The 53408-nt window shown below is 64.7% G+C and carries 48 protein-coding genes; 22 read left to right on the top strand and 26 right to left on the bottom strand.

The window, feature by feature from the left end:
* Positions 1-105: 105 nt before the first annotated feature.
* Entirely contained in the window at positions 106-1887 is a 1782-nt protein-coding gene (locus tag SAS01S_RS09860) for an ABC transporter transmembrane domain-containing protein (RefSeq protein ID WP_066807514.1), read from the bottom strand.
* 196 nt (positions 1888-2083) lie between these two features.
* On the opposite strand from SAS01S_RS09860, the gene SAS01S_RS09855 reads away from it, so the two are divergent.
* Complete coding sequence (locus SAS01S_RS09855; RefSeq protein WP_066807513.1) at positions 2084-3301, top strand: polyhydroxyalkanoate depolymerase; 1218 nt, start codon at positions 2084-2086, stop codon at positions 3299-3301.
* Between the two features lie 190 nt (positions 3302-3491).
* Here the strand turns inward: SAS01S_RS09855 and SAS01S_RS09850 are convergent, their stop codons facing one another.
* The 4 genes from SAS01S_RS09850 to SAS01S_RS09835 all read right to left on the bottom strand — a co-directional run bounded on the left by SAS01S_RS09850 (position 3492) and on the right by SAS01S_RS09835 (position 6438).
* A complete protein-coding gene (locus SAS01S_RS09850) occupies positions 3492-3983 on the bottom strand; it encodes a pyridoxamine 5'-phosphate oxidase family protein (protein WP_066807512.1) in 492 nt (163 codons plus the stop codon).
* An 83-nt stretch (positions 3984-4066) separates the two neighbouring features.
* Positions 4067-4624 carry a DUF805 domain-containing protein gene (locus SAS01S_RS09845; RefSeq protein WP_066807511.1) on the bottom strand — a complete coding sequence of 186 codons (558 nt, stop codon included), beginning with the start codon at positions 4622-4624 and terminating at the stop codon, positions 4067-4069.
* 39 nt (positions 4625-4663) lie between these two features.
* A complete protein-coding gene (locus SAS01S_RS09840; protein ID WP_066807510.1) occupies positions 4664-5842 on the bottom strand; it encodes an acetyl-CoA C-acyltransferase in 1179 nt (392 codons plus the stop codon).
* A gap of 131 nt (positions 5843-5973) precedes the next feature.
* Positions 5974-6438 carry a MaoC family dehydratase gene (locus SAS01S_RS09835; RefSeq protein ID WP_066807509.1) on the bottom strand — a complete coding sequence of 155 codons (465 nt, stop codon included), beginning with the start codon at positions 6436-6438 and terminating at the stop codon, positions 5974-5976.
* A 141-nt stretch (positions 6439-6579) separates the two neighbouring features.
* Here SAS01S_RS09835 and SAS01S_RS09830 point away from each other — a divergent pair, with 141 nt between their 5' ends.
* Positions 6580-9504, top strand: a complete 2925-nt coding sequence (locus SAS01S_RS09830; protein WP_066807508.1) for an L-glutamate gamma-semialdehyde dehydrogenase — start codon at positions 6580-6582, stop codon at positions 9502-9504.
* A gap of 21 nt (positions 9505-9525) precedes the next feature.
* On the opposite strand, the gene SAS01S_RS09825 is transcribed toward SAS01S_RS09830, so the two are convergent.
* Positions 9526-10746: a mechanosensitive ion channel family protein gene (locus tag SAS01S_RS09825; protein ID WP_084238771.1), complete on the bottom strand. Its 1221-nt coding sequence runs from the start codon at positions 10744-10746 to the stop codon at positions 9526-9528.
* Between the two features lie 8 nt (positions 10747-10754).
* A complete protein-coding gene (locus SAS01S_RS09820) occupies positions 10755-11756 on the bottom strand; it encodes a DNA topoisomerase IB (protein ID WP_066807507.1) in 1002 nt (333 codons plus the stop codon).
* Between the two features lie 105 nt (positions 11757-11861).
* On the opposite strand from SAS01S_RS09820, the gene SAS01S_RS09815 reads away from it, so the two are divergent.
* A complete protein-coding gene (locus SAS01S_RS09815) occupies positions 11862-12413 on the top strand; it encodes a type 1 glutamine amidotransferase domain-containing protein (protein WP_066807506.1) in 552 nt (183 codons plus the stop codon).
* Between the two features lie 44 nt (positions 12414-12457).
* Here SAS01S_RS09815 and SAS01S_RS09810 read toward each other — a convergent pair whose 3' ends face one another.
* Genes SAS01S_RS09810 through SAS01S_RS23260 form a run of 3 tightly spaced genes read right to left on the bottom strand, consistent with a single transcriptional unit; the run spans position 12458 to position 15098 of the window.
* Positions 12458-13603, bottom strand: coding sequence for an acyltransferase family protein (locus tag SAS01S_RS09810; RefSeq protein ID WP_084238769.1), 1146 nt, complete (start codon positions 13601-13603; stop codon positions 12458-12460).
* Positions 13600-14973: a putative O-glycosylation ligase, exosortase A system-associated gene (locus tag SAS01S_RS09805; RefSeq protein ID WP_066807516.1), complete on the bottom strand. Its 1374-nt coding sequence runs from the start codon at positions 14971-14973 to the stop codon at positions 13600-13602. Before SAS01S_RS09805 ends, SAS01S_RS09810 begins: the two co-directional genes overlap by 4 nt.
* Complete coding sequence (locus tag SAS01S_RS23260) at positions 14973-15098, bottom strand: hypothetical protein (RefSeq protein WP_281178807.1); 126 nt, start codon at positions 15096-15098, stop codon at positions 14973-14975. The genes SAS01S_RS09805 and SAS01S_RS23260 overlap by 1 nt, the downstream gene beginning before the upstream one ends.
* Before the next feature lie 126 nt (positions 15099-15224).
* Here SAS01S_RS23260 and SAS01S_RS09800 point away from each other — a divergent pair, with 126 nt between their 5' ends.
* Positions 15225-16469, top strand: a complete 1245-nt coding sequence (locus tag SAS01S_RS09800) for a TIGR04063 family PEP-CTERM/XrtA system glycosyltransferase (RefSeq protein ID WP_066807515.1) — start codon at positions 15225-15227, stop codon at positions 16467-16469.
* Positions 16439-17443: a hypothetical protein gene (locus tag SAS01S_RS09795; RefSeq protein ID WP_066807505.1), complete on the top strand. Its 1005-nt coding sequence runs from the start codon at positions 16439-16441 to the stop codon at positions 17441-17443. The genes SAS01S_RS09800 and SAS01S_RS09795 overlap by 31 nt, the downstream gene beginning before the upstream one ends.
* Positions 17444-17517: 74 nt before the next feature.
* On the opposite strand, the gene SAS01S_RS09790 is transcribed toward SAS01S_RS09795, so the two are convergent.
* A complete protein-coding gene (locus SAS01S_RS09790; RefSeq protein WP_066807504.1) occupies positions 17518-17811 on the bottom strand; it encodes a hypothetical protein in 294 nt (97 codons plus the stop codon).
* Positions 17808-17990 (bottom strand): hypothetical protein, encoded by a 183-nt coding sequence (locus SAS01S_RS09785; protein ID WP_066807503.1) that lies wholly within the window; start codon positions 17988-17990, stop codon positions 17808-17810. The genes SAS01S_RS09790 and SAS01S_RS09785 overlap by 4 nt, the downstream gene beginning before the upstream one ends.
* 99 nt (positions 17991-18089) lie before the next feature.
* Here SAS01S_RS09785 and SAS01S_RS09780 point away from each other — a divergent pair, with 99 nt between their 5' ends.
* Positions 18090-18716, top strand: coding sequence for a S24 family peptidase (locus SAS01S_RS09780; RefSeq protein WP_066807502.1), 627 nt, complete (start codon positions 18090-18092; stop codon positions 18714-18716).
* 12 nt (positions 18717-18728) lie between these two features.
* On the opposite strand, the gene SAS01S_RS09775 is transcribed toward SAS01S_RS09780, so the two are convergent.
* A complete protein-coding gene (locus SAS01S_RS09775; protein WP_066807501.1) occupies positions 18729-18911 on the bottom strand; it encodes a hypothetical protein in 183 nt (60 codons plus the stop codon).
* A gap of 176 nt (positions 18912-19087) precedes the next feature.
* On the opposite strand from SAS01S_RS09775, the gene SAS01S_RS09770 reads away from it, so the two are divergent.
* Together SAS01S_RS09770 and SAS01S_RS09765 are read left to right on the top strand one after the other, a co-directional pair.
* Positions 19088-19294, top strand: a complete 207-nt coding sequence (locus tag SAS01S_RS09770; RefSeq protein WP_066807500.1) for a hypothetical protein — start codon at positions 19088-19090, stop codon at positions 19292-19294.
* A gap of 79 nt (positions 19295-19373) precedes the next feature.
* On the top strand, positions 19374-21149 hold the full coding sequence (locus SAS01S_RS09765; RefSeq protein ID WP_066807499.1) for an SLC13 family permease: 1776 nt from the start codon (positions 19374-19376) through the stop codon (positions 21147-21149).
* Positions 21150-21195: 46 nt separating this feature from the next.
* Here the strand turns inward: SAS01S_RS09765 and SAS01S_RS09760 are convergent, their stop codons facing one another.
* Positions 21196-22620 (bottom strand): aldehyde dehydrogenase family protein, encoded by a 1425-nt coding sequence (locus SAS01S_RS09760; protein WP_066807498.1) that lies wholly within the window; start codon positions 22618-22620, stop codon positions 21196-21198.
* A gap of 120 nt (positions 22621-22740) precedes the next feature.
* Here SAS01S_RS09760 and SAS01S_RS09755 point away from each other — a divergent pair, with 120 nt between their 5' ends.
* Complete coding sequence (locus tag SAS01S_RS09755; RefSeq protein ID WP_066807497.1) at positions 22741-23715, top strand: quinone oxidoreductase family protein; 975 nt, start codon at positions 22741-22743, stop codon at positions 23713-23715.
* 6 nt (positions 23716-23721) lie between these two features.
* Here the strand turns inward: SAS01S_RS09755 and SAS01S_RS09750 are convergent, their stop codons facing one another.
* Positions 23722-24501 (bottom strand): hypothetical protein, encoded by a 780-nt coding sequence (locus tag SAS01S_RS09750; RefSeq protein ID WP_066807496.1) that lies wholly within the window; start codon positions 24499-24501, stop codon positions 23722-23724.
* 217 nt (positions 24502-24718) lie between these two features.
* Here SAS01S_RS09750 and SAS01S_RS09745 point away from each other — a divergent pair, with 217 nt between their 5' ends.
* The 3 genes from SAS01S_RS09745 to SAS01S_RS09735 all read left to right on the top strand — a co-directional run bounded on the left by SAS01S_RS09745 (position 24719) and on the right by SAS01S_RS09735 (position 28965).
* On the top strand, positions 24719-25102 hold the full coding sequence (locus SAS01S_RS09745) for a BlaI/MecI/CopY family transcriptional regulator (RefSeq protein ID WP_066807495.1): 384 nt from the start codon (positions 24719-24721) through the stop codon (positions 25100-25102).
* A gap of 2 nt (positions 25103-25104) precedes the next feature.
* Positions 25105-26712 carry a M56 family metallopeptidase gene (locus SAS01S_RS09740; protein ID WP_169804936.1) on the top strand — a complete coding sequence of 536 codons (1608 nt, stop codon included), beginning with the start codon at positions 25105-25107 and terminating at the stop codon, positions 26710-26712.
* Positions 26713-26874: 162 nt separating this feature from the next.
* Entirely contained in the window at positions 26875-28965 is a 2091-nt protein-coding gene (locus tag SAS01S_RS09735; RefSeq protein ID WP_066807493.1) for a TonB-dependent receptor plug domain-containing protein, read from the top strand.
* A 400-nt stretch (positions 28966-29365) separates the two neighbouring features.
* On the opposite strand, the gene glnA is transcribed toward SAS01S_RS09735, so the two are convergent.
* From glnA to SAS01S_RS09720, 3 genes are all read right to left on the bottom strand, one after another.
* A complete protein-coding gene (gene glnA, locus SAS01S_RS09730; RefSeq protein WP_066807492.1) occupies positions 29366-30778 on the bottom strand; it encodes a type I glutamate--ammonia ligase in 1413 nt (470 codons plus the stop codon).
* A gap of 151 nt (positions 30779-30929) precedes the next feature.
* The gene (locus SAS01S_RS09725; RefSeq protein WP_066807491.1) at positions 30930-31268 is read right to left on the bottom strand and encodes a P-II family nitrogen regulator; all 339 of its coding nucleotides are present in this window, start codon (positions 31266-31268) and stop codon (positions 30930-30932) included.
* 129 nt (positions 31269-31397) lie between these two features.
* Positions 31398-31904, bottom strand: a complete 507-nt coding sequence (locus SAS01S_RS09720) for a MarR family winged helix-turn-helix transcriptional regulator (RefSeq protein WP_066807490.1) — start codon at positions 31902-31904, stop codon at positions 31398-31400.
* 83 nt (positions 31905-31987) lie between these two features.
* Between SAS01S_RS09720 and SAS01S_RS09715 the strand changes: the two genes are divergently transcribed.
* Complete coding sequence (locus tag SAS01S_RS09715; protein WP_066807489.1) at positions 31988-33064, top strand: S41 family peptidase; 1077 nt, start codon at positions 31988-31990, stop codon at positions 33062-33064.
* Here SAS01S_RS09715 and SAS01S_RS09710 read toward each other — a convergent pair.
* Entirely contained in the window at positions 33061-33906 is an 846-nt protein-coding gene (locus SAS01S_RS09710; protein WP_066807488.1) for an alpha/beta fold hydrolase, read from the bottom strand. The genes SAS01S_RS09715 and SAS01S_RS09710 overlap by 4 nt on opposite strands.
* Before the next feature lie 119 nt (positions 33907-34025).
* Between SAS01S_RS09710 and SAS01S_RS09705 the strand changes: the two genes are divergently transcribed.
* Complete coding sequence (locus SAS01S_RS09705) at positions 34026-34820, top strand: helix-turn-helix domain-containing protein (RefSeq protein ID WP_066807487.1); 795 nt, start codon at positions 34026-34028, stop codon at positions 34818-34820.
* A gap of 87 nt (positions 34821-34907) precedes the next feature.
* On the opposite strand, the gene SAS01S_RS09700 is transcribed toward SAS01S_RS09705, so the two are convergent.
* Positions 34908-37076: a PQQ-dependent dehydrogenase, methanol/ethanol family gene (locus tag SAS01S_RS09700; RefSeq protein WP_157082754.1), complete on the bottom strand. Its 2169-nt coding sequence runs from the start codon at positions 37074-37076 to the stop codon at positions 34908-34910.
* Between the two features lie 109 nt (positions 37077-37185).
* Between SAS01S_RS09700 and SAS01S_RS09695 the strand changes: the two genes are divergently transcribed.
* A complete protein-coding gene (locus SAS01S_RS09695; protein WP_066807485.1) occupies positions 37186-38358 on the top strand; it encodes a sterol desaturase family protein in 1173 nt (390 codons plus the stop codon).
* A gap of 258 nt (positions 38359-38616) precedes the next feature.
* Here the strand turns inward: SAS01S_RS09695 and map are convergent, their stop codons facing one another.
* On the bottom strand, positions 38617-39444 hold the full coding sequence (gene map / locus SAS01S_RS09690; RefSeq protein WP_066807484.1) for a type I methionyl aminopeptidase: 828 nt from the start codon (positions 39442-39444) through the stop codon (positions 38617-38619).
* Between the two features lie 52 nt (positions 39445-39496).
* Here map and SAS01S_RS09685 point away from each other — a divergent pair, with 52 nt between their 5' ends.
* From SAS01S_RS09685 to SAS01S_RS09675, 3 genes are all read left to right on the top strand, one after another.
* On the top strand, positions 39497-40264 hold the full coding sequence (locus SAS01S_RS09685) for a competence/damage-inducible protein A (RefSeq protein ID WP_066807483.1): 768 nt from the start codon (positions 39497-39499) through the stop codon (positions 40262-40264).
* Between the two features lie 131 nt (positions 40265-40395).
* A complete protein-coding gene (locus SAS01S_RS09680; RefSeq protein ID WP_066807482.1) occupies positions 40396-40800 on the top strand; it encodes a CYTH domain-containing protein in 405 nt (134 codons plus the stop codon).
* Positions 40797-41174, top strand: a complete 378-nt coding sequence (locus SAS01S_RS09675) for a hypothetical protein (protein ID WP_066807481.1) — start codon at positions 40797-40799, stop codon at positions 41172-41174. The genes SAS01S_RS09680 and SAS01S_RS09675 overlap by 4 nt, the downstream gene beginning before the upstream one ends.
* 27 nt (positions 41175-41201) lie before the next feature.
* Here SAS01S_RS09675 and SAS01S_RS22780 read toward each other — a convergent pair whose 3' ends face one another.
* Positions 41202-41900, bottom strand: coding sequence for a class I SAM-dependent methyltransferase (locus SAS01S_RS22780; protein WP_066807480.1), 699 nt, complete (start codon positions 41898-41900; stop codon positions 41202-41204).
* Positions 41901-42403: 503 nt separating this feature from the next.
* Entirely contained in the window at positions 42404-44335 is a 1932-nt protein-coding gene (locus SAS01S_RS09665; protein ID WP_084238763.1) for a glycoside hydrolase family 127 protein, read from the bottom strand.
* A 636-nt stretch (positions 44336-44971) separates the two neighbouring features.
* Between SAS01S_RS09665 and SAS01S_RS09660 the strand changes: the two genes are divergently transcribed.
* The 3 genes from SAS01S_RS09660 to SAS01S_RS09650 all read left to right on the top strand — a co-directional run bounded on the left by SAS01S_RS09660 (position 44972) and on the right by SAS01S_RS09650 (position 49510).
* Positions 44972-45952 (top strand): ABC transporter substrate-binding protein, encoded by a 981-nt coding sequence (locus SAS01S_RS09660; RefSeq protein WP_245656829.1) that lies wholly within the window; start codon positions 44972-44974, stop codon positions 45950-45952.
* A gap of 275 nt (positions 45953-46227) precedes the next feature.
* Positions 46228-49095, top strand: a complete 2868-nt coding sequence (locus SAS01S_RS09655) for a TonB-dependent receptor plug domain-containing protein (protein ID WP_066807477.1) — start codon at positions 46228-46230, stop codon at positions 49093-49095.
* Positions 49096-49168: 73 nt separating this feature from the next.
* Positions 49169-49510, top strand: a complete 342-nt coding sequence (locus SAS01S_RS09650) for a hypothetical protein (RefSeq protein ID WP_066807476.1) — start codon at positions 49169-49171, stop codon at positions 49508-49510.
* Positions 49511-49519: 9 nt separating this feature from the next.
* Here SAS01S_RS09650 and SAS01S_RS09645 read toward each other — a convergent pair whose 3' ends face one another.
* Genes SAS01S_RS09645 through SAS01S_RS09635 form a run of 3 tightly spaced genes read right to left on the bottom strand, consistent with a single transcriptional unit; the run spans position 49520 to position 52132 of the window.
* On the bottom strand, positions 49520-49966 hold the full coding sequence (locus SAS01S_RS09645) for a hypothetical protein (protein ID WP_066807475.1): 447 nt from the start codon (positions 49964-49966) through the stop codon (positions 49520-49522).
* Positions 49963-50781: an amidohydrolase family protein gene (locus SAS01S_RS09640; RefSeq protein WP_084238761.1), complete on the bottom strand. Its 819-nt coding sequence runs from the start codon at positions 50779-50781 to the stop codon at positions 49963-49965. Before SAS01S_RS09640 ends, SAS01S_RS09645 begins: the two co-directional genes overlap by 4 nt.
* Positions 50768-52132, bottom strand: a complete 1365-nt coding sequence (locus SAS01S_RS09635; protein WP_066807473.1) for an MFS transporter — start codon at positions 52130-52132, stop codon at positions 50768-50770. Before SAS01S_RS09635 ends, SAS01S_RS09640 begins: the two co-directional genes overlap by 14 nt.
* Before the next feature lie 193 nt (positions 52133-52325).
* On the opposite strand from SAS01S_RS09635, the gene SAS01S_RS09630 reads away from it, so the two are divergent.
* Positions 52326-53321 carry a peptidyl-alpha-hydroxyglycine alpha-amidating lyase family protein gene (locus SAS01S_RS09630; RefSeq protein ID WP_218016280.1) on the top strand — a complete coding sequence of 332 codons (996 nt, stop codon included), beginning with the start codon at positions 52326-52328 and terminating at the stop codon, positions 53319-53321.
* The last annotated feature ends 87 nt before the right edge of the window (positions 53322-53408 follow it).

The following is a 53408-nucleotide window of genomic DNA, read 5'->3' as shown; positions in this document are numbered from 1 at the left end:
GGGAGGGGCCGGGGGAGGGCCTGTCGCAGCGGGGACATTTACGTTCCGCAGCGAAACATGCCCTCCCCGAACCCCTCCCGCAAGCGGGAGGGGCTTAATCGTAACTCACGCCGCCTCGCTGAACTGCAGCGCGGCCAGCCTGGCATAAAGCCCGCCCTTGGCATTGAGCGTGGCGTGCGTGCCTTGCTCGACGATGCGGCCATCATCCATCACGATGATCCGGCCGGCCGCGCGCACGGTGGCAAGCCGGTGCGCGATCACCAGGGTAGTGCGCCCATCCATCAGCCGTTCGAGCGCCTGCTGGACCAGTTGCTCGCTTTCCGCATCGAGCGCGCTGGTCGCTTCGTCGAGCAGCAGGATCGGCGCGTCGCGCAGCAAGGCGCGGGCGATCGCGACGCGCTGGCGCTGGCCGCCCGACAGCCGTGCGCCGCCTTCGCCCAGAAAGGTATCGAGCCCGTCGGGCAGCTTGCGCAGGAAATCCGCGGCATTGGCCGCCTCAGCCGCGGCCCAGATCGCGTCATCGCTCGCATCCCACTCGCCGTAGCGCATATTGTCGCGCGCCGAGGCACCGAAGAGCACCGTTTCCTGCGGTACCATCGCGATACGGCGGCGAATGTCGGCCGGATCGGCCAGGGGCAGGGAAACGCCGTCGATCCGCACCTCGCCCGATTGCGGATCGTAGAAACGCTGGATGAGCTGGAACAATGTCGTCTTGCCGGCGCCCGACGGTCCGACCACTGCGACCGTTTCGCCGGGCTGTACGTCGAGCGAGAAATCGGCCAGCGCCGAAACATCGGGCCGAGTCGGATAGCGAAAGGTGACGTGATCGAACGTTATCGCGCCGCGCGCCGGCTCGGGCAACGCGACCGGGTGTGCCGGCGCAGCAATTTCGGGCTGTTCGGCAAGCAATTCGCTGAGGCGTTCGGCCGCGCCGGCGGCACGCAACAGATCGCCATAGACGTCGCTCAGCGCGCCGAACGCTCCCGTCGTCAATATGGCAGTGGCGATGAAGGCACTGAAGGCGCCAGGAGACATCCGCCCGCCCGCGACGTCGGTTGCGCCCGCCCATAAGAGCAATACCACCGCTCCGAAAATCAGCGTGATGAACATCGCGGTCAACAAGGCGCGCAGGAAGATTCGGCGTTTGGCGATGGCGAAGCCACGCGCGACGGTGTCGGAGAAGCGCCGGCTCTCGCGCAGCTCCTGGCCGAATGCCTGAACGATCTTCATCGCCGAGAACACCTCGACCGCCATCGCGCCGATATCGGCGATGCGGTCCTGACTGGTGCGGGAAGTTGCCCGCAGACGACGTCCCAGGAGGATGATCGGTATCAGCACGATCGGAATGCCGATCAGGATCATGCCCGCGAATTTCGGCGACAGGATGAACATCGAGACGGTGCCGCCGATCCCGGTGATCACGTTGCGCAGGGCCACCGATACCGTGGTGCCGACCGCCATCTCGATCTGCGTCGTGTCGGACGTCAGGCGCGAGGCGATTTCCGACGGCCGGTTCTCCTCGAACCAGCGCGGTGTGAGCCGCAGGAGATTCTGCTGAACGGCGACCCTGACGTCGGCGACGGTTCGTTCACCCAGCCAGGAAACGAAATAAAATCGGATCGCGGTCGCGAGGCCGAGGATGCCGACGATGGCGAACAGAAGGTAGAAGACGCTGTTGACGTGCGACATGTTCGCGCCGTGCGCGAATCCGCGATCGACCAGCGGTTTGAGTACCCAGGGAATGAAAATGGTGGCGGCGGACGTGATGAGCAGGGCAAACAGCGCGATTGCGAGTTGGACGGGGTAACGACGCGCGTAGAACCATACCATTGTCAGACTGCCCAGCTTTCGGCCGGGTTTGGGCGTATCGCTGGGCGCATCCGTCATCGTGCCGCCGCCCTAGGACTTGTGTTCGTCAGCGGCAATGCCCCCGAAACGATATCGCGGTGCAGCAACGCCTGCGCGACCAATGGCGAGGGACATACTGGACCCGCAACGATCTATCGCATTGCGCGTTGTGTGCGGTGCAACACGGGCCTAAGGGTCCGTACCGGGGAAACGGTGTCACATGTATCGGGGGCAAATGCTCTACAACGCTTACGAGATGCAACGGTCCATGCTGGCGGGTGCCAGTGCCTGGGCCAATTTCAGCGCCGAACTGCTGAGCAACCCTGCTAATCCCTTTGCCTATTTCGGTGGCGGGCCAGTGCTCGGCTCTGCGCTGGAAGTATTCGCGCACGCCTCGGCGCCGCGCGGCAAGCCCGAATTCGGGCTCGATCGGACGACTATCGACGGCAAGGAAGTCGACGTCGTCGAGGAGATCGTCCTCCGCAAACCGTTCGGTCAGCTCAAGCGTTTCGTGCGCAAAGGCGTGACCGGCGGGCCCAAGCTGCTGATCGTGGCGCCGATGTCGGGCCATTACGCCACGCTGTTGCGCGGCACGGTCGAGCGGATGCTGCCGTTCGCCGAGGTCTATATCACCGACTGGCGCGACGCGCGGCAAGTGCCGCTGGTCGAGGGTTCGTTCGATCTCGACGACTATGTCGATTACATCATCGAATTCCTCGAGACGATCGGCGAGGGCGCGCACATGCTCGCGGTCTGCCAGCCGTCGGTGCCGTGCTATGCCGCCGCCTGCCTGATGAGCGCGGACAAGAATCGCTGCCGGCCGAAATCGCTGACGATGATGGGCGGACCGATCGACACCCGCGAGGCGCCGACCGCGGTCAACACGCTGGCGACCGAGCGCCCGTTCGCTTGGTTCGAGCAGAATGTCATCGCGACCATTCCGCTCAATTATCCGGGCGCCGGCCGCCGCGTCTATCCGGGCTTTCTCCAGCTCGCCGGGTTCATGACGATGAACCTCGGCAACCACATGATTTCGCATTGGGAGATGTTCAAGCATCTCGTCCAGGGCGACGACGAAGGCGCCGACGCGACCAAGGATTTCTACGAGGAATATCGCTCGGTCTGCGACATGACCGCCGAATTCTACCTGCAGACGATCGAGGTCGTGTTCCAGCAGCACGCTCTACCCAAGGGCGAGATGATGCATCGCGGCCGCAAGGTCGATCCGGGCGCGATCACCGACATCGCGATCCTGGCGATCGAGGGCAAGCGCGACGACATTTCAGGGCTCGGCCAGACCAAGGCGGCGCTGACCATCGCGACCAATCTGCCGGCGTCGGAGAAGAAGCACCTAGTCGCCGATGCCGGCCATTACGGCATCTTCAACGGCAGCAAATGGCGCAACCAGATTGCGCCAGTGCTGGAAGATTGGATCACCACGCACGGCGGGTGAGGCGGAGCGAAGCCTCTATAAAATCCTCCGTCAAGCCGGCCCTGTGCCGGCACCCACCGTGGTCTCAGCCCGGATGGTGAGGTTTCAGCGGGAACCGCGAACAGTTGGCCCCGCTGCTCCGTGGACCCCGGCACAAGGCCGGGGTGACGAAGGGATGGAGGCTGCCGAAGAGAGCCTCCGGCCACGCGGCTCAGGCACCAGTCGACTCCGCCGTCGTCCCCATCTTCGCATGGCTGCCTTCATCGCCGGCCTTGATCTTGCCACCGAACAGCATCTTGACCTTGCCGGCGATCGACATGTCGGTTTCCCACATCTCGGCATCGTCGACGTCGAAGCGCAGCAGCGCGAGGTTGGGATCGTCCTTGCCGCCCGGAAACCAGGCCTCGACCTGGTTGTTCCACAATTTGTCGATCATGCCGAAATCGTTGTCGATCCGTACCTTGCCGGCCAGGCAGGCGAAGAAATCGTGCCCTTTGGATACGAATTGCGCCATCGCCATACCGCCCTTGGCCAAGCGATTGTCTTTGCCGATGAAGAAGTAGATGGTGTCGACCTGATCCTTGTCGAGTTGCGCGGTCAGCGGCTCGCTATGCTGACCGTCGCCGTCCAGCCCGATCATCACGAACGGGCTGTCGGACAGTTTCTTCCAGAAATGCTGCTTGATTTCGGCGGCGTCGGCCATCGTGTCTCTCCTGCTGGGTCTCGACACACAACGAGCCGCGCGCGGAGAGTTTCCGCACCGACCCACTCAGGCCACTTTCGGAGTCAGGCCTCGGCCGGGATCGCGTCCGTCCTGTCGGTTGTGTTGGCCCGCCTTGGATCAGGACCGAACCGGTTGGCGCCCCGTGTCGGCTGCCAGAGAAACAGCAGCACATTAACGACCATCAGCGCGACGAGGACCACCATAAGCGAGATGGTCCATGGCGTCGCGCCGACACCTTTGTGGAACTCCAAAGGGCCGAAATGAAACGCCATCGACGCGGCATGGCCAGCCGGTGCAGTGAACCACTGCAATGCTGAGAATGGCACGATCGACAGTGGGACTAACGCCCACCATCCGCTACGTCCCTGATCGTGCAGCCGCCGGACAAGCAAAGGAATCCAGGGCAAGGCCCAGGCAAGGCTCCACAAGATCGCCGCCGCGTAAAAGATCGGCGGGGTCGGGTCGCTGATCGTCAGCGTTCCGGCATTGGCGACAAGTCCAAGCAGCCAGAACGACATGACCTCGTTGCGCGTCGACCGCCCGCGGAATTGAAATGCGTCGACGAACGGTCGGAATGCCAGCCGGAAGGAAAGACGATTAGGATCGTAATCGGCGCGCATGGCGCGAGGATGCCGTCGCGGCATCCTCGCGGTCAAGCGTCAGAGAACCTCGAACAATCCAGCCGCGCCCATGCCGCCGCCGACGCACATCGTCACGACGACATACTTCGCGCCGCGGCGCTTGCCTTCGATCAGGGCGTGGCCGGTGCAGCGTGCGCCGGTCATGCCATAAGGATGGCCGATCGAGATCGAGCCGCCGTTGACGTTGAGTAGCTCATTCGGAATGCCGAGCTTGTCGCGGCAGTAGAGCACCTGCACCGCGAAGGCCTCATTGAGCTCCCACAGGCCGATGTCATCCATCTTGAGGCCGTTGCGCTCGAGCAGCTTGGGGATTGCGAAGACCGGGCCGATGCCCATCTCGTCGGGCTCGGTGCCGGCGACCGCCATGCCGACATAGCGACCCAGCGGGGTCAGCCCGCGCTTCTCGGCCAGCTTCTCTTCCATCAGCACGCTGGCCGACGATCCGTCCGACAGCTGCGACGCGTTGCCCGCGGTGATCGTGAAATCGGGGCCGAGCACCGGCTGGAGGCCGCGCAGGCCCTCGATCGAGGTTTCGGGACGATTGCCTTCGTCCTTGGTGACGGTCACCTCGTGATGGGTGACTTCCTTGGTTTCCTTGTTGGTCATCGCCATCGTCGCGGTGACCGGCACGATTTCGGCGTCGAAATAGCCGGCCTGCTGCGCGGCCGCGGTGCGCTGCTGCGACTGAAGCGAATAGTCGTCCATCGCGTCGCGGCTGATATTGTAGCGCTTGGCCACGACCTCGGCGGTCTGCAGCATCGGCATGTAGACGTCCTTGTGCACCGCCAGCAGCTCGTCGTCGCGGCCGACGCGCATCTGCGGGGTCTGCACCATCGAGATCGATTCGACGCCGCCGCCGATCGCCACGTCCATATTGTCGACGATGATCTCCTTGGCGGCCGTCGCGATCGCCATCAGGCCCGAGGCGCATTGGCGGTCGAGCGACATGCCGGCGACGGTCACCGGCAGGCCGGCGCGGAGTAGCGCGAGGCGCGCGATATTACCAGCCTGGACGCCCTGCTGCAGCGCCGCGCCGAACACCACGTCCTGCACTTCGGCGGGATCGATCTTGGCGCGTTCGACCGCGGCCTTGATCGAATGGCTGGCGAGCGTCGGCGAGGGCAGGTTGTTGAACCCGCCGCGATAGGCGCGGCCGATCGGGGTGCGGGCGGTGGAGACGATGACGGCGGAACGCATGTGGTTTTCCTTCTGCTGACTCCCCTCCCGCTTGCGGGAGGGGCAGGGGGAGGGCAGGTCCCTCCTCATTCACGGCTGGGCTGGTCGACAGACCCTCCCCTAACCCCTCCCGCGAGCGGGAGGGGATTTACTCACACGAAAATCTGGCTGATCCACTCGGCGATCAAGGCGGGCTTGTCCTCGCCTTCGATCTCGACGGTGAATTCGTTGGTTTGCTGCCATTGGCCGGGGCGTTTCTCGATCAGCTCCATCAGCTTGAAGCGGCCGCGTACGCGTTTGCCCGAGCGGACCGGGGTGATGAAGCGGACTTTGTTGCCGCCGTAATTGACGCCCATCTTCACGCCCTCGATCTTGGGCTGGTCGGCGACCTTGGACGAGAGCAGCGGCATCAGCGACAGCGTCAGGAAGCCGTGCGCGATAGTGCCGCCGAACGGCGTCATCGCCGCCATTTGCGGATTGACGTGGATGAACTGGTGGTCGCCGGTGGCGTCGGCGAACTTGTCGATCATCTCCTGGCTGACTTCGACCCAGTCGGAAATGCGCTCCGTGCCGATCTGCGTCGCCAGCTCGTTGATAGAAATTGTATCATTGCTCATCGCCAGAACATTCCCTTTGAGCGTGTTTTGGCGCTAAGGCCGTCCCGCATCCTCTAGGCTCGCCTCGGCCCGTGAGGCAAGTCCGACCCGACCGGAAACTGGAAAATGACCGCTGACGCTACGTCCTCCGCCCGCACTTCCATGGCAAAGCTTTATCGCGCGCCCGAACCCGAAGTTCTAAAACCGCTTTTGACGCGCGCCGCACTGACTCCCGAATCGCGCAGGCGGGTGCTGGGCCATGCCAGCGGACTGCTGGCGGATTTGCGCGCTGCACAGACAAAAGGCTGGGTGAACCAGTTCCTGCAGGAATATCGGCTGAACTCGTCGGAAGGCGTCGCCCTGCTCTCGCTGGCCGAAGCCTTCCTGCGCGTGCCCGATCCGGAGACCGCCGATCTGCTGATCGCGGACAAGCTCGGCGATGCCGACTGGCGCGCGCATACGGGCGAGTCCAACTCGTCTTTGGTCAACATCGCGACCTGGGGCCTGGTCGTGGGGCGCGTGCTGGTCGGTGAGGGCGAAGGCGGTCCGCTGCGCCGGTTGATCAGCCGCGCGGGCGAGCCGTTCGTCCGCCAGGCGGTGGGTGCCGCGATGCGGATGATGGGCGAGATCTTCGTGATGGGCCGCACCATCAAGGAAGCGGCCGATCGGATGAAGAAGCCCGAGAACAAAGGCTTCACGGCGAGCTTCGACATGCTCGGCGAAGCGGCGCGGACAGTCGAGGACGCCGCGCGCTATTTCAACGCCTATACCGATGCGATCGACGCGGTCGGACGCGATCCCGCCGCCGGCCACTCGATCTCGGTCAAGCTGTCGGCGCTCCACCCTCGTTACGAAGTCGCGCAATATGATCGCTGCGTGCCCGAACTGACTCAGATGCTCGAAGCGCTCGCGGTGCAGGCTGCAGGCAAGGACATCGCTCTGACCGTCGATGCCGAGGAAAGCGAGCGGCTCGAGATGAGCCTCGACATCATCGGCGCGGTCGCGGCGTTGCCCAGCCTGAAGGGCTGGGACGGGTTCGGGATGGCGGTGCAATCCTATGGCAAGCGCGCCCGCCTGGTAGTCGACTGGGCCAACAACCTCGATCGCCTGATGAATGTGCGGCTGGTCAAGGGCGCCTATTGGGATAGCGAGATCAAGCGCACCCAGGTCGAAGGGCTGTCGGACTATCCATTGTTCACGCGCAAGGCAGCGACCGACGTCTCGTATCTCGCGGTGGCGCGCGATATGCTCGACGCCAAGAATATCCGCCCGGCCTTCGCCAGCCACAATGCGCTGACGGTGGCGACCTTGCTCGAATGGGCGGGCGACAATCGCGACTTCGAGTTCCAGCGGCTCCACGGCATGGGCGAGGGGCTGTACGAGCGGTTGGTTCGCGAGCAAGGCTATCATTGCCGCATCTACGCGCCGGTCGGTGGGCACCGCGATTTGCTCGCCTATCTCGTCCGCCGTCTGCTGGAGAACGGGGCCAATTCGAGTTTCGTCCACCAGCTCGCCGACGAGCGGCTGACCGAGGCCGAGATCCTCGCCGATCCGGTCGAGAAGATTGCCGCTGTTGGTGGGGCGCGGCATCCGAGCATTCCGCTGCCGATCGACCTGTTCGGTGATCGGAAGAATTCGAGCGGGATCGATCTTAGCGATCGCGACGTGCTGGCGAAAACCGCGGCGAGCGTTGCCGCGATGCCGCCGCTGGCGGCCGAGAAGATCGATGTCGCCGCGGCAATCACCCGCGCCCATGCTGCCTTCCCGGGCTGGTCGGCGACGCCGGTCGATGAACGCGCGGCGATTCTCGAACGCCTCGCCGATCTGCTTGAAACCAATCGCGACGAGCTGATGGCGATCTGCGTCAAGGAAGCGTTCAAGACGATCCCCGACGCGATCGGTGAGGTGCGCGAGGCCGCCGATTTCTGCCGCTATTATGCCCAGCAGGCGCGGTCGGGCCTCAAGTCGATCGAGCTTCCCGGGCCGACCGGCGAGCGGAACACGCTCCACCTCGACGGGCGCGGCGTGTGGGCGACGATCGCGCCGTGGAACTTCCCGCTGGCGATCTTCCTCGGCCAGACCGCCGCGGCTTTGGTCGCCGGTAACGCCGTGGTCGCCAAGCCCGCGCCGCAGACGCCGAAGATCGCGGCGGCCGCGGTCAGGCTCGCGCACCAGGCCGGCGTGCCGGAGGACGCACTGATTCTGGCGCCCGGTGGCCCCGAAGTCGGCGCGGCGCTGACCGCCGATCCGCGCATCATGGGCGTGGCCTTCACCGGCTCGACCGCGACCGCCAAGAAGATCGCGCGCAGCCTGCTTGAGGACGATGCCCGTCCGATTGTTCCGCTGATCGCCGAGACCGGCGGGATCAACGCGATGATCGTCGATTCGACCGCGCTGCCCGAACAAGTGGTGATGGACGTGGTCACCTCGTCGTTCCGCTCGGCGGGGCAACGCTGCTCGGCGCTGCGGCTGCTGCTGGTGCAGGAGGACGTGGCCGACACCATCATCAAGATGCTCGACGGCGCGATGGACTTGCTTGTGCTTGGCGATCCGGCCGATCCCAGGACGGATGTCGGCCCGGTGATCGATCAGGCTGCGTACGACAAATTGATGGCCTATCGCGAAAGCGCGAAGGCGCGGGTCGTCAAGACGATCGATGCACCGGCCCAAGGCCTGTTCGTGCCGCCTACGCTCATCCGGCTGGACGCAATCGAGGATCTGCAGGCCGAATGGTTCGGCCCGATCTTGCATGTCGCGACCTGGCAGGCGGGCAAGCTCGCCGAGACGATCCACCGGGTCAACGCCAAGGGCTATGGCCTCACCATGGGCCTGCACAGCCGCATCGCGCGCGCCGGCGACGTGATGGAAGCCGAGGCTCGCGTCGGCAATCTCTACGTCAATCGCAGCATGATCGGCGCGATCGTTGGCTCGCAGCCGTTCGGGGGCGAAGGCCTTTCCGGCACCGGGCCCAAGGCCGGCGGGCCGCATTACCTCTATCGCTTCGTCGCCGAACGCGCCGTCTCCACCGACACGACCTCGGCCGGCGGCAATGCTACATTGCTGTCATTAGATGAGGGCGGGATCTAGCGCGCGACATCACGTCGACGCTCAGCCGGGCGCGCCCTGGTCGCCCACCGAGCGGTCGCCCGACGACGGCGGCGGCGCGATTTTATCGTCGGCGGCCCGGCGCGGTTTCTTGCGCGTCGGCCAGGTTACGCCGGAATCGGCCGCCGATATTCCGGTCTGCGCCGGATAGACGAGTGCGATGCCCTCCTCCTGGAAGCGCTTGATGATCGATATGCCGATCGAATGCCGTGCATCGTACATGTCCTGGAAAACGGCTGTTGGGGAGTCGAACTCGAGGTCGAATTCGTACGCCGTAGGAGTGAACGCCGCGAAGCCTGCGCGGACGAACTTCTGCCCATGATCCTCGACGATCTGCTTGAGCAGATGGGGAAGCGCCTCAAGCTGGTCGACCGGCGTGGTCTGGACGATCGCGAGCGTGAAAATGACGCGGCGATATTCGCGGCGCGAATTGTTGACGATCTCGAAATCGAGCAGCTTCTTGTTGCCGATCACGCGTTCTTCGCCGTTGGCGCCGCGGATGCGGGTCGATCGCATGCCGATATATTCGACCGTGCCGGCCGACTTGTCGTAGGTGATCGCATCGCCACGCCGGAACGGGCGGTCGAAGATGATCGCGATCGCCGCGAACAGATCGGCGAAGATGCTTTGCGCCGCCAGGCCGATCGCGATGCCGCCGACGCCGAGACCGGCGATCAGCCCGGACACGTTCACACCCAGATTGCCCAGGATCATCACCAGAGCGATCGCGAACAGTGCGAAGGTCACGAACAGGCGGATCAGGCCCATCGCGTTGGCCAGCGTCTCGCCATGATCCTCGCTCGCCGCAGTGCGATGCTCGATCCCGCCGAGGATTATCTCGCGTGCCCAGATGGCGCCCTGGAACACCGCGGCTACAGTGAACAGAAACCGGACGATCGCCGCCACCTGATACGGCGCGTCGCCGATCGCCGCGACCAGTTCGGCCGAGGTCATGATGATGAAGAAATTGCCGGTCTTGGCGACCGCGCGGCCGAACACCGTATACCAGCCGGTGCCGCTTTTATCGCGATTACACAGGCGACGTCCGAGCGACTTCACGAAATGCAGCGCAAGGAAGATCAGCACCCCGACGCCGATCGCGATCAGCACCTGCAGCCAGTGCGCCGATATCCAGGCGGCGCTAGTCTTCCATAGCGAGAGCGTTTGCGCCCGGAGGTCGCTCGCCGTGAGGTCGGCGGCCTTTGGCAGTGCGGTGTTGTTCATGAAATTCCTTAGGCTGCCTTGCGCCGCGACCTCGTCTCGCCGGTAAGGAAGGCGATCAGACCACGCTCGTAACGATCGAGATAGCGGGTCGCGCGCGGCAGATCGAGATGCTCGCGAAATCTGGTCTGGCCGCCCTTGGCAAGCTCGATCAGGGCGGGATGGATATAGGATTTGCGCGCGATCGCCGGGGTGTTGCCGAGCGCTTCGGTCACCGGCTCGAGCATCGTCTTCAGCCCGATATCGTGATCGGCGCTCGCCAGCGTCTCGAACGCGATCACGCTCGCTCCCCAGGTACGGAAATGCTTGGCGGTGAAATCGTCGCCGGTCGCCTCGCGGATATAGTCGTTGACGTCGGTCGAGCTGACGCCGTGCGGCTGGCCATCGCCGTTGATATACTGAAATAGCTGCTGGCCGGGCAGATCCTGGCATTTCTTGACGAAGCGGGCGAGGGTGCGGTCGGTAATGACCAATGTCCGCATCTTGCCCGATTTGGCGCGGTAGCACAGCTTCAGCGTCTGGCCGCGGATCTCGGCATGGCGGTCGCGCAGGGTGGTCGCACCGAAGCTCTTATTGGCTTTCGCATATCCTTCGTTGCCGACGCGCAGATAACCGATGTCGAGCAGCTTCACGATCGCCGCGACGGTGCGCTCCTTGCTGTGCCGGCGCGTCTTGAGATCGGCTTCGACCCGCGCGCGCAATCTCGGCAGCACCAGGCCGAACGCGGCGCAGCGGTCATATTTGGCGCTTTCCCGCGCGGCGCGGAAATCGAGATGATAGCGATATTGCTTGCGACCGCGCTCGTCCCATCCGACCGCCTGAATATGGCCGTTGGGGTTGGGCGAGAACCAGGCATCGCGATAGGCCGGCGGCAGGCCGATACGGTTCAACCGGTCGATCTCCTCGCGGTCGGTGATGCGGTTGCCTTGCGGATCCCAATAGCCCCAGCCGTGCCGTACCTTGCGCCGGGTGATCCCCGGCATGCTGTCATCGCAATAGACGATACGGGCCATTGGCTCTCCCTTCCGGACGTCTTTCGAAATGCGCGGATCATCGCTTCGTTCCGGAACGTCCGCCGTCCGCGGTCGGTTGGAGCGGGGATGACAAGGAGATTAGCGATGGCCGACCTGAACAATGCGCGCGTGCTGATGATCGCCACCGACGGGTTCGAGAACGATGAGCTGTTCAAGCCGCGGCAGGCACTGATCGATGCCGGTGCCAAGGTGACGCTGGCCTCGATCTCGACCGACCCGATCCAGGGAGAGAAAGGCGGTGAGAAGGCCGACACGATCGCCCCCGACATCACCCTGGGTGATGTCGATACCGAGGAATTCGACGCTCTGGTCATCCCCGGCGGGGTCGCCAATCCCGACAAGTTGCGAACGCAGGGACGCGCCGTCCAGATCGTCGAGGAGTTCATGGACGACGGCAAGATCGTCGCGGCGATCTGTCACGGGCCGTGGTTGCTGGTCGAGGCGGACGTGGTCGACGGCCGCAAGGTGACGAGCTGGCCGTCGATCCGCACCGATCTGGAAAATGCCGGGGCGGACGTGGTCGATGAGGAAGTGGTGGTCGACGGTAAATTGATCACCAGCCGCAAGCCGGACGATATTCCCGCGTTCAACCGGGCGATTATCGAAGCGTTGGTGGAGGAGCTGGCGGAGGCCTGATCAGAAAAAATCCTCCCGGGCATGGGGAGGGGGACCGCGCGGCGTCAGCCGCGCGGTGGAGGGGGCCTCCACGATGCCACATCCGTTTGGAGGGCCCCCTCCACCAAGCCGCTTCGCGTCTTGGTCTCCCTTCCCGTTCCGGCGAGGAATTTTAGGGCATTCACCCATTTCTGCGCCGGCCGCTCGACCAGGTGATACAGCGCCACCGAACCCGCCAGTACCATCGCGAGGTACAGCCCGATCAGCACCGGGTGCACCGCGTGCGCATCGCTGACGAACACCAGCTTGAACACCACGAACAGCATGAAGTGCGACAGATAGGTCGCATAGCTGATCTCGCCGAGATAATGGAGCGGCGCCCAGTCGAGCGGATTACCGCGCATCCCCGAGGTGAGCGCGAGGGCGAGCAGCAAGGCGGCGAAGGCAAAAGGCACCGCGAGCTGCTCGGGCAGGCCGATGGCCCAGCCGATGAGCATCAGTCCGGCAACAGCGAATGCCAGGATGGCAGGCAGAGCGGGAACCTCCCGCCAGCGCAGCCACAGCGCACAAAGCACGCTGCCCGCGGCGAATTCGGTCAGGCAGCGAACGGCGCCGAAATGCACGATATTATGCCCCAGCGTCGGCAGATGCGCCGTCGCTGCCGCCAGGATGAGCAGGAACGCCGCTGCCGCCAGCACAATCAGCCAGCTCGGAAGCGTGCGCCAGTCGACCGCGCGCACCAGCAGCGGAAACAGCAGATAGGCGGCAAGCTCGCAGCTGATCGACCAGGCCGGATCGTTCCAGGTCAGTGCGTCGGTGAATCCCCAATTCTGTAGCAGGAAGATGTGCAGCGGCAGCTCGCGGAACGGATATTCGACCGGATCGTGGCGCCCGGCGGCGGCCAGCGCCAGCGCGAGCAGCACCGCTCCTGCCAGCACGACGAGATGCAGCGGCCAGATCCGCGCGACGCGCTTGTGCAGGAACGCCGGAACGCCGCGCCAGCCTTCGGCGCGGAGCCGGTCGCCCCAGCTCAGCCAGATCACGAAGCCCGACAGCAGGAAGAAGAAGTCGACCGCCAGATAGCCCTTGGCGAAGATGTGCAGCCACGTCGGCGACAGCCCGTCGATTGTCAGTCGGATATGATAGAGCACGACCATCCACGCGGCGACGCCGCGCACGCTGGTCAGCGCGCGAAGCTCCGGCCGGGTCATGCCAGCGCGGGGTTGGGCGGAGGGTCGGCCGCCGGCTTGGCGCGCTTCATCGGGCGGAAGCTTTCCTCCGCGCGCCGGCGCTTGAGATAGGTGTCGAGCCCGATCTGCGCGCCGATCAGCATGAAGACGAACGGCTGGAACGCGATCGCGACGAAGCACGCGCCGAGCATGTAAAGCAATTGCCCCGATTGCAGCGCGCCGGCGAGTGGCGCGACCCAGGCATAGTCCTCGCCTGCTTTTTTGTAGCGCTGGCGGATCACTTCCATCCGAATCAGCCCGCTCAGACTGATGAACAGCCACATGATCAGCCCCGGCCAGCCTTGCTCGCCGAGCATCTCGAAATAGGCCGAGTGATAGGCGCGCGCGCGGTCGACGGTCAGCGTGGTATCGAGCTTGGAATTGCCGGCGGTACCGTCCAATTTCACGATGTCGTAGCGAATCTGGTTCTGGCGATACATCTCGAAGCCGCCGCCTAGCGGGTGCTGCTTGACGTAGTCCCAGGTCCATTTCCACACCGCGACGCGGGTCGCGGCGGACTCGTCCTGCTGGTACGACTTAATCGTGCTCATGCGGTCGGTGAATGACTTGGGCAGGAACGGCACCGCGACCAGTCCGAGCGTCGCGACGACGCCAAGATAGAGGAACTTGCGCTTCGAATCGCGCAGCATCAGCACGCCGAGCAGGCCGATGCAGAGCAGCCCGGTTCGCGTCGAGGTGCCGATCGGCATCAGCAGGCAGGCGAACACCAAGGCGTAGCAGAACAGCTTCCGCTTCCAGTCGTTGGGGAAGATCGTGCCATATTTCTCGAGCCATAGGATGGCCGGGATGATCGCGATCGCCACGGTCGAGATGGTCGATCCCTCGTACAGCCCCGAATTGTTCTCCACCATCAGGTTGAGCGAACCATAGCCGCCGCCGCCGGCCAGCGTCTTGATCCCGCCGACGATGATGATCGATGCCGCCGACAGGATCATGAAGGTCAGCAGCGCCTCCAGCCTGAGACGCGTGCGAAGGGTGAGCGGCAGGAAAGCGGCGAACGCCAAACACTTCCAGACCCAATCCCATTTATCCAGCGCCTCGACCGGGAAATCGGCCCGCATCGTGGTTGTCGCGCACCAGGCGAGGAGGAGGACGATGACGAACTGGCGCGGCGCGACCCGGCTGTCCTTCTTGTCGTCGATCAGCGCCCAGGAGCCGACCGCCAGCGCCACCGCGATCAGCGAGATCGGCACCGAATTGAGCAGCAGATAGGTCAGCCGCTGCGGTGAGACGATGTCGATATAGACATAGCTGAGGATGAACAGAAACGGCCGACGAAACGCCAGCGCGAAGAACATTCCCAGGAATCCGACAAAGGCGAGGTCGTGGATCATCGCCGCTTGATCTTGCTTGGCGGCTCGGGCCGCTCGTCGTCGAGGTCGCGGCGGCGCAGCAGGAGGAAGATGGCGAGCATCATCAGGCCATGCGTGATCGCGATCGCGAAATTGTCGATCATGCTACTGTCTTCCAACCGATCCGAAGCGCGCGCCCTCCGACAGGCTCGGGGCGAACGGGTGTGGGTTGGTCCTACCGCCACCGGGTTGACGTGCCGTTAAACAGTCGCGTGGCATGGAAAATGACGATGAAAATCCTTCACGTCCTCGACCACGGTCTGCCGCTGCAGAGCGGCTACACCTTTCGTACCCGCGCGATCCTGAAGGCGCAGATCGCGCGCGGCTGGCAGGTCGCGGCGGTGACCGGGCCGCGCCATGGCGAGGCCAAGGTCAATGCGGAGATGGTCGACGGGCTCGATTTCTACCGGACTGACGTTCCCGCACCGGCGCGCAGTCCGATCCGCGAATGGCGCGAAATCGCCGCGCTTGCCGATCGCGTGACCGAAGTCGCGCGGACCTTCCGCCCCGATGTGATCCACGCCCATTCGCCGGTGCTCGATGCCGTAGCGGCATTGCGTGCCGGCAAAAGGCTGGGCGTGCCGGTAATGTACGAGATTCGCGCTTTCTGGGAGGATGCGGCGGTCGGCAACGGCACGGGCAGCGAGGGGTCGCTCCGCTATCGCGCGACGCGCTGGCTCGAGACCCGGGCAGTACGCCAGGCTGATGCGGTCGCGGTGATTTGCGACGGGCTGAAGGACGATTTGATCGATCGCGGCATCGACCCGGCCAAGATCATGGTCTCGCCCAACGGCGTCGACCTGACCCTGTTCGGCGAACCGCTGCCGCGCGACGCAGCTCTGGCGGCAGAACTCGGCCTTGTGGCCGATGACGATGTGGTCGGCTTTATCGGCAGTTTCTACGATTATGAAGGTCTCGACGATCTGATCGCGGCGATGCCCGCGCTGGTGGCAAATCGCCCGGCGGCGAAGTTGCTGCTGGTCGGCGGCGGCCCGATGGAGCAGGCGTTGCGCGCGCAAGCCGCGGCGTCGTCGGTCGCCGGCGCGATCCGTTTCGTCGGGCGCGTTCCCCATACCGATGTCGAACGCTATTATAGCCTGGTGGATGTGCTCGCTTATCCCCGCAAGAAGATGCGGCTGACCGACCTGGTCACGCCGCTCAAGCCGCTCGAGGCGATGGCGCAGCGGCGACTGGTCGCCGCCTCGGACGTCGGAGGGCATCGCGAGCTGATTCGCGACGGCGATACCGGCACGTTGTTCGCGCCCGACAGCCCTGCGGCGATCGCCGATGCGCTGGCCGGGATGTTCGCGGATCGTAGCGGATGGGAAGCGCGGCGGACCCGGGCACGGGCCTTCGTCGAACGCGATCGTAACTGGTCGTCAAACATTTCGCGTTACGCCCCCGTTTACCAAAGAATTATCGAAGCTCGGAAAACGGACCTCAAATGGACGCCACCCGCGGTCGCCAGCGCCTGAATTTTCCCTCGCCCTTCGCCGCGATTCTGGGCGAGGGCGGGGCGATGCGGTTCGCCGTGCCGCTGGCGCCGGCGATCGCAATGTTACTAGCCGCGCTCGGCGGATTGATGTTCCTGCTGATGCCGACCGCAGTGCTCGAGGATCTGGTGGTCGATAGCGGGATCGCCTCGCTGGTCACCGCCGCCCAGCCGCCGCTCGGCATCACCGCGCATTTCGCCATCGCTTTCCTGGTCGCGCTCGTCGTCGGGAGCGTCAGTTGGTTCGGGCTGTTCCTGTTGATCGGCACGCGAGTGGTCGCGCTGGGCCGCAATGCGCGCGAAGACGGCGTTCCCATCTTGCGCCGGGCCGACGCGCATCCCGACGCGCCGCCGCGCCGCCCGGTCTTCGCCAATCGCGACCTCGGCACGCCGTTTCTCGAAGTCACTGCCGAATCGTCGCTGCCGATGTCGGTCGCCGATGCAGTGGCGTACGTGCCGCTGGTAGTCGAGGAACGTGATATCCCGGCAGATCTCGACACGCCGCTCGCCACCTATCGCAGTCCTCTGGATCCGCCGCTGCCCGCTCCCGATCCGCTGCCGCTCAGCCGGATCGACGAACCTGTCGCCGCGTCTTCGCCGATTCGCGCGGAAGCGCCCGCTCCGGAGCCGATCATCGCGGTCGATCCGCGTCCCGCCCGAATCGATCCGATATCACCAGCCATTGTCCCGCCCGCCGAAGATCCCGCGCCGCGTTTCGCGTCGCACGAGCGGATCGAGACGTTCGAGCTAACGCCGATGGTGCGCTCGGCCGAAACGTCGGCCCCGTTGCCGTCGGCGACGATCCACGATTTGCTCGACCGGCTGGAGCGCGGCGTCGCCAAGCGCAAGGAAGTCCCGGCGCCCGAACCAGAAGTGCCGGAAGCGGAGGTTCCCGCGGCAGGATCGCTCGAGGAAACGCTCGGCGTGCTGCGCCAGCTCGCTTCGCGGGTCGGCTGACGTTCGCTCAGTTGGATAGGTGAAGTACTTGTGCTCCTGCTTTCGCAGGAGAACGGGAGAGGAAGAGGGGAGCCCTAATTCTCTTCGACAAGCAGGAACTCGACGACGGCGACGCCGCTGCTGCGCTCGACCAGATCGGCGCTCGCGACAAAGTAGCCGCGGACACCGAGCTCCGCCTCGGCCAAGTCCGCCAGCCAGGTCTCGAACGCTTCGTCCTCATCCGCTTTGATCTCGACGGTCAGCCGCACGCCGCTGAATAGCGACGACGACCAATCGCGGCTGCGCACCAAAGATGCCGCCGCGTCCGGCACGGTTGCGGTAGCCGATTCGGTCACCGTCTTGATCAGATCGCGCTCGAGTCGGCTCATCGCGCGGCATCCTGCGCGGCGATGAAATCGACGATGCGTTGGGCGACGCGACGTCTGGGCTCGCGGCCGTTGCGCAGGTCGCCAACCAAACGGGGATCGTTACAGGCCAGCCGGCCGAACCGGGTCGGCGGCATGTTCGACCGTCGCAAAAACTTCTCCACCTCGCGTCCGATATGCATTTGTCTGGCCTCTATTTTTGCTGCCGATTCGCTATAAGTTCATGATCTGTTCCAAATTCCAACTTGTCTAGGAAATTTCCTACGGCTAAGGTGGCAAACATGGTTGACGTGCGATCGACGCTGGCGGGATTGGCTGACGAGGCGGGGACGAGCCTTGCCTGGCTGTCGCGCGCGCTGGGACGCAACGACGCTTATCTGCAGCAGTTCGTGAAGCGCGGAACGCCGCGGCGCCTCGATGAGAAGGATCGGCGCTGGCTCGCCGCCTATTTCAATGTGGACGAACGCGCATTGGGCGGAACTACCGGCGGCGACGCGACGATGGTCGCGGTGCGGCGGATCGACGCGGAGGCGCATGCCGGCGCCGGCGGGCTGGTCGAGGATGACCGCAATGGCGGGGAAGAACGAATCGACCCGCGCGTGGTGGCGCGGCTGGGCGTGTCGCCCGCGGCGCTGACGATGATCACCGCGCATGGCGATTCGATGGAGCCGCTGATCCATGATGGCGACGCTTTGTTCGTCGATATGGCCGACCGCCGCTTGTCGTCGCGTCCCGGCATCTTCGTGATCCGGTTGGACGATGCGTTGCTGGTGAAACGCGTCGCGCGGATCGGGCTGGAGATTCAGGTGACCAGCGACAATCCCGCTACTCCGCTCATCGCCCCGGTCCGCGCCGACCGCGTGGCGATCATCGGCCGCGTCGTGCGGCTGGCGCGGTCTCTACGGTAGGCGGAAAGTCAATTACTTGCGACGGTCGATCAGAAAGACGATCGTCGCGGCGATCGCGCCGCCGGCAATGCCCAGCATGATCCCCAGGCTGGTCTGGTGCAGGATGATTCCGACAACGGCGCCCCCGAACACGCCGAGCGCGAGCAGGCATCCGCCGGCGGCGGGAGCGGTCGATTGCGGCGGATTCGGTCTCATGCCCGCTGCCTGCCATGTTCCAGGATCGGACGCTAGTGTCCCCGCGTGGGACGCGTGGGGCAGGCGATCGCGCCATGGTGCACGGCGATTTACCACTGCCTCCCGCCGGTTTCCGTCGATCGCCTCGGGGTGGCACGGCCCTTGTACCGATCGGGTGCTGCCAGTCGGAGTATCGCATGCGCCTTTACCTCTCTGATCGCTCATCGGTGGACGCCGCGCAGGAACTGATGACAACCTTTGGGGACGATGCCGGGTTCGAGGCGGCAGCGCGCGCCGACAAGAGCCGTGACCTTGGCAACCACGTCAATTTCTGCCGCTGGCGCCAAATCGAGCGGCTGATCGTGCTGATGTCGCAGGCGCGCGCGGTGGGTACCGTCCACTAACTCATATCAGCTACATTCTGCGGGAGATTGTTTCGGGTTCGTTGGTTTCTGCTGTCAGAAACGCAGCAAACGAGGCCGGATGACCACGCCCCAATATCTATCGATCGCCCTCCTCGTTGCGATGATGGCGATGTTCGTCTGGGGCCGCTTCCGTTACGATATCACCGCGATGCTGGCCCTGCTCGCAGGCATCGCCCTCGGCATCGTCAAACCCAAAGAAGCGTTCACCGGTTTCTCCGACGACATCGTGATCATCGTCGGATCGGCGCTGGTAATTTCGGCGGCGGTGCAACGATCGGGCATGGTCGAGCGCGCGCTGAGCCTGATTGCCGGGCGCGTCACCCGGATCCGCACGCAATTGTTCGTGCTGACTGCCTCGGTCGGCGTCACGTCCGCGCTGGTCAAGAATGTCGGTGCGCTGGCGATGCTGATGCCAGCGGCGTTCCAGATGGCGAAGAAGAACAAGGCGTCGCCGTCGGTCTTCCTGATGCCGATGTCGTTCGCATCTCTGCTCGGCGGACTGATGACGTTGGTCGGTACCTCACCCAACATCATCGTCAGCCGGGTTCGGCAGGACATGGTCGGCCAGCCGTTCCGCATGTTCGACTATTTCCCGACCGGCTTTGGCCTGTTGGTGATCGGCCTGATCTTCCTGCGCTTCGGTTATCGGCTGTTGCCGCGCGACCGGCGCGGAGTGCCGACGATGGGAGAGGCGCTCGACATCAAGGATTATGTCACCGAGGTCACTATTGGCGAGGCCTCGCCGGCGATCGACGAGACGGTCGACCAGTTCACCGATCGTCACGATGGCGACGTCACCGTCACCAGCGTGATGCGCGCCGGGATGCGCAGCCAGCCGCGCCCCTGGATGACCTTGCGCGAAGGCGACACGCTGATTCTCGGCGGCGAGCCCGATGTGCTCGAACGCGTCATCGCCACCAACAAATTCGCGCTGGCCGGCTCCGAGCGTGATGTGCCCGCGGATCGCAAGGATGAGGAGATCGGCGTAATCGAGGCGGTGATCGCGACCAACTCGCCATTGATCGGCCGTACCGCCAGTCGGATGCAGTTGCAGCGGCGGCTCGGTATCAACTTGATTGCGGTGTCGCGCGAGGGCGAGCGGCTGACGCATCGGCTGGGCGGTACCGTGTTGCGCGCCGGCGACGTAGTCGTGCTGCAGGGGCCGCTCAGTCTGCTGCCGGAACGTTTGGCGGAACTCGGCGCGCTGCCGCTGGCCGAGCGTGCGCTCCGGCTGGGCAATTCGGGCAGAGGAGTGTTGCCGGTGGCGATCCTGGCGGTGGCGATGATCGCGACCGCGACCGGCTACGTTCCGGTTGCGGTCGCGTTCTTCGCCGCTGCGGCGTTGATCCTGGCGATCGGCGCGCTACCGCTGGCCGAGGCCTATGACAGCGTCGAATGGCCGATCCTGATCATGCTCGGCGCGCTGATCCCGGTCAGCGATACGCTCCGCACGACGGGGGCGTCGCAGATCCTGGCGACCTGGCTCGCGCATGTCGCCGCCAGCCTGCCGCCCTGGGGCGCGGTCGCGCTGATCCTGGTCGCGGCGATGGCGGTGACCCCGTTCCTCAACAATGCCGCGACGGTGCTGGTGATGGCGCCGATTGCCGCGGTGTTCGCCCACGATCTCGGCTATCGGCCGGAAGCGTTCCTGATCGCGACCGCGATGGGCGCGGGATGCGATTTCCTCACCCCGATCGGGCACCAGTGCAATACGTTGGTGTTCGGGCCGGGCGGGTACAAGTTCGGCGATTACGCCCGGCTGGGCGCGCCGTTGTCGCTGCTGGTGGTGTTGTTCGGTACGCCGCTCATCCTGATGGTCTGGCCGCTACACTGACTGCAGGAAAAAGCCCCTCTCCGATGGTGGAGAGGGGCTATGATGTTCAGGCTGGCTCGCCGACGATCGTCTTCAATTCCATGAAATCGGCGATGCCGTATTTGCCGCCCTCACGGCCGTTGCCCGATTGCTTGTAGCCGCCGAACGGCGTGCCGCCGCCGCCCGACCAGGCATTGATCGTCACAAGGCCGGCACGCAGCTTCGGCGCGACCTTGGCGGCTTCGGCAGGGTCGCCGGAGATCGTCGCCGACAGGCCGTACACAGTGTCGTTCGCCATTTCGATTGCGTCGTCGGCGTCCGTGTATTTCGTGATCGTCGCGACGGGACCGAACGTCTCTTCGCGATAGATGCGCATGTCGGGCGTGACGTCGGCCAGCAGGGTCGGCTTGACGAAGAAGCCGGCATTGCGGCCGTCCGGGCGTCCGGTGCCGCCCGTGACTAAAGTCGCGCCCTCGTCGATCGCCGATTGGATCAGGCCCTGGATCTTCTCATATTGCGCCTTGTTGACCACCGGGCCGATATGCGCGCCCATCGTCGACGCTTCGGCGACCTGGGTCGCTTCCATGATCCCCTTCACCACATCGGTGGCGTCGGCGACCTGGCTTTCATGGACCAGCAGGCGGGTCGGCGCGATGCAGCTTTGGCCGCTATTCGCCAGCACGCCGGCGATCGTCGGCGGCAGCACTTCGGGCAGATTGGCGCCCTTGAGCACCAGGTTCGGCGCCTTGCCGCCCAATTCCTGATGGACGCGCTTCACCGTCGGAGCGGCAGCCTGCGCCACCGCGATTCCGGCGCGAGTCGATCCGGTGAAGCTCACCATGTCGACATCCTTGTGGCTGGAGATCGCCGCGCCGACACCGGGGCCGTCGCCATTGACCAAGTTGAACACACCTGCCGGAACACCGGCCTTGTCGAGGATCTCGGCCAGGATCACGGCGTTACCCGGCGCTTCTTCGGATGGCTTGAGCACCATCGTGTCGCCGGCGGCTAGCGCGGGCGCGACCTTGGCGCAGATCTGGTTGAGCGGCCAATTCCACGGCGTGATCATACCAACCACGCCGACCGGTTCGTGAACGACGCGGTTCTTGCCGACGCGCTGTTCGAACTTGAACTCCTTCAGCGCGGCCAGCGTGCCCATGAAATAGCCCAGGCCGGCCGGCGCCTGCGCCATCTGCGCGAAGCCGATCGGCGCGCCCATTTCCTCGCTGGTCGCCGCCGCCAGATCGGGGATGCGCGCCTTATATTCCTCGATGATGCGTTCAAGCAGCGCGATGCGCTCGTCGACCGAAGTCTGCGAATAGCTCCTGAAGGCCTTCTTGGCCGCCGCGACCGCCTTGTCGACATCGGCAGCGGTGCCGAGCGTGATCTCGCTGACCGGCTGCTCGGTCGACGGATCGATCACTTCGTGGCGAGCGCCGCCCTCGCTATCGACCCACTGTCCGTCGATATAATGCTTCAGGTAGCTCTTCATCCTCGCCTCCACTTTTCAAATATCGGGTATGGTTGGCGCCTAGATGGCGCGCCGCGAGGTAGGTTGCAACCCGAAACGAGACTCCCCAGTTGAGGGCTCGTCGCAACGGGAGAACGGGACATGGCACGCGTCGCACGGATCGAAGAACATGGTGGGCCGGAAGTGATCCAATGGGTCGATGTCGACTTGCCCGATCCCGGTCCCGGCGAGGTGCGGATCCACTCGACCGCGGTCGGTCTCAACTTCGTCGAAGTCTACCAGCGTACCGGCCTTTATCCGCTCAAGCTGCCGAGCGGCCTCGGCACCGAGAGTGTCGGGGTGGTCGAGGCGCTGGGCGAGGGCGTCACCGATATCGCGGTTGGCGACCGCGTCGGCACGTTCGGTCCAACCATCGGCAGCTATGCCACGCACCGCAACCTGCCCGCCGAAAATCTGATCAAATTGCCCGATAGTATCGATGACCGCACCGCCGCGGCGATTCTGCTCAAGGGCGGCACCACCGAATTCCTGATCGAGCGCTGTGCTAAGGTGCAGGCCGGCTGGACCGTGCTGGTCCATGCGGCGGCGGGCGGGGTCGGCCATCTCGCGGTTGGCTGGCTCAAGGCGATCGGCGCGACCGTGATCGGCACCGTCGGCTCGCCCGACAAGGCCGAGCGCGCGCGCCGCGCCGGCGCCGACCATGTCATCCAGTATCGCGAGCATGACATCTCCGAGAGCGTGCGCGAGATCACGGAAGGCCGCGGCGTGGAGGTCTCGCTAGACGGCGTTGGCGCCGCGACTTGGGAAGCGTCGCTCAAATCGGTCATGCGGCGTGGGCTGATCGTCAGCTACGGCAATGCCAGCGGGCCGGTGACCGGTGTCGCGCTCAGCCAGCTCAACACCAACGGCTCGCTGTTCGTCACGCGGCCAACGATGTTCCATTATTATGCGACCAAGCCGGAGCGCGACGCGGGGTTCGCGCGCGTGTTCGAGATGCTGGCCAAGGGCGCGATCAACCCGGAGATCGGCCAGACCTTCGCGCTCGAGGATGCGGCCGAGGCGCACCGCCAGCTCGAAGCCGGCAAGACCGAGGGCGCGTCGGTGCTGCTGCCCTGATCGTCACTACTCGGGTGGCTGCGGCCCGCTTTCGCTCTTCTCGGTTTTGGCCGGCCTGAGCGTGAAGTCGATCCGGATCTTGACCCAGGCGCCGACCAGCACCTTGCCGCCGCGGCGCGGGGGACGGACGAGGAATTGCCACGCCGCCTCGCGCATCGCGCGGCCAAGGCCCGATCCGACCGGCGATTCGCCGAGCGACCGGCAATTGTCGACATGGAATTGGGGCATCGTCTGGCACGCGATCAATGCCCAGCTATTGGGCGGTGCGCCCTTGGGCAGATAGCCGTTGAGCTGCGCGTCGCTCGGCTCGCGATACCATTCGGCATTGTACAGCGGCTGACCGCCCGGACCTTCGCCTGGCCCATAAGCGAGCTTGCTGTCGGTGCCGGTCTCGGCGCCGTCGTTGCTGCTAGCGCTCGATTTCAACTTGCTGATGTCGCTGGCGCCGAGCGTGATCGGCAACACGCCGGGTAACGCTGCAGGCGGCGTCGGGACCTTGGGCGGCGTGACGACAGGCGGCATCGGCGGGATCGGTGTCGTCGCTCCCGAAGCGGGCTTGGCTGCCGCATGCGCCTTGGTGCGGTGTTCGGGAGCGGTTGCCGCTTCCTTCTCGGATGGCGCGAGGCTGAAGCTCGTCGCGCGTCGTGGCTCGGGTTTGGACCCCGGAATGAAATGCGGGCCGAACAGCACCAGCACCAGGATCAGCAGCGCTTCGACGATAAGCGCCAGCACGAACGAGACGGTGCGGCGGCGGTCGGGCAAAGCGAAGGGCAGGGACAGCCGCATTGGCGAGCCGCCTAGGAGCGCAAGTCTCTCGCGGCAACGGCTGATCGCTCGGTTCGTCGCATTCTGCGGTGCAGATCGAGTAATGAGGCAGCCGCAAGCGCCAGGCTGACGGGCGAAATGCCGATGCGCGGCGCCAGCGAGCGGATTCCCCGCGATTTTTCCGCTTGCAGCGGCGCTACAAATGTAGCACGCTACAAATGTAGCCAAGAGGTGAGTCATGCTTCCGCAATTGCCGCCACGCGAACGTCAGATCGTCGACCTGCTTTATCAGGGCGGATCGCGCACGGTGTCCGAGATTTGCAACGCGCTGCCCGATCCGCTGACCGGATCGGCCGTCCGTGCCATGCTCAAGCGGCTTGAAGACAAAGGGTTTGTGCGCCGCGAAGACAGCGAGCGAGGCTTCGTCTATTCGCCGACCGTTCCCGACAATCAGGCGCGGCGAACCGCGCTCAGCCAGATCGTGCGAACCTTTTTCAAGGGATCCCCGGTCAGCGCGGCCAGCGCCCTAGTCGGCATGGCCGAAGAACTCGACACGCAGGAACTCGACGAGCTCGAAGCGGCGATCGCGCGCGCTCGCCGGGCACGGGAGGGCGGGAAATGACGATGACCTTGCTCCTCCTCGCGCTGAAGTCGTTGTTGGTGGCGGCGGTCACGCTCGGCTTGCTGCGCCTGACCCGGACGCGGTCGGCCGCCGAGCGCTCGACCATCGCGCATCTCGGCCTGTTCGCGCTCGTCGCCTTGCCGCTCGCCAGCCTGGCGCTGCCGACGCTCAACCTGCCGCTGCCGGCGCCGATGGCGCGCATCGCCGCGATCGATCCGGTCGGGCGCGCGGAGCGTTCGCTCGCCGTGCGCGATCGGGAGGCGCCGACACCGGCCGCTTCCGCGTCCTCGGCGGCGCCCACATCTACGTCGGTTGGCACCGTGTCCGGCGCGGCTCGATACGCCTTCCTCCTTCCCACACTCGTCCTGCTCGCGATCACGCTCGCCGCTTTGCTGCGCTTGATCGGGTTGCGGGCCCGCGCCGAGGTGCTGGTCGATCCCGACTGGCTGAGCGCGCTTGCCCGCGCGCAACGGCGCATGGGGTTCAAGAACGGCACCGCCTTGCTCTGGAGCGACGAACTCGGTTCGCCGGTAAGCTGGGGCATGATGCGTCCGGTCATCCTGCTCAACAATGCCGCGGTGGCCGCGCCCGAACAGGCCGAGGCGATCATCGCGCACGAACTCGCGCATGTCGTCCATTTCGATTGGGCGAAGCTGATCCTGGCGAGGGTCGCCACCGCGACCTTCTGGTTCAATCCCCTGGCCTGGGTGCTGGCGCGTGAGGCTCACCAATTGCGCGAGGAGTCGGCCGATGACGCCGTACTCGCGGCCAATATCGCCGGTGTCGATTATGCCGAATTGCTGATCGGCGTCGCGCGCCATCAATGCCGCGGCGCCTTGCTCGGCGCGCATGGCGTCGCGCCGTCGAAAAGCTCGCTCGGCCGCCGTGTCCGACGCGTGCTCGACCAGAGCCCGGCCCGCGGGCCGTCCGGACGATCCTGGGTCGCGGGTTTCGCGACCGGCATGCTGAGCATGGCGGTGCCGCTCGCGGCGGTCACCTTTGTGCCGGGCCATAGCGCGCTCGCTACGATCCAGACGGTGCCGGCCGGGCCTCGTCCTGCCGCAGCGCTCTCTTCGGGCGCGGTACGTCGGGACTCCCCCGCTTCCGTTGTAAACGCCGGTTCGCGCCCCGCTGACCTCCCGGCGGGCTTGCCGCCAACCGCGGCGCCCGTGGCAGCCGTAACGGGCCAGGATCAGGCGTCGGGTAAGTCGGACGATGGTGACGAAGCCGACAATATGCGCGTGCTGGGCATCGGCGCCGACTATCAGCGTGCGATGGCGCAGGCGGGATTTCCCAATCTTTCGAGCGACGACCTGGCCGAAGCGCGGGCGGGCGGCGTCTCCCCGGAATATGCGCGCGACATGCGAGCGACCGGCATGCGCCTCAGCCTGGAAGAGGTGATCGAGGCGCGCAACATGGGTCTCAGCGCCGCCTATATCTCGGCGATGCGCCGGTTCGGGATCAAGGGCGATCTCGACGATTACCAGGGCATGCGGGTGGTCGGCGTCACTGCCGAGTTCGTCCCCAAGCTCAGATCGCGAGGCAACAACACCACCGATCCCGATGAGCTGACCTCGCTCAGAGCCGCAGGCGGCAACGGCGATCCCTGAGCCCTAGCGGCCAGCCCTTACCGCTAACCGACAATTCGTAACGCCCCCAAGGGCGACCGGCTCCTCGCGTCCAATTGCCCAGGCCTTCGCCCGCACCCCGCGGCGCGGACCGATGGCGCGCGTCCAGGCCGCATCGCCCGATCGAGATACAAGGAGTAGATCATGCCCGTTCACTTGCAGCGCGCCGTTGGGCTTCTGGCGCTGGCGACCGGCCTGTGTGCCCCGACCGCCGCCTTGGCCGGCCAGGACACGCCCTCCGCATCGACCGGCGCCGATATAGCCGCCAAGGATGCCAATGTCTTCACGCCGGATTTCTTCGCGCGCTTCGCCCCCCAGACCGCCTATGACATGCTGTCGCAGGTACCGGGCTTCACCATCCGCGCCGCCGACGATACCCGCGGGCTGGGCCAGGCGTCGGAGAACGTCCTGATCAATGGCCAGCGGGTGACCGACAAATCGGGCGGCGCGGCGGCGCAATTGCAACGGATATCGGCCGGCGAGGTGGTGCGTATCGAGGTCAGGGAAGCCGCGTCATTCGGAATCGCCGGCCTGACGGGCCAGGTCGCGAACGTGATCCTCAACACCAACCGTAAGGGCAGCGGTAATTTCAGCTGGAGCCCGCAAGTACGCGCGCATTATGCCGAGCCGCGCTGGTTCGCAGGGTCGATCAGCTATAACGGCTCGGCCGGCGATCTGGATTATACCTTGTCGTTGGAGAACAAGCCGTCACGCGGCGCGCTGGGCGGCAACGACTATCGCATTCTGTCGCCGACCGGCACGTTGCTCGAGCGCCGCGACCAGGTGAATTGGTCGAGCACCGACGACGCCAAACTGTCCGCGATCCTCAAATATAGTGGCAAGAGCGGGGTCCTCGCCAATCTGACCCTGAGCTACGATCCCTATTGGCAGCGCGGCGCCAACGATCAGCGCCGCATCCGCGCCGACGGCAACGACGCCATGTGGATCAGCCTCAATCACACTTGGGGCTTCCGCTACGACGTGAATGGCGACATCTCGGTGCCGCTGGGCGGTGGCCGGCTCAAGATCATCGGCCTGCGCCATTTCAAACATGCTCCCGCGCTGACCGATCAACGCACCGACTACGACAGCGGCGCACCGAGCGACGGCCTGCTCTATGGTCAGGACGCCAAGACCAGCGAGACGATCGGTCGGGTCGAATATCACTGGAAGGGCGGCCCGAACGACTGGACGATCTCGGTCGAGCGCGCCGACAATCGCTACAAACAGCTCAGCACGCTGGCCAATCTCCAGCCCGATGGCAGCTATCTCTCCATTCCCTATCCGCAAGGCAGCGGCATCGTCGCGGAGACACGCTACGAAGCGCTGGCCACATTGAGCCGGTCGCTATCGCCTAATCTCGATCTTCAGGTGGCCGGCGGTGCCGAATATTCGGAGCTCGGCGAACGCGGCAGCGGCGAAAAGCAGCGGGGTTTCTTTCGCCCAAAGGGGAGCCTATTGCTGGCTTGGCGCCCGGCGCGCGGCTGGGACGCCAGCCTCAAGTTCGAACGCAGGGTCGGCCAGATCAGCTTTTCGGACTTCCTTGCCAACCAGGACGTCACCAACGATCGCGGCAACGACGCCAACCCCAATCTCGTCCCGCCGCAAAGCTGGGAAGCGACCGCGGAAGTCGCGCGCACGTTCGGTCGCTGGGGCAAGACGCGGTTGAAGCTCTATCATTACCGGATCGAGGATATCGTCGATCATATCCCGGTCGGGATCGACGGCGATGCGGTGGGGAACCTACCTCGCGCGACGCGCACCGGCATCGAGAGCATCAGCACGATCCAATTCGATTCCGTAGGCTGGAAGGGCGCGAAGCTCGATGCCGATATCGGCATCGAACGTGCCCGCGTCCGCGACCCACTGACGGGAGCGCCGCGGGTGATCAGCAATACGCATGATCGCTGGGCCCAGCTGACCTTGCGGCACGACGTGCCCGGCACCCAATTCGCCTGGGGCGGCGGCCTGTCCTTCGATCATTACAGCCCGGTTTATTATCTCGACGAGGTCAACCAGCAATGGGAAGGCCCTTATGTCAGCGCCTTTGTCGAGTTCAAGAATGTGCGCGGGACGAAGATCAATTTCGAGGTGTTCAACCTCAATGACGGCCATGTCCGCTATTGGCGCGACGTCTATTCCGGCCGCCGCAACGTCGCGCCGCTGGCGTTTCTGGAGCGCCAGCACCAGAGGGTCGGGCCGATCTTTACGCTGACGATCAGTGGGACGTTCTGAGGGGCCCGGCCACCGCGATAGCGCGAGAGGTCATCATTGCCGTTGATCGGCATTCAACAGCGCCAATTCGTCATGCCGGGCTTGTCCCGGCATCCACCGGGCAACTGAACCTAAGCCTTGAGCCTCTTGTCTCGCGCTCGCGGCCCGGTGGACCCCGGCACAAGGCCGGGGTGACGATCGGGGGATATTCAAAACCCCCGGGGTGAAGAAGCGACCGACCCTCGAATGGCGACCGCTGAACATCGGTCCGTCCAATAAAAAAAGGGCGCCCGGATTGCTCCGGACGCCCCTTTTTTCGTGGTCTCGCCGCGGCGAAGCCGCGTCGTCGGTCCTCGCGAGCGAGGCCGGCCGACAGCGCCTATGCGAGCTTCGCTCGCACCAGCGCGGTCGTGGCCGCGCTTTACGCGCTGTAGTACATATCGAATTCGACCGGGCTCGGGGTCATTTCGAACCGCGCGACGTCGGCGCGCTTGATGTCGATATAGGCCTCGATCTGATCCTTCGAGAACACGTCGCCCTTGAGCAGGAAGTCCATATCGGCTTCCAGGCTGTCGAGCGCCTCGCGCAGCGACCCGCACACGGTCGGCACTTCGGCCAGCTCGGCCGGGGGCAGGTCGTACAGGTTCTTGTCCATCGCTTCGCCCGGGTGGAGCTTGTTCTGGATGCCGTCGAGGCCGGCCATGAACAATGCCGCATAAGCGAGGTACGGATTGGCCATCGCGTCGGGGAAACGGACCTCGACGCGCTTGGCCTTGGCGCCCGTGCCGTACGGGATGCGGCACGACGCCGAGCGGTTGCGCGACGAATAGGCGAGCAGCACCGGCGCTTCGTAACCCGGCACCAGCCGCTTGTAGCTGTTGGTGGTCGGGTTGGTGAACGCGTTCAGCGCCTTGGCGTGCTTGATGATGCCGCCGATGAAGTACAGGCACATGTCGGACAGGCCGGCGTAGCCGTTACCGGCGAACAGCGGCTCCTTGCCGTTCCAGATCGACAAATGGGTGTGCATGCCCGAGCCGTTATCTTCCTTGATCGGCTTGGGCATGAAGGTCGCCGACTTGCCATAGGCATGGGCGACCTGGTGAACGACATATTTGTAGATCTGCATGCGATCGGCAGTGGTGGTCAGCGTGCCGAAGGTGAGCCCGAGCTCGTGCTGCGACGCGGCCACTTCGTGGTGGTGCTTATCGCAGGGCAGGCCCATTTCGAGCATGGTCGAGACCATTTCGCCACGGATATCGACCGCGGAGTCGACCGGCGCGACGGGGAAGTAACCGCCCTTGGCGCGCGGACGGTGGCCGAGGTTGCCGCCTTCATATTCGCGGCCGGTATTGGTCGGCAGCTCGATATCGTCGATCTTGTAATAGGACGTCGCGTAGCTCGTTTCGAACTGCACGTTGTCGAACATGAAGAACTCGGCCTCGGGGCCGACATAGACGGTGTCGCCGATGCCCGTGGTCTTGAGATAGGCTTCGGCGCGCTTGGCGGTCGAGCGCGGATCGCGGGCATAGAGCTCGCCGGTCGACGGTTCGACGATGTCGCAGACCAGGATCAACATCGGCGTCGCCGAGAACGGATCGACATAGATGGCGTCGAGATCGGGCTTCAGGATCATGTCCGACTCGTTGATCGCCTTCCAGCCTTCGATCGACGATCCGTCGAACATGAAGCCGTCGGTCAGCTCGTCCTCACCGACCACCGTAGAGACCATGGTCAAATGCTGCCACTTGCCCTTGGGGTCGGTGAAGCGGAGGTCGACCCACTCGATCTCCTCGTCCTTGATCTTCTTCAGAACGTCACTGGCTGTCGTCGCCATAACCCCAGACCCTTTCTCTTTCAGTCGTGAATCCGGCGAACCGGAGAATCATGTTGCTTGTGCGTAAGCCCTGCTGTCACATTATGCTGCAGCGCGTCAAATGTAGTAGTTGCTCAAGTTGGGCGTCGGCCATCTTTCTTCAGGTCGCCGCCTAGATTGCAGCCTCATCGCGCTCGCCGGTGCGGATGCGGAGCACCGTCTCGACCGGCATGACGAAGATCTTGCCGTCGCCGATACGGCCGGTCTGCGCGGCCTGCGCGATCGCCTCGACCACGCGCTCGGCCATCGCATCCTCGACCACCACTTCGAGCTTCACCTTGGGCAGGAAGTCGACGACATATTCGGCGCCGCGATAGAGTTCGGTATGCCCCTTCTGGCGGCCAAAGCCCTTGGCCTCGGTCACGGTGATGCCGCTGACACCGACTTCGTGCAACGCCTCCTTCACCTCGTCCAGCTTGAACGGCTTGATGATCGCTTCGATCTTCTTCACGCGGAATTGTCCCCCGTCTCTCGCCCTATGGGTTGATTGCACTCCAGCCTTACATGAAGCGTGCCAGAACTCGCGCGCGAGGGCATGGCCGAGCGAGAGCCGGTATCGGTTCTAGCAAATGCCTCGAAATTAGGCAGCCCTGTTTCGACTGCCCGTTGGCGCGGCACGGCCGCTGCGCGCCGACGCCAGTCGATCGGCGAACGGCCTGGCCTCCAGCGCGGCATTGGCGCGGTTGATCACTTCCACCAGCACGCCGCCGGTTTCGGTATCGAGTGCCGCGGTGGCGGCGCGCGCGGCATGCCAATGATCCTCCAGCCGGGGGAGCAGCGCAGTGCCCGCGCGGGTGAGGGCGACGATCCGCTGGCGCGCATCCTCCTCGCCACGCGTCACCGCGACCAGCCCGGCGGCGGCCATTTGCGACACCGTCTGGCTGACCGCCGAATGCGACACGCCGAGCCGGTCGGCGAGCGCGCGAATGCCTTGGGGTCCGTCGGCGACCAGCGCGCGGACTACCGGCGTGTAGCGCGGGCGGAAATTGATCCCGTCCTCGCGATATGCCTGTTCCAGCGCGCCGTCGAGATGATCGATCAGCCGCCGAAGCGCGGTGCCGAAACTGGCGGCGGTATGCGTGGTCATACCCATTCCCTAGTCACTTTACACTCGCCTGGCAAAATGTATAAGCGCTTACGCTTACAAGTGTAGTCGAAAGGATTGAGGGAATGGATCGGCGCATATTCCTGGGACTATCGGCAGCCGCAGTCGTCACGATCGGCGGCGGCAGCGCCATCGCTTTGGACGGGCCGGCCGCGGCCGCCAGCGATCCCGCGCTCGCGCTCGCGCAGCTGCTCGAGACCGGATATGTCCTCCCCGATATCGGCAAGCGCTACGCCGCGATGTTGCGGCAAAAGGCCGCGGCCGGTGCCTATAAGGACATCGCCGACCCAGCCGAGCTCGGCCAGCGACTGACCGCCGATTTGTTGGCGGTGTCGCCCGACCGCCATCTGCGCGTTCTGCCCGCGGCGATGCTCGGTCCCAATGATCGGCCGCAGCCGCGACCGGCGGACCGGGCCAACCCCAAGCCTCCCGGCGCGCCACCTCGCGTGCCGGCGGGACCGCGGCCGCCCCGCCGCGCGCCGATCGAGGATGCCGGTTGGATAGCGAAAGACGTCGCCTATATCCGCTTCACCGAATTTCCCGACGATCCCGACACCGCGACGCTGTGCGACCGCTTCATGCGCGAGCACGCCTCGGCCAAGGCGGTGATCGTGGATTGCCGCTACAATGGCGGTGGCGGGGTCGTGCAGATGAACGCGATCCTGCCCTATCTCTTCGCCAAGCCGGCGGTGCTGGTGCAGATGGAAATGGTCGAGTCGATCGCCAAGGCGCGCGGCAATCCCTTCGCCGAGGATGCTTTCATGCGCCCGGCGAAAGGTGCGGCGCCCGGGATTGTCCGCACCGAACATTATGTCGTGCCCAAGACCGACGAGACGCGGTTGTTCGGCGCCAAGGTCTTCTACCTGACCTCGGCTCGGACCGCTTCCGCCGCCGAGCACCTCGCCTTGGCTTTCAAGCATACCAGTCGCGCGACGCTGATCGGCGAGACGACCGCGGGCGCCAATCATTTCGGCGGATTCGAACCGATCGGCGGCGGGCTGACGGTATTCCTGCCGGTCGGCCGGACGATCGATCCGGCGACCGGCAAGGATTGGGAAGGGACCGGGATCGTCCCCGACGTAGCAGTGCCGTCGATGCTCGCATTGCAGGAAGCGCTCAAGCGCGCGGGGGCGATCTCTTAGCCGCGGACGAACGCGGCGATATCCGCCGACAGCCGGTCGCTTCGCGTCAGCGGCAAAGCATGCGAGGCGCCATCATACACCAGCAGCTGGCTGCCCGGGATCATCGCGTGCGCCAGCTCGGCGCTCTTCTCCAGCGGGCAGCTCTGGTCGGCGCTGCCATGGACGATCAACGTGGGGCAAGTGAACGCCGCCATGTCGGTGCGGACGTCGGCGTTGATGTTGGTGCGCGTGTGCTCGATCGCCGCGTGCAAGGTCGCGCGGAGCACCAGCCCGGTGCCCCAGGCGACCAGATGCGGCGACACCTGTTCGGGCGCGAAGAACGGTTCGGCCATCGCTGCGACATAGGCGGGGCGGTCGGCCATCATCATGGTGACCTGCGCGGCGAGCGGCTCGGTGCGGCTGGCCGGATCGGGAAACAGACCCGGCGCGGTGCCTGCGACCAGGATCGCCCCGGCCACCCGTGCGGCGCCATGGCGCGAGAGATAGCGTGCGACCTGGCAAGCGGCCATCGAATGCGCGACCAACGTGACCCGTTCGAGCCCGAGACGCTCGATCACCGTGGCGAGATCGTCGGCCAGGCCGTCCAGGTCATGGCCGGCGCTCGCCGGCGATGACCGGCCGCACCCGCGCTGGTCATAGGCGATGCAGCGATGTCCCTGACGGGCCAGGTCGGCGGTCTGGCGCTCCCAGAATTCGGTGTTCATCGCCCAGCCGTGGACAAACAACAGGGTCGGGCCGTCGCCAATATCCTCATAGTAAAGCTGCTCGCCATCGGGGGTGGGGATAAGGCCGCGGCTCGGGCGGAGGGCCTGGCGGGGAGCAAGGTCGGTGATCGCGTACATGGCTGTTCTCCTTGGGGTTAGTGCCGCCATGATGCGGATTGCCGCAGCCGAACCAATTACCTGACAGGTAATGGCGCGTCGTCGCACGGCGGCTAGTATGGTCGCTGAAAGGATAGCTTATGGTGCAGATGTCGGGTGAGGTGGGGGCAATGCTGCGCGACTGGCGCGCGCGCCGGCGGGTGAGCCAGCTCGACCTCGCGCTCGATGCCGATGTCTCGCCGCGCCACCTGAGCTTCGTCGAGACTGGCCGCGCGCGTCCCAGCCGCGAACTGTTGTTGCGCTTGTCCGAGCAACTCGACGTGCCGCGCCGGGACCAGAATACGCTGCTACTGGCGGCGGGGTTCGCACCGGCTTTCCCCGAACGCGACCTCACCGATCCGGCGCTCGACGCGGTACGCGCGGCGCTCGAAACGGTGCTGACCGCGCACGAGCCTTTCCCCGCGCTGATCGTCGATCGTCACATGACGATGATCTCGGCCAATCGCGCGCTGGCACCGTTGATCGAGGGCGTCGATCCGGCCTTGCTTGAACCGCCAGTCAACGTGCTGCGGCTGACGCTCCACCCCGATGGCGTGTCGAAGAATATCGTCAATCTCGCCGAATGGCGGGGCTTCCTGTTGCGGGCGCTCGATCGCGAGATCGCGCAGAGCGGCGACACGACGCTAATCGCGTTGCGCGAAGAGATGGAGCTTTATCCAAAAGGTCCCGCGTCGGATGTCCCCCCGCGCAATTTTGCCGGGGTCGCGGTGCCGTTCCGCTTCCAGCGCGGCGATCGCATCCTGTCCTTCTACAGCGCGCGGACCGTGTTCGGATCGCCGATCGACCTGACGCTCGACGACCTTGCGTTGGAAACGTTCCTGCCGGCTGACGCCCAAACGGCTGAGGCGATGCGCGAGCTTTGTCCGCCAAAATAGTGCTCCTGCGCACGCAGGAGCCCAGGGTCGCAGGCGACGTCGCTTTTGGCCCTGGGTTCCCGCTTTCGCGGGAACACTGAAGGGGCTCTAAGGCTTCCCCGCCGCTCCCTGCGGCAAATTCTTCTTCGCCCAGTTCGCCTCGTCGATCACATAGAGCCGGATCAATTGCGCCTGTTCCGGGCTCATCACCTTGGCGAAGCTGACCATGCCGTTCTTCGCCAGCGCGCCGTCGATCAGGATCGACTTCCACGCATCGGCATTGGCCAGCGCGCCCGAGCGTTGCAGATCGGGCAGCACGCCGCCGCCACCTGCGCTGGCCCCATGGCAGACCTGGCAATAGCGGCCGAACAATTGCAACCCGGCGGCGATCTGGTCGGGTCGCGCGGTCGATGGTGGCGGGCTGAACGGACCGGCGGGGAGCGCGACCCGCGTCGGCAATTGCGCCGTCCCGCCCAGCTTGAATACCAGCAAGCGCGGGAGACTGGGCACGTTCTTCGCCGCACCGATCGCATAGCCGATAGACAAGGGCAGGGCGCCGCCACGCCCGGTCAGCACCGCGACATATTGCTGCCCCTTGACGGTGAAGGTCGCCGCGCCCGCCATGATCCCCGATTGCGTCGGATAGGCCCAGAGCTGCTTGCCGCTATCCGCCGCATAAGCGCGGAACTCGCCGAGCGCAGTGCCCTGGAACACCAGATTGCCCGCGGTGGTCATCGTGCCGCCGTTCCACGGGGTCGGATAATCGACTCGCCAGCGCTCCTTGTTGGCGACGGGATCCCACGCCACCAGCGCGCCGGTCGCGCCGGCAGTGATCGCGCCGATGGTCTTGGCATCGCGCGGGTACATCCCCGCCGACATATTGGTGCCGACGTTGAAGCCGATCGGCTCGCGCGTGCCGCCGGCGGCATCGGGCGGAATGTAAGCAAGCCCGACCTGCTCCTGCGCGGGCACATAGACGAGGCCCGTCTTGGGGTTGAAGCTCATCGGCTGCCAATTGTGCGCGGCGAGCGCCGACGGCACCGCGAGGAACGGCTTGCCGGTCTTGTAGAAACGCGCGTCGGGATTCTCGTTGGGCCGCCCGGTCTTGAGGTCGTAGCTGTCGGCCCAATTGACCGACTTGATGAACTTCCCCGCGTTGATCAGCTTGCCGTTGGTCCGGTCGACGACGAAGAAGAACCCGTTCTTCGGCGCCTGCATCAGTACCTTGCGCTTCTGGCCGTTCATATTGAGGTCGGCAAGGATGATCGGCTGGGTCGCGGTGAAGTCCCAGCTCTCCGCCGGCGTCTCCTGATAATGCCACAGATATTCGCCGGTATCGGGCTTGAGGGCGACGATCGACGACAGGAACAGATTGTCGCCCTGACCTTCCGATCGCAGTCCGTGATTCCAGGGGGATCCGTTGCCGACGCCGAGATAGAGCTGGTCGAGCTCGGGATCGTAGATGATCGAATCCCACACCGTGCCGCCGCCGCCCGATTGCTTCCACTGGCCGTTCGCCGACCAGGTCGCGTTTGCCGCTTTGGACAGGACCGCGTCGGACGCCTCGCTATCGGCGGCGAGCGTGGGGTTGGGCACTGTGTAGAAGCGCCAGCGCTTGGCGCCGGTATCGGCGTCATAGGCGGTGACATAGCCGCGCACGCCGAATTCGGCGCCGCCATTGCCGATGATCACCATGCCCTTCACCACGCGCGGCACGCCGGTGATCGTATAGGGTTTGGAATTGTCGGTGGTCTGGACGCTCCACAGCGGCTTACCGGTCGGCGCGTCGATCGCGATCAGCCGGCCGTCGAGCGTGCCGAGATAGAGCTTGCCTTTCCACGCCGCGACGCCGCGATTGACGACGTCGCAGCACGCCTGGACGCCCTTGGTCTTGTCGACGCCGGGATCGTAGTCCCACAATTTCTTGCCGGAGAGGGCGTCGTACGCGAACAGCTTCGACCATGGCCCGGTGACGTAGATCGTGCCGTCGATCACCACTGGCGTGGATTCCTGACCGCGCGCGTCGGGCAAATCGGCATACCAGGACAGGCCGAGCGATCCGACATTGCCGGCGTTGATCTGGGTCAGCGGGCTATAGCGCTGCTCGTTGTAATTGAACCCGGTCATCGCCCAGTCGGCGCCGGAGCCGCCGCTGGTCAGATAGGCGGAGTCGATCTTCGCGGCGCCCACCGCGCCCGACGGCGCCGGCGAATTGTCGCTCGACGATCCGCATCCGGCCAGCACGGCCGCTCCCAGCAACACGATCCAGCTCCGCATGTCGTTCCCCTCCACCATACTCTTTCTTCGAAGAGTCGCTGGCAGTCGATAGCGCGGCGGGGGGCTGCGTGGTAGAGGGTGCTTAACCGTATCGGGATAGGGGACACCGATGGCCAATCCACTCGACCATTTGCGCGACGAGCTAGAAGCGCCCGTTGCGATCCGCAAGTTCGGCAGCGGCTGGTATTCGGGCTTCTTTGCGCTTGTCCTGGCGATCGCCGGCTTCGGCCTCGTTGTTGCGTTGCGCTGGCCGGGCTGGTTCGCGACGCCCGAGCTCCAGACGGTCGAGAAAACTTTGTGGTTCCGCCCGGTCGTCCATTCCGTCCTGATTTCGAGCTACGCGCTGGCGTTACTCAGCCTGATGCTGCGTACGAAGAAGGCGATCGGCTTTACCGCGCTGGCGATCGGCATTGCCGCAGCGCTGCTCGGCGGCGCCAACGTATCCCCGCGCGAGACGCACGATTGGGGCATATTCTTCGGGGTCGACTTCTTCGTGGTGAACCTGATCGCCGCGGGGCTGATGTTCGCGCCGATCGAGCGATTCTGGCCGCACAATAGGGACCAGCGCCTGTTCCGCACCGAATGGCGCGAGGATCTATTCTATTATCTGCTGAGCTCGATGCTCGTGCAGGTCTTCACCTATCTCGCATTGGCGCCGTCGAGCATCATCAACGCCAACACCGTGTCGCTTGCCGGCATTCGTGCGGCGATCGGCGGCCAACCCTGGGTTTTGCAGTTCGTCGAGGCGATGCTGCTGACCGACTTCGTCCAATATTGGTTCCATCGCGCGTTCCACCGCGTGCCGTTCCTGTGGGGATTCCACGCGGTCCACCATTCGGCCAAAGCGATGGACTGGCTGGCCGGCGCGCGCATGCATTTCGTCGAGATCATCCTGCTGCGCAGCGTGACCTCGTTGCCGCTGCTGACCTTCGGCTTCCTGCCTTCGGTGATGCAGGCCTATGTCGCCTTGGTGTACATTTATTCGGGACTGGTCCACGCCAATCTGAAGGGCGATTTCGACCGCTTCGGCCATTTCATGGTGACGCCGCGCTTCCACCATTGGCACCACGGCCTCGAGGCCGAAGCGGTCGACGTCAATTTCGCGATCCACTTTCCGCTCTGGGACAAATTGTTCGGCACGTTCCACTTGCCGGCGGGTCGCTGGCCGCAAGGCTACGGCATCCCCGAGAAGATGCCGCGGGGTTATTGGAGGCAGCTCGCCTATCCGTTCGTGCGCAGCCAGAAAGCGATCGACGCGGGGAAGGCGGAGGCGGGGCACTGACGCTTAAGGATCGGTTCGAGTTAACCTGCCGTTGAAATCCTACTTCTCGTCACCCCGGCCTTGTGCCCGTTCGAGCTTTGGCTTGCCCCCGGCAAGCCAAGATCGTGTCTGGGGGACACGATCTCGCTCGAACGCCACCGGGCGGCAAATCCGGGAAGAGAAGCTCCCGCTACTGCGCTAACCTGCGCAGTGGATGCCGGGACAAGCCCGGCATGACGGTTGGGGTGGGAGCCTGCCGATTTCCAGCCTTGCGCGCAGTCAATACGGAGGCTGGTCGAAGCCCTTGGGGCTGGCAGTGAAGATCTCGCAGCCATCTTCGGTGATGCCGATCGAATGTTCGAACTGCGCCGACAGCGAGCGGTCGCGGGTCACCGCGGTCCAGCCATCGTCGAGCAGCTTCACATCGGGTTTGCCGATGTTGATCATCGGCTCGATCGTGAAGATCATCCCCGGCTTGAGCTCGGGGCCGGTGCCGGGGCGGCCGACATGGACGACCTCGGGCGCGTCGTGGAACAGCTTGCCGACGCCATGCCCGCAGAAATCGCGCACCACGCCGAAGCGGTGGCGTTCGGCATGAGTCTGGATGGCGTGCGCGACGTCGCCCATCGTATTGCCTGGTCTGGCCTGCTCGATCCCAAGCATCAGGCATTCATAGGTCACGTCGACCAGCCGCTTCGCCCTGATCGGCACATTGTCGCCGACCAGATACATCCGGCTGGTGTCGCCGTGCCAGCCGTCGAGCAACGGAGTTACGTCGATATTGACGATGTCGCCGTCCTTGAGCTGGCGATCCGACGGGATGCCATGGCAGACGACATGGTTGATCGAGATGCAGCTCGAATGCGTATAGCCGCGATAGCCCAGGGTCGCCGGGGCGGCGCCGCCGGCGACCATGAAATTGCGGATCAAATCGTCGAGCTCGGCAGTGGTCACGCCCGGCACGACGTGCGGGACCAGCATATCGAGCGTCTCTGCGGCAAGGCGCCCGGCGCGATGCATGCCGTCGAACGCGTCGCGGCCATACAGCTTGATCGCGCCGTTGCGCGCGAGATTCATGTCGCTGGTGACAGTCACATATTCGGTCATGGCGAACGATATAACGATGACGCGCCGATTTTGCGAGGCTATCGCTGACCCCATGACTGGCCAAGCGAATGAGAGGATCTGGACCGCGGCGCTCGTCGTGATTGGCGACGAGATCCTGTCGGGGCGCACCCAGGACAAGAATGTCGCCCAGATCGCCGCCTGGCTCAATGTTCAGGGCATCCGGCTGGCCGAAGTCCGCGTCGTCGGCGACGTGACCGCAGCGATCGTCGAGGCGGTCAACCAGCTGCGCGCGCGCAACGATTATCTGTTCACCACTGGCGGGATCGGGCCGACGCATGACGACATCACCGTCGATGCGATCGCCGAGGCACTGGGTGTGGGCGTCACGTATCACCCCAAGGCCGTCGCCACGCTCGAGCGCTATTACCAAAGCCGCGGTGGCCTGACCGAGGCGCGCAAGCGGATGGCGCGCGTGCCCGAGGGCGCCGACCTGATCGAGAACCGGATGTCGGGCGCGCCGGGCATCCGCATCGGCAATCTGTTCGTTATGGCAGGCGTGCCGCACATCACCGCGGGCATGCTCGACGGGCTGACCGGCAAGCTCGAAGGCGGGCGTCCGGTGGTCAGCCGCTCGATCGGGTGCTGGGTGCCCGAGAGCGAGGTCGCCGACATTTTGCGCGAGGCCGAAAAGGCGCATGAAGGCGTCGCGATCGGCAGTTATCCGTTCTTTCGCGACGGCCGCGTCGGCGCAAACTTCGTGGTGCGGAGCCCCGATCAGGCATTGGTCGACACTACCATCGCCGACCTGACGGCGCGGCTGGAGGCGGCGGGCCGAGAGGTCGTCGCGGGCGGCATCTGACCGCGCACCACATCCCGAAATATAGCGTCGTCGAACGCGAACGGCGCTTCCTCGTCGACCCGGCGCTGGCGCCCGCGCTCGATGCGTCGGCGGGGCGGCTGACCGAGGATCGCTATCTGCCTGGCGCCGGCTTGCGGTTGCGCCGCGTGACCGCGCCCGATGGGTCGGTGGTATACAAGCTCGGCAAGAAATATCCCGGCGCGGGCCTGTCGTCGCGGCCGATGACCAACATCTATCTCGACGCGACTGAATATGGCGCGCTGGCGGCGCTGCCGGCGGCCGTTTTGGTCAAACGGCGGCATGATGTCGGCGGCGGGTTCGCGATTGACGTTTTCGAGGGCACGCTGGCCGGACTGATGTTGGCAGAGATATCCGCTGACGACGACGCCGCGCTAGTAGCAATCATCGTGCCGTCCTGGTGCGCCGTCGAGGTTACCGAGGACGTCGCTTATGCCGGCGGCACGCTTGCGATAGACGGGTGGCACGCGACGGCCGCCCAACGCGTTGTCACGATAGCAGAAGGAGACGAGCGATGAAGGTCGGTGCGATGATGCTGGTGCCCGCAATCTTGCTTGCCGGCTGTGGCAGTGGAAGTGCCGGCGGCAATGCCACGGCGCCGGCCGCCCCGGCAACGCCCGATCCGGTCGAGGTCAAGTTCCGCGCGCTCAATCCCGTACAGCAGCGTGTCACGCTGTTCCGCGCGATCTACGACGCCGATTACACATGCAAGAAGATCGTCTCGATCGCCGAAAAGCCACGTAACGAAGGTCAGCCGGTATGGCTGGTAACCTGCGACGACCAAGGCGAATATGTGATCACGTTGGTGCCGGGCGGCACCTTCACCGTCAGCGGCGTTCCGCAACCCAAGGGTGGCTTTCGACGCGCGAGCCCGAGTCCGTCGCCGCAATAGAGGTGGCGACATAGCCGTGGTTCGCCTTCAAATGCTCAGCGCAGCAAATAAGTGCCCAGTCGGCAATTGGCCCGTGCGGAGGGTCCTTTCAGAAGCGATCCGGGCGAGGAAATAGCGCCAGCTTTCGGGACTCCAGAAGTTGATATGGCCCGCATAGGAGTCGAACTCCGAGTGATATTCCTTGGCGGGAAGGTGGTCCTCCCGCCCATCGGGAACGGTCAATATGAGCGTGCCGCTGGCCGACACGATCTCGAGCAAGCGCCTGACCACCGCTTCAGGATCCACCGTATGTTCAAGCACTTCCATCAGGAAAACCACGTCGTAGCGGGATGACGTCGGAAGGTCCGAAAGCGCGCTGAAGAACAATTCGGCATCGGGGCAGGCCCGGTTGGCCATCGCCAGCTTCACATCGCTGACGTCGCATCCGAAGAGGGCGGACTCCGGATATCTCGCCCGCATGAGATGCAGCAAGGCCCCCGCATGGCACCCGATGTCCAATACGCGCTTACCGGCAATGTCGACGTCTTCGGCGTCGCATCGATCGAGCAGAAGGCGGGCCATCGCTAGACGGCTTGCGTCGAAATAATGCTCGAGGAATGCCGGCGTCGGCCATTCCCCGGTCAGCGCATTGGGCTGCACCACCGGAAGGATTTCCTGGAGCAAGTTCGCAGCGTTGCGCGCATCGGCTGGTGTCGGCCGATATCGCGCGCCAGGATCGGTCCTCACGACCCTGTACCCGTAACGCGCAAATGCGGACTGAACCAGGTTTTTACCGAGGGATATTGGAGAGTGGATCATCTGTCCTCCGTCGCGTAAGCGCGCCAGTTGTGGAGTCCGAAGTCGAGCTTGCTTCATGTGCTGCCACAGGCGGCTCCTCTCGGGACTCCGATTGTCGCGCATCTCCGTCTCAACACGATCGGGTCCACCTCGGTCGGTTGCGCCTCCGATGATCGATGCGCTGCACATCGCGGCAACGCGCCGCACCTCCCGAGCGCCCTCTGTGAACCTGCAGAGGGCGGGGAAGCGGACAAAATCGACGGTCGCCTGAGGCATGGCAGCCATTGGATAGCCTTCGAGGGCAAACGGAAAGCGGTTATCCGTTCATTCGACGCCATCAACGGCTCGGCCGGCCCGTTATCGGCAGTGAGGTCGGTCAGAAATGTGGGCGTATGCCTGTCGGATGCAACTCGGCGCTCCGCCTTCCCGACTCCGCCCAGTCACCGGCGCGGCTAAACGACTTCTGAATACGCAGCGAACCGCTCGTTACTGTCGGTCAGCGGGCGCAGTTCGACCGTTCGGGCGCCGAGATCGGCGACAAAGTGTAGCGGCTTGCCGGCGACCGGCCGCACTCTGGCGGGCAGGTCGGCGGGCAGGCGCTGGGCGGCTACGGGCGGCGGCGCCTTGTCCATGGCCGGGCCTTGATCGTGCATGCGCGCGGCCGGAATGTCGCCAAGCGGCAATTGCTGTGCCAGCACCACTGGCCCATGGACCAAAGCGGCGACGTTCGGCCGATCCTCAAACGCCTCCCAGCGGGTGGTCATCGGCAGGTCGAGCGTGACCTTGTCGCCGGCGCGCCACGTGCGGGCGATCGAGAGATAATTACCGGGTGCCGTCATCGCGCCGACCGGGCGGCCGTTCACCGTCACGCGCGCCGCTTCGCTCGTCCAGCCCGGGATGCGCAGGCGCAATATCCATGGCCGCCCGCTCGTGGCCTCGACATGCATCGTGCTGGAGGCTGTGTGGGGGAAGCTGGTCTCCTGGCGCAGCCGCACGCCGTCAGGTCCGGTCGCGCGCGAAGGGATGAACAGATTGACCCAGATGCCCTGCGCGTCACGGGCATAGATCATCCGATTGAGGGTCGCGAAGTCCTCGAGCCCCGAACCATTGCAGCACCAGAAGGTCGTCTCCTCCGTGCCCCAGGTTTTCCACGCGCCGGGAGTGAGCGAGAGAAAGTAGGCGGTGAGCCCCGTGTCGGGCTGGATCGTGCTCAGCCGCTGGTTGATCAGGATCCGCTCGTAATAATCGGCGATCGCAGCGCTCGGCTGGCGCAGGAAGCGCTGGGTGCCGAGCTTGAGCATGTTGTACGAGCAGCAGCTTTCCTGATGATTTTGGCCATTCTCCCACTCGGCCGCGAGGTGGTGGGGCTCGGTGCACCAATGTTCGTTGTTGCTGCTGCCGCCGGTGGCATAGGTGCGCACGCCAGTGACGGTATCCCAGAAAAAGTCGGATACGTCGCCAAAGCGACGGTCGCCGGTCAGCGCGAAGCGGCGATCCGCCCCGATCACCTGAGGCACGTGCGTGTTCATGTGCAGCCCGCGCAAGGCATCCTTGCTGCCCGCCAGCGCCTCGAACACCCGCTTCTTGGTAAAGCGGTCGCCCACCGCGATCCACTGCGCGTCGCCGGTGATGGCGGCAAGCCGGTACAGCGCGTCGTTCATGCCGCCGAACTCGACCTCGAGTATCTTTTGCATGTCCTGCTCGGCGCGCGCCGCGGTCCAGGCATCGGTCCAGCGGGCCATTTCGGTGACCATCGCGAGCGCCTGGCTGTTGCCGGCAAGCTCATGCATGTCGAGCAAGCCCGCCATGATCTTGTGAAAAGTGTAGAATGGGACCCACACGTCGGCGCCGACCGCGAGCCGGTCGAAATAGGACGTCGGAAAGGCGCTGAGATAGCCTTTCTTGTCGATCTTGCACTGACACTCCGCGAGGCCGGCAACGATACGATCGCTACGTTGCTTGAGCTCGGCGTCGCCCGTCGCCGCATACGCAAGCGCGCAACCGGACAGGTAATGACCGACGAAATGACCGCGCAATTCGCAGGTCGGATCCTCCCAGCCGCCGAGCGGGCGCGCGCTGCTGGGTAACCCCGCATTGAGGCGGAACACGTGGAGCAACCGTTCCGGGTCGAGCCGCTTCAGATAGGCGATGTTCGCCGCCTGCGCCTGCGCATACGGACTGTCGAGCAAAACCACTTCGCTCGGCGCGAGCAGCTCAGCGATCGTCGGGACCGGCTTGATCGGGGCAGGCGCGATTTTTGCGAACACCGGCGGAGTTGCGACGTTGTTCCACTCTGCCGCCGCCCGTCCGGCCCATCCCAGTGCAACCGGCGACGCCGCCAGCCATCGGGCAAATCGGCGACGAGTAACGGGGGTATCGAGCACCTGCGCCTCTCCTTCTTTTTGTCTGATTAATTCCAGAGGAGGTGGCGCGCAATGCTTCCGGTGCGATCCCCAACTTTCAGGCGATCGGCCGAATCGGCAGCTTTAGTGCAGCGCTAATCAGGATTTCTGCGGTTCCGGGCTGGAGCGGGTGAAGGGAATCGAGCCCTCGTCGTAAGCTTGGGAATTGGAACTGGTAAGTAACTAGCGTACTGAAATCATTGGATTTTGTTAAATCCTCGCGAAGTTTGCCCAAGTGGTGGGAAAAATGTGGGGTAACACCTGATCTGTCGATATATTTATACATGAAATCAACCTACTAGAAGACAATCTGAGCTTCCTCCGTCTCCGCCAGGGCTGGATGCCCGACACAATGATTTAGCGGCCGGCTCGGCCGCGGTTAAGTCATCGATGCAAAGCGGTGGGGCTCGTAACCGTCGAGACGAGCCGCCGCGATGGTATCGCTCGCCGCTCGGCACGAGCTGGCGGGGCACTTTTACATCCGCGCATGCCACTCGTCTCTTCCACGAAGATCTCGAACAGGCGCCGGCAATATGCTGTGACAACGGGCTCGCGCAAAGCTTCGGCTCTTTCAATAATCACCCTGGCTTATAATAGTCGGCGGGCAAGGAGAGGTTGATGATTGATTGGCAGCGACCAATTCACGTGACGACGATGCTGGTCGCACTGGCGGGATGCGCACCGCATGCCGGCGTGAAGTCCGCCGCGGCGATCGCGCCGATTGCAGTGTCGGGCAGCACCGCCACGATCGAGATCGCGCCGGTATTGCTGGCGGCACGCAATCTGTATCCGGCGGGCGCGACGGTCAGCAATGGCGGCATCCCCAATCTGTTCGACGCGAGCCGGCCTGCCGATATCGCCACGCATGCGGAGACCCAGGCATTGCGCTATTCGATCGCGCATCCCGACATTCGCATCATTCTTACCGTTACCGAAGGGCGCTACCGCATCATCGCGCGTCGCTCGGCCGGGATCGGGCGGATCGCCGATCTCAAGGGCAAAAAGATCGCGACGCTGGCGACCACCTCGGCCGGCTATTTCCTCGCGCGAATGCTCGCCCAGGAGGGGCTGAGCTTCGCCGATATCACTCCCGTGCGCATATCGCCGCTCGAGGGCATCGGTCCGGCGCTCGAACGGCGCGAGGTCGATGCGGTGGCGATCTGGGAGCCGCATGGTGGCAATGCCGCGCGCGAGCTCGGCGACGATATCGTCATCTTCCCTGGCGATGGCATCTATCGCGAATTGTTCAACCTCAATACCACCGCGGCTAATCTCGCCGATCCCGCCAAGCGCCGGCGAATCACTGAATTCGTCCGAGCGGTGATCGCCGCGAGCGCGCGGATTCGTCGCGATCCGGCCCCGGCTCAGGCACTGGTCGCGGCGACCGCAGGCTTTGGTGCGGAGGAAGTAGCGGGTGCGTGGCCGACGCTCTCCTTTCCGGCGGCGCTGCCTGCCGATCTGCTCGATGAGCTGGTGGCGCAAGAGCAATGGCTGGCCACGCAGGACAAGCGCGCCCCGCGATCGCGCGACGCGCTGTCGCAGCTTATCGACACCAGTGTCTACAATGACGCGCTGGCGATGGGGCCGATAGCGCGATGATTCGCAAGGAGATGATCCAAACATAAGCCAGGCTGCGATTTTAGGTTGTCAGCCTGCCTTATGTGCCATAAACAACTGTCGTTCGTTAATCCGGAATGGATTGCGGACCCATCGAACGCTTCGGGTGTGACCCCGGTGCGGATTGGGAACAACAAGCAAGCATCTTGCGATGCAGCGGGAGCAACGGTGCCAAAGCCGGCCTCGCAATTGCCCGGAGAGGGGAGGCTGATATGGCGCTTTTTATGAATCGTGGTCCCGCATCATGGCTGCACTGCATGATGGCCACCACCGCACTCACCACCGCCACATTCGCCGGCGGTGCCGCGTTCGCGCAGACCAGCGCAACGCCGGCCAGCACCGCCCAGGCCGAACCGGCGCCGGCGGCCGTCGATGGCCAGGCCGAGCCGCAGGAAGGCGAGATCGTCGTCACGGCGTCGCGCACCGCCACCAATGGCCTCCAGGCGCCGACGCCAACCCAGGTGCTGGGTGCCGACGTGATCGAAAAACAGGGCGCCACCACCGTCATGGAGGTGCTCAACCAGAACCCGGCGTTCAAGGCGACACGCTCGCCCGGCGCCAACGCCACCAACACCTCGAGCCCCGCCGCGGCCACTGCCGATCTGCGCGCGCTGGGCGGCCAGCGCACGCTGGTGCTGGTCAACCAGTCGCGCGTGGTGCCATTCGCGCCGGCGAGCAACCTCGGCGTGCCGACCACTACCGATCTCAACCTGTTCCCGACGCTGATGATCGAGCGCGTCGATGTCGTCACCGGCGGTGCCTCGGCGCTGTACGGTTCGGACGCCGTCTCCGGCGTCGTCAACATCGTCATGAAGAAGAAATATCAGGGCCTCGAAGTCACCGCACAGGCGGGTGTTTCGCAATATGGCGACTATGGCACCCGGCGCATCGGTTTTATCGGCGGCACCAGCTTCAACGGCGATCGGGGCCATATCGTCCTCAGCGGCGATTATTCGACGAATGACGGCGTCGGCGACATCTACAATCGCGACTGGGGCCGCGACGAGTACATGATCGTCAGCAATGGCCAGCGGACCACCCCCGGCACCGCTGGCTTCGGCCAACCGGCCTTCATCCTTGCCAAGCACGTCCACAATAATCTCGGCGCTGGCAGCGTCATCATCAGTTCCATTCCGGGGCTGACCAACATGACGTTCAATCCGGACGGCACGATCCGTCCATTCCAGAAGGGCTCGATCTTCGGCGGCTCGACAATGATCGGCGGCGAAGGCACCTCGATCATCACCGGCACGGCGCTGGTTCCCAAGGTCGAGCGCGAGACCGCCTATGGCAGCCTCTATTATGATTTTTCGGACTCGCTGACCGGCTATATCGAAGGGGGCTATTCGCGTTCCGTCGGCATCCTCGATGGTGTTCCGATCCGCCTGTCCAGCCAGGCGATCCGTCGAGACAACGCCTTCATTCCGGCGCAGGTGATGGCATTGCTGCCGGCGACGACGCAAAGCTTCAACATCAGTCGGATCGGCATCGATATCGGCATCAACCGCTACGAAATCACCAATGAGACCCCACACGGCACAATCGGCTTCCAAGGGCGGCTCGGCGGGTCGTGGAAATGGGATGCGCATGCATCCTATGGGATCAATTATTATTCCTCGGCGACCTTCAACAATCCGGTCACCGCCAAGCTGAACTTCGCGATCGACGCGGTCCGCGACGGTTCCGGCAACATCGTCTGCCGCGGCGTCCGGGATGGCGTCGCTGCCGCTGCCGGTTGCCAGCCGCTCAACCTGTTCGGCGAAGGCAATACCACCGCCGCCGCGCGCAATTATATCTGGGGCGAAGGCCTCGCCAAGGTGAAGTACGATCAGTTCACCACTGCCGCCAACATCGTCGGCGAGCCCTTCTCGACCTGGGCGGGTCCGGTCTCCGTGGCGTTCGGCGGCGAATATCGCCGCGAAACCGAGAAGCTGACCGCCGACGCGGTGGGCGCCAGCAACGGCTTCCTCACCGCCGGCAATGCGGTTCCCTATAAGGGCGCCTTCAACGTCAAGGAAGGTTATATCGAGGCGACGGTTCCGCTCGCCAAGGATTTGCCGTTCCTCCACAATCTGGGCGTCAACGGCGCGTTCCGTTACGCCGATTACAGCACCGTCGGCGGCCAGACCGCGTGGAAGGCGGGCGCGGTGTGGGAACCGGTCGATGGGCTGAACATCCGCATTGCCCGTTCACGCGACATCCGGGCGCCCGCGATCAACGAATTGTATAGCCCGGGCAGCAACGTCACCAACGCGGTGACGATGGTCGTCGACGGCGTCACCAAGAGCCCCGTGATCCCGCAGAACACCAGTATGGGCAATCCCAAGGTCGGCCCTGAATTCTCGAAGACCTTCACGGTCGGCGCGGCCTATCGCGGTCGCGGCGCGCTGAGCGGTCTCGGCATCTCGGTCGACTATTACAATATCAAGATCGAAGACGCGATCACCAACCTGTCGACGGCCAACATCGCGTCGCTGTGCAGCGCGGGCGAAGCGTATTTCTGCAACCTGTTCACCTATGGGCCCGATCTCTCTACCGCCAATCCGAACGATCGGATCCATACCGCGCTGAACGCGGGCTCGCTCAATGTCGGCGCCTTCGCCCAGAAGGGTATCGACGTGACCCTGAACTACGGCACGCGTCTCGACTTTCTGGGCTCGGGCGGCCACGGGAGCATCGCCGCGAGCGGGACCTATGTCCTCCACGCGTTGGTCGATTCGGGCACCGGCGCCGCGCCGATCGATCGTGCCGGCGAGAATGGCTGGGCCAATCTCGGCGCGATTCCGCACTTCCGGGGCAATCTGTCCACGACCCTGGGCACCAATGCGTGGGAACTGACGCTGCAGACGATCTTCATCAGCAAGGGCGTCCAGGACGTGACGTACAACACGCTGCCGACCAACACGATCAATAACAACAGGGTGCCGGCGGTTACCTATTTCAACCTGTTCGGAAAGCTCTTCGCCGGAGAGGACAAGAAGTTCGAATTCTTCTGGGCGGTCAACAACCTGTTCGACAAGGATCCGCCGCCCGTCCCGTACACGATCCTCAACGGCCCGGTGAACGGCCAATATTACGACAAGGTCGGTCGCTCCTTCATGCTCGGAGCGCGCGCGCGCTTCTGATCCGACGCCGACGAACGAAAGGGCGCCCCATGCCGGGGCGCTCTTTTTACATCACGTTCAGAAAGGTTTTTCAGTGGGTGATATCGTGCGGGTGACCCTGTTTCCGTCGGGTGTCGAGGATGCCACCGACCGGCAGATCGTGCTCGACCTGGCGATCGACGCCGACGGCGCGGCGGTCGGCCCGTTTCCCGCGTTCGGCCGCATCGGCGATTTCAAACGGCCTGGAACGCTGTTTCCGTTCACGCTGATGGGCGACGGGCGGCTCGATTACGGCGCACATGCCGGCGATGTGCCGACCCAGGACAAGCTCGCGATCCGCAACGAAGTGCTGGCTCCTGGCGCCGAAATCCTCCGAACCGGCGGCGACCGCAGCGAGTCGTTCGTGATCGCAATCGTGACGTCGCTCACCGCGTGATGCGGCGGCTTAGCTGAAATTGAGCTGATCGCCGCCGCGGAACAGATTCTTGAGTTCGCGCAACGTGCACAGCCAGCGTCCCTCGCTTTCGTCCCAGCGGAACGTCTCGGTCGCCTGGCTGATTCGGGTGGGCACGCGGCTTTCGAGCGGCGCCTCGCCATCGGCGGCCCATAGCAGCATGAACCACGTCGCGGTGGCGCCGCCCTGCTCGTCGAATTCGGCGCGGAAATTGGTGAAGGCATGGATCGACATGCGCGCGCCGCGGCCTTCGCGCCAGCTGTAGAAGCCCTGGATCGCCTCGCGCCCCTCGAGCTTGAGCCCGCCCGAGCGATAGACCGCCTCCGGGGCATAATAGTCGCTCGCCTGGCGGCCCCAATTATTGTCCACGTCGTGCCAGAAATCGGCGAGCCCCATTTCGAGTTCGGCAGTGGCGATGGCGCGCTCGCGGCGATTCATGGGCTGTGGCTCCGTATGTTGAAATAAAGGTCGAGTGCGGTTGCGTCTATTGCCCGGCGGGTCGCCGCGTCGGGAACAAGGCGATGATACAAGGCCAGCGTGTCGGCATAGGTGGTGCCGGCTTCGTGGTTCACGAACGGCGCGTCGCTGCCCCATAGCAGGCGCTCGGGTCCTGCTTCGGCGAGCAAGCGCGTGGCGCATTCGGCGGCAATCGCAGGGGGCAGGCGGAAGCCCGCCGAAATCTTGACCCATGTCCGGCTGCCGGCAACCGCGTGGAGCAGCGCGTCGGTGCCGCTGCGGCGTTCGCTCTCGTCGCGCGAGGGGACGCCAAAATGATCGACCACCAACGGTACGTCCGCGAAGTGCGGCAGCAGCGCCGGCAATTGCGCGCTGCCGGCGAGCAATTCGACATGCAACCCGCATTGGGCGATCCGCCCCAAAAACCCGCACCACGGCTCCTCCGCCAGGTTGGGAAGGTCGGCGAGCCGCCGCCAGGTCAGCCGCACCCCGACCACGCCTCGCTCGGCCCATGCGCGCAACTGCTCTGCGCTGGTCTCCGGTCCGGCGAGCACTGTCGCGCGCAGCCGGGAATGCGCCGCCAGCGCCGCGAGCGTATAGGCGTTGCCGTCATCGAACAGGCTCGCCGCCGCGATTACCCCGCGGCCGATGCCATGGGCGTCGAGATCGGCCAGCCAGGCCTCGACCGGATAGTCATAGTCCGGCCGCGAATGCGCGTTCGCCGCGAACGGCATTGCCCGGGTAAAGATATGGGCATGGGTATCGATTGCCGGCACGGGCGCGTCAGCCGCGTCCATGCCCGACCTTGATCACCTGCGGCGCGCCCTTCAGGCTCATCAGCCAGAACGTGAAGAGCCCCCCGCATATCAGCGGCACGCCGAGCATCGCGAAGATGCCGATCGGTCCGAAGCCTTCGCTCAGCACGAACGTGCCGAATAACGGCGCCCAGATCGATACGACGCGGGCGGCGCCATAGGTCCAGCCGACACCGGTGGCGCGGCTGCGTGTGGGGTAGAGGGCAGCGGCAAGCGCGGGAATGCTGGCCTGACCACCGTGCTGGCACATCCCCATGAAGGCGACCGCGACGTACATGCCGGCGCCTGGAGCGAGCAAGCCGACCATCGTCGCGCTCAACCCCGCGAGCAGGAAGGCGCCGGTCATCACGCGCTTGAAGCCCAGTCGGTCGATGAAGAAGCCGATCGTGAGCATGCCGATGAAGCCGGCGGCGGTGTTGATGCCGTTGATCAGCGCCACCTGCTGAAGCGACAATCCGATCACGTCCTTGAAGATCGTCGTCTTCCACACGCCCGCGGTGATGAACACGAAGCTGGAGATCGCGATTCCCCACATCAGGAATGTCCGCAGCAAGTGGCCGCGGCCGAAAATGTCGGAGAGCAGGATCGCAAGAGGGGGGCGATCCTGCTTGGGCACTACGGCAAACAGGACGTCGGCATCGCCGGAGACCGACGGCCGCATCCGCTTGGTCAGCGCGGAAATGGCGGGATCGTGCGGGTTGCGTGCGACCAGCGACCGCAGCGATTCGGGAAGGAAGAAATAGATCAGGGGAAGCATGATCGCGGGCAGCACCACGGCAATCCAGAATGCGCCGCGCCACCCGAACGGCGCCAGGACGAAGGCTTGCATCAGCGAGCCCAGCATCGCGCCGATCATCGTGCCGCTGACCGTGATCGTGCTGACCGTCGCGCGCAGCCGCTTGGGTGCGGTCTCGGCGGCGAGCGTGACCAGGATCGGGATCATCGCGGTGCCGCAAAAGCCGGCGGCAAAGCGGCAGGCCGTGAACGGCAGCAGCGACTTGGTGGTGAGGATCGCCAGCGCGCTGAGCATCATGCCGAGATAGCAGAACAGCAGCACGCGCGGCCGTCCGATTCGGTCGGCCAGCGGGGGAATGACGAACGCGCCGGCGAGCATGCCGACCTGTTGAGCGACCAGTGCCGACGTGATCGCCGTCGTCGCCACGCCGAAGTCCTTGGCGAGCGCCGGGAGCACCCAGCCGACGACATACAATTCATAGCCGTCGATCGCAGCCAGGGCCGTGCACAGGATCAGGACGATCAGATGAAAGCGGTTGAATTTGAGCCCGTCCAGGAACGTGTCCACGTCGATCGGCCGAGCGCCAGTGTCCGTCATGCAAATCCCTCCCGGTGCGGTGATGGGTTGGCCACCTATCCCGTTCGCCAATTGGCGTTATCATATGTCGTTCGCTATGTACAAATGTCCAAGCAACGATATATGTCAGCTTGGCTTAGGGACGAGCGGACGTCTAGGCTGGTTTTTTGATAATCCGTCGGGGAGCGAAATGCCTGGTGCGGCGACCGAGATAGTGCCTACGTTCGACGTGGCGGCGGATTGGGAGCGCCTGCCGGCGGGCGTCTCGCATCGCGACGTCACAGGGGTAGCCGTCGATTCGCGGGATCGCGTCTATCTGTTCGTGCGCTTTCCGCACCGCGTTCTGGTCTATGAGCGCGACGGCAGCTTCGTCCGCAGCTGGGGCGACGATGTCTTCACCATGGCGCACGGCCTGACGATCGGCCCCGACGACCGGGTCTATTGCGTCGACAATGGCGATCACAGCATTCGCGTCTTCAGCCTCGATGGCGAGCCGATCATGACCCTCGGCGTGCCCGGCCAGGCATCGGACACGGGCTACGATCCCAAGCCCCCCTACGACGTCCATGCCTGCGAATGCATCGCCTATCCCGGAGGGCCGTTCAATCGCTGCTGCAACCTCGCGGTGGCGCCAAGCGGCGAGCTCTATGTCGCCGACGGCTATGGCAATTGCCGCGTCCATCGCTTCAGCGCTGCCGGCGACCTGATCCAGTCATGGGGGGAGATCGGTACCGGTCCCGGCGAATTCCACCTCCCGCACGGTATCGGCTGCGACGCCGCGGGGCGCGTATTGGTCTGCGATCGCGAGAATGACCGTATTCAGGTGTTCAGCGCTGCCGGCGACTATCTCGAGCAATGGACCGACGTTCAACGCCCGTGCGATATCGCCATCGACGGCAACGGCATCATCTATGTCGCCGAGCTGTGGCGGCCCAAGGGCAAGAAGAGCTTCGTCCTCGGCGAAATGCATCAGGACCATCCCGGCCGCGTCACGTTGCTCAGCCCCGAGGGCAAGGTCCTGGATCGCTGGGGCGGTTCGTCCGAACACCGCCACGCCCCGGGCAATTTCATCGCACCGCACGGCATTGCGGTCGACAGCCATGGCGACGTCTATGTTGCCGAAGTGCCTTACAGTTTCGCGATCCGTCCCGGCTGGATCCCCGAGGAGCACGGCGACCACCAGATCCAGAAATTCGTCCGCCGGACCTGAGCCGGCGGCAACCACCTAGGAGAAGAGACAATGCGGCGTTCCACGGACCATATCCTGACGACTCACGGCGGGAATCTGCCGCGTCCC

Origin of the sequence: Sphingomonas asaccharolytica NBRC 15499 (assembly GCF_001598355.1) — a bacterium.
In the GTDB taxonomy this organism is placed as follows: Bacteria; Pseudomonadota; Alphaproteobacteria; order Sphingomonadales; family Sphingomonadaceae; genus Sphingomonas; species Sphingomonas asaccharolytica.
The sequence above is the reverse complement of the archived record's forward strand: the minus strand, read 5'-3'. Positions and strand labels throughout refer to the sequence as shown.

What these genes read in the sequence shown, in the direction of transcription:
- SAS01S_RS09685 (WP_066807483.1), top strand. Translation starts at nt 39,497, where the DNA reads ATGACTGGCCAAGCGAATGAGAGGATCTGGACCGCGGCGCTCGTCGTG.
- SAS01S_RS09810 (WP_084238769.1), bottom strand. Translation starts at nt 13,603, where the DNA reads ATGACCCGGCCGGAGCTTCGCGCGCTGACCAGCGTGCGCGGCGTCGCC.
- SAS01S_RS09790 (WP_066807504.1), bottom strand. Translation starts at nt 17,811, where the DNA reads ATGAGCCGACTCGAGCGCGATCTGATCAAGACGGTGACCGAATCGGCT.
- SAS01S_RS09760 (WP_066807498.1), bottom strand. Translation starts at nt 22,620, where the DNA reads ATGAAGAGCTACCTGAAGCATTATATCGACGGACAGTGGGTCGATAGC.
- SAS01S_RS09645 (WP_066807475.1), bottom strand. Translation starts at nt 49,966, where the DNA reads ATGAATCGCCGCGAGCGCGCCATCGCCACTGCCGAACTCGAAATGGGG.
- SAS01S_RS09840 (WP_066807510.1), bottom strand. Translation starts at nt 5,842, where the DNA reads ATGCGTTCCGCCGTCATCGTCTCCACCGCCCGCACCCCGATCGGCCGC.
- SAS01S_RS09755 (WP_066807497.1), top strand. Translation starts at nt 22,741, where the DNA reads ATGGCACGCGTCGCACGGATCGAAGAACATGGTGGGCCGGAAGTGATC.
- SAS01S_RS09850 (WP_066807512.1), bottom strand. Translation starts at nt 3,983, where the DNA reads ATGGCCGACGCCGCCGAAATCAAGCAGCATTTCTGGAAGAAACTGTCC.
- SAS01S_RS09825 (WP_084238771.1), bottom strand. Translation starts at nt 10,746, where the DNA reads ATGAACAACACCGCACTGCCAAAGGCCGCCGACCTCACGGCGAGCGAC.
- SAS01S_RS09815 (WP_066807506.1), top strand. Translation starts at nt 11,862, where the DNA reads ATGGCCGACCTGAACAATGCGCGCGTGCTGATGATCGCCACCGACGGG.
- SAS01S_RS09800 (WP_066807515.1), top strand. Translation starts at nt 15,225, where the DNA reads ATGAAAATCCTTCACGTCCTCGACCACGGTCTGCCGCTGCAGAGCGGC.
- SAS01S_RS09740 (WP_169804936.1), top strand. Translation starts at nt 25,105, where the DNA reads ATGACCTTGCTCCTCCTCGCGCTGAAGTCGTTGTTGGTGGCGGCGGTC.
- SAS01S_RS09785 (WP_066807503.1), bottom strand. Translation starts at nt 17,990, where the DNA reads ATGCATATCGGACGCGAGGTGGAGAAGTTTTTGCGACGGTCGAACATG.
- SAS01S_RS09775 (WP_066807501.1), bottom strand. Translation starts at nt 18,911, where the DNA reads ATGAGACCGAATCCGCCGCAATCGACCGCTCCCGCCGCCGGCGGATGC.
- SAS01S_RS09860 (WP_066807514.1), bottom strand. Translation starts at nt 1,887, where the DNA reads ATGACGGATGCGCCCAGCGATACGCCCAAACCCGGCCGAAAGCTGGGC.
- SAS01S_RS09715 (WP_066807489.1), top strand. Translation starts at nt 31,988, where the DNA reads ATGGATCGGCGCATATTCCTGGGACTATCGGCAGCCGCAGTCGTCACG.
- SAS01S_RS09750 (WP_066807496.1), bottom strand. Translation starts at nt 24,501, where the DNA reads ATGCGGCTGTCCCTGCCCTTCGCTTTGCCCGACCGCCGCCGCACCGTC.
- SAS01S_RS09780 (WP_066807502.1), top strand. Translation starts at nt 18,090, where the DNA reads ATGGTTGACGTGCGATCGACGCTGGCGGGATTGGCTGACGAGGCGGGG.
- SAS01S_RS09855 (WP_066807513.1), top strand. Translation starts at nt 2,084, where the DNA reads ATGCTCTACAACGCTTACGAGATGCAACGGTCCATGCTGGCGGGTGCC.
- SAS01S_RS23260 (WP_281178807.1), bottom strand. Translation starts at nt 15,098, where the DNA reads ATGATCGACAATTTCGCGATCGCGATCACGCATGGCCTGATGATGCTC.
- glnA (WP_066807492.1), bottom strand. Translation starts at nt 30,778, where the DNA reads ATGGCGACGACAGCCAGTGACGTTCTGAAGAAGATCAAGGACGAGGAG.
- SAS01S_RS09695 (WP_066807485.1), top strand. Translation starts at nt 37,186, where the DNA reads ATGGCCAATCCACTCGACCATTTGCGCGACGAGCTAGAAGCGCCCGTT.
- SAS01S_RS09710 (WP_066807488.1), bottom strand. Translation starts at nt 33,906, where the DNA reads ATGTACGCGATCACCGACCTTGCTCCCCGCCAGGCCCTCCGCCCGAGC.
- SAS01S_RS09765 (WP_066807499.1), top strand. Translation starts at nt 19,374, where the DNA reads ATGACCACGCCCCAATATCTATCGATCGCCCTCCTCGTTGCGATGATG.
- SAS01S_RS09795 (WP_066807505.1), top strand. Translation starts at nt 16,439, where the DNA reads ATGGACGCCACCCGCGGTCGCCAGCGCCTGAATTTTCCCTCGCCCTTC.
- SAS01S_RS09745 (WP_066807495.1), top strand. Translation starts at nt 24,719, where the DNA reads ATGCTTCCGCAATTGCCGCCACGCGAACGTCAGATCGTCGACCTGCTT.
- SAS01S_RS09720 (WP_066807490.1), bottom strand. Translation starts at nt 31,904, where the DNA reads ATGACCACGCATACCGCCGCCAGTTTCGGCACCGCGCTTCGGCGGCTG.
- SAS01S_RS09660 (WP_245656829.1), top strand. Translation starts at nt 44,972, where the DNA reads ATGATTGATTGGCAGCGACCAATTCACGTGACGACGATGCTGGTCGCA.
- SAS01S_RS09835 (WP_066807509.1), bottom strand. Translation starts at nt 6,438, where the DNA reads ATGAGCAATGATACAATTTCTATCAACGAGCTGGCGACGCAGATCGGC.
- SAS01S_RS09770 (WP_066807500.1), top strand. Translation starts at nt 19,088, where the DNA reads ATGCGCCTTTACCTCTCTGATCGCTCATCGGTGGACGCCGCGCAGGAA.
- SAS01S_RS09700 (WP_157082754.1), bottom strand. Translation starts at nt 37,076, where the DNA reads ATGCGGAGCTGGATCGTGTTGCTGGGAGCGGCCGTGCTGGCCGGATGC.
- map (WP_066807484.1), bottom strand. Translation starts at nt 39,444, where the DNA reads ATGACCGAATATGTGACTGTCACCAGCGACATGAATCTCGCGCGCAAC.
- SAS01S_RS09845 (WP_066807511.1), bottom strand. Translation starts at nt 4,624, where the DNA reads ATGCGCGCCGATTACGATCCTAATCGTCTTTCCTTCCGGCTGGCATTC.
- SAS01S_RS09820 (WP_066807507.1), bottom strand. Translation starts at nt 11,756, where the DNA reads ATGGCCCGTATCGTCTATTGCGATGACAGCATGCCGGGGATCACCCGG.
- SAS01S_RS09830 (WP_066807508.1), top strand. Translation starts at nt 6,580, where the DNA reads ATGGCAAAGCTTTATCGCGCGCCCGAACCCGAAGTTCTAAAACCGCTT.
- SAS01S_RS09735 (WP_066807493.1), top strand. Translation starts at nt 26,875, where the DNA reads ATGCCCGTTCACTTGCAGCGCGCCGTTGGGCTTCTGGCGCTGGCGACC.
- SAS01S_RS09675 (WP_066807481.1), top strand. Translation starts at nt 40,797, where the DNA reads ATGAAGGTCGGTGCGATGATGCTGGTGCCCGCAATCTTGCTTGCCGGC.
- SAS01S_RS09635 (WP_066807473.1), bottom strand. Translation starts at nt 52,132, where the DNA reads ATGACGGACACTGGCGCTCGGCCGATCGACGTGGACACGTTCCTGGAC.
- SAS01S_RS09640 (WP_084238761.1), bottom strand. Translation starts at nt 50,781, where the DNA reads ATGGACGCGGCTGACGCGCCCGTGCCGGCAATCGATACCCATGCCCAT.
- SAS01S_RS09655 (WP_066807477.1), top strand. Translation starts at nt 46,228, where the DNA reads ATGATGGCCACCACCGCACTCACCACCGCCACATTCGCCGGCGGTGCC.
- SAS01S_RS09705 (WP_066807487.1), top strand. Translation starts at nt 34,026, where the DNA reads ATGGTGCAGATGTCGGGTGAGGTGGGGGCAATGCTGCGCGACTGGCGC.